Source organism: Micromonospora sp. WMMD964 (genome assembly GCF_029581455.1).
Classification (GTDB): domain Bacteria; phylum Actinomycetota; class Actinomycetes; order Mycobacteriales; family Micromonosporaceae; genus Micromonospora.
Genome location: NZ_CP120860.1, coordinates 797,418 through 854,397, shown reverse-complemented (window position 1 = coordinate 854,397; position 56,980 = coordinate 797,418). Strand labels below are relative to the sequence as shown.

Annotated in this window: 51 protein-coding genes and 1 tRNA gene (1 of these 52 running past the window's edge); 26 read left to right on the top strand and 26 right to left on the bottom strand. The window is 71.4% G+C overall.

Features of this window, described 5'->3' with window-relative positions; translation table 11 throughout:
* Nucleotides 1-140: 140 nt before the first annotated feature.
* The 7 genes from O7616_RS04030 to O7616_RS04000 all read left to right on the top strand — a co-directional run bounded on the left by O7616_RS04030 (nt 141) and on the right by O7616_RS04000 (nt 7,194).
* Complete coding sequence (locus tag O7616_RS04030) at nt 141-449, top strand: YbaB/EbfC family nucleoid-associated protein (protein ID WP_030489880.1); 309 nt, start codon at nt 141-143, stop codon at nt 447-449.
* Between the two features lie 8 nt (nt 450-457).
* A complete protein-coding gene (recR, locus tag O7616_RS04025) occupies nt 458-1,051 on the top strand; it encodes a recombination mediator RecR (RefSeq protein WP_282263927.1) in 594 nt (197 codons plus the stop codon).
* 313 nt (nt 1,052-1,364) lie between these two features.
* Nucleotides 1,365-3,026: an ABC transporter substrate-binding protein gene (locus O7616_RS04020; protein WP_282305665.1), complete on the top strand. Its 1,662-nt coding sequence runs from the start codon at nt 1,365-1,367 to the stop codon at nt 3,024-3,026.
* A gap of 84 nt (nt 3,027-3,110) precedes the next feature.
* Nucleotides 3,111-4,115: an ABC transporter permease gene (locus tag O7616_RS04015; protein ID WP_282263930.1), complete on the top strand. Its 1,005-nt coding sequence runs from the start codon at nt 3,111-3,113 to the stop codon at nt 4,113-4,115.
* Complete coding sequence (locus tag O7616_RS04010; RefSeq protein WP_282263932.1) at nt 4,112-5,074, top strand: ABC transporter permease; 963 nt, start codon at nt 4,112-4,114, stop codon at nt 5,072-5,074. The genes O7616_RS04015 and O7616_RS04010 overlap by 4 nt, the downstream gene beginning before the upstream one ends.
* A 6-nt stretch (nt 5,075-5,080) precedes the next feature.
* Entirely contained in the window at nt 5,081-6,094 is a 1,014-nt protein-coding gene (locus tag O7616_RS04005; RefSeq protein WP_282263934.1) for an ABC transporter ATP-binding protein, read from the top strand.
* Nucleotides 6,091-7,194: an oligopeptide/dipeptide ABC transporter ATP-binding protein gene (locus O7616_RS04000; protein WP_282305664.1), complete on the top strand. Its 1,104-nt coding sequence runs from the start codon at nt 6,091-6,093 to the stop codon at nt 7,192-7,194. The genes O7616_RS04005 and O7616_RS04000 overlap by 4 nt, the downstream gene beginning before the upstream one ends.
* 45 nt (nt 7,195-7,239) lie before the next feature.
* Here O7616_RS04000 and O7616_RS03995 read toward each other — a convergent pair whose 3' ends face one another.
* Both O7616_RS03995 and O7616_RS03990 read right to left on the bottom strand, forming a co-directional pair.
* Nucleotides 7,240-7,629: a hypothetical protein gene (locus tag O7616_RS03995; RefSeq protein ID WP_282305663.1), complete on the bottom strand. Its 390-nt coding sequence runs from the start codon at nt 7,627-7,629 to the stop codon at nt 7,240-7,242.
* On the bottom strand, nt 7,626-8,282 hold the full coding sequence (locus tag O7616_RS03990) for an HNH endonuclease family protein (protein ID WP_282305662.1): 657 nt from the start codon (nt 8,280-8,282) through the stop codon (nt 7,626-7,628). The genes O7616_RS03995 and O7616_RS03990 overlap by 4 nt, the downstream gene beginning before the upstream one ends.
* A gap of 107 nt (nt 8,283-8,389) precedes the next feature.
* Between O7616_RS03990 and O7616_RS03985 the strand changes: the two genes are divergently transcribed.
* A complete protein-coding gene (locus O7616_RS03985; RefSeq protein WP_282305661.1) occupies nt 8,390-9,883 on the top strand; it encodes an MFS transporter in 1,494 nt (497 codons plus the stop codon).
* Nucleotides 9,884-9,912: 29 nt separating this feature from the next.
* Here the strand turns inward: O7616_RS03985 and leuA are convergent, their stop codons facing one another.
* The 4 genes from leuA to O7616_RS03965 all read right to left on the bottom strand — a co-directional run bounded on the left by leuA (nt 9,913) and on the right by O7616_RS03965 (nt 13,626).
* Complete coding sequence (gene leuA, locus O7616_RS03980) at nt 9,913-11,664, bottom strand: 2-isopropylmalate synthase (RefSeq protein WP_282305660.1); 1,752 nt, start codon at nt 11,662-11,664, stop codon at nt 9,913-9,915.
* A gap of 236 nt (nt 11,665-11,900) precedes the next feature.
* Nucleotides 11,901-12,116 carry a hypothetical protein gene (locus tag O7616_RS03975; protein WP_282305659.1) on the bottom strand — a complete coding sequence of 72 codons (216 nt, stop codon included), beginning with the start codon at nt 12,114-12,116 and terminating at the stop codon, nt 11,901-11,903.
* A gap of 98 nt (nt 12,117-12,214) precedes the next feature.
* Nucleotides 12,215-12,754, bottom strand: a complete 540-nt coding sequence (locus tag O7616_RS03970; RefSeq protein ID WP_282305658.1) for a nitroreductase family protein — start codon at nt 12,752-12,754, stop codon at nt 12,215-12,217.
* An 83-nt stretch (nt 12,755-12,837) separates the two neighbouring features.
* A complete protein-coding gene (locus O7616_RS03965) occupies nt 12,838-13,626 on the bottom strand; it encodes a hypothetical protein (RefSeq protein ID WP_282305657.1) in 789 nt (262 codons plus the stop codon).
* A 260-nt stretch (nt 13,627-13,886) separates the two neighbouring features.
* Here O7616_RS03965 and O7616_RS03960 point away from each other — a divergent pair, with 260 nt between their 5' ends.
* Together O7616_RS03960 and O7616_RS03955 are read left to right on the top strand one after the other, a co-directional pair.
* On the top strand, nt 13,887-15,152 hold the full coding sequence (locus tag O7616_RS03960) for an aspartate kinase (RefSeq protein ID WP_282263951.1): 1,266 nt from the start codon (nt 13,887-13,889) through the stop codon (nt 15,150-15,152).
* 5 nt (nt 15,153-15,157) lie between these two features.
* On the top strand, nt 15,158-16,219 hold the full coding sequence (locus O7616_RS03955; protein WP_282305655.1) for an aspartate-semialdehyde dehydrogenase: 1,062 nt from the start codon (nt 15,158-15,160) through the stop codon (nt 16,217-16,219).
* 113 nt (nt 16,220-16,332) lie between these two features.
* Here the strand turns inward: O7616_RS03955 and O7616_RS03950 are convergent, their stop codons facing one another.
* The gene (locus O7616_RS03950) at nt 16,333-17,742 is read right to left on the bottom strand and encodes a diguanylate cyclase (protein WP_282305654.1); all 1,410 of its coding nucleotides are present in this window, start codon (nt 17,740-17,742) and stop codon (nt 16,333-16,335) included.
* 203 nt (nt 17,743-17,945) lie between these two features.
* On the opposite strand from O7616_RS03950, the gene O7616_RS03945 reads away from it, so the two are divergent.
* Nucleotides 17,946-18,725 (top strand): phosphodiesterase, encoded by a 780-nt coding sequence (locus tag O7616_RS03945; protein WP_282305653.1) that lies wholly within the window; start codon nt 17,946-17,948, stop codon nt 18,723-18,725.
* An 8-nt stretch (nt 18,726-18,733) separates the two neighbouring features.
* Nucleotides 18,734-19,387: a histone deacetylase gene (locus O7616_RS03940; protein WP_282305652.1), complete on the top strand. Its 654-nt coding sequence runs from the start codon at nt 18,734-18,736 to the stop codon at nt 19,385-19,387.
* Nucleotides 19,388-19,594: 207 nt separating this feature from the next.
* On the opposite strand, the gene O7616_RS03935 is transcribed toward O7616_RS03940, so the two are convergent.
* Nucleotides 19,595-20,392 (bottom strand): alpha/beta fold hydrolase, encoded by a 798-nt coding sequence (locus tag O7616_RS03935; RefSeq protein ID WP_282305651.1) that lies wholly within the window; start codon nt 20,390-20,392, stop codon nt 19,595-19,597.
* A 327-nt stretch (nt 20,393-20,719) separates the two neighbouring features.
* Between O7616_RS03935 and O7616_RS03930 the strand changes: the two genes are divergently transcribed.
* On the top strand, nt 20,720-22,426 hold the full coding sequence (locus O7616_RS03930) for a bifunctional metallophosphatase/5'-nucleotidase (RefSeq protein ID WP_282305650.1): 1,707 nt from the start codon (nt 20,720-20,722) through the stop codon (nt 22,424-22,426).
* 500 nt (nt 22,427-22,926) lie between these two features.
* Nucleotides 22,927-23,808 carry a transposase family protein gene (locus O7616_RS03925; protein WP_282303345.1) on the top strand — a complete coding sequence of 294 codons (882 nt, stop codon included), beginning with the start codon at nt 22,927-22,929 and terminating at the stop codon, nt 23,806-23,808.
* 274 nt (nt 23,809-24,082) lie between these two features.
* Here O7616_RS03925 and O7616_RS03920 read toward each other — a convergent pair whose 3' ends face one another.
* On the bottom strand, nt 24,083-25,366 hold the full coding sequence (locus O7616_RS03920; RefSeq protein ID WP_282305649.1) for an MFS transporter: 1,284 nt from the start codon (nt 25,364-25,366) through the stop codon (nt 24,083-24,085).
* A 120-nt stretch (nt 25,367-25,486) separates the two neighbouring features.
* On the opposite strand from O7616_RS03920, the gene O7616_RS03915 reads away from it, so the two are divergent.
* Nucleotides 25,487-25,960: a hypothetical protein gene (locus O7616_RS03915; RefSeq protein WP_282305648.1), complete on the top strand. Its 474-nt coding sequence runs from the start codon at nt 25,487-25,489 to the stop codon at nt 25,958-25,960.
* Nucleotides 25,961-26,007: 47 nt separating this feature from the next.
* Here the strand turns inward: O7616_RS03915 and O7616_RS03910 are convergent, their stop codons facing one another.
* The 3 genes from O7616_RS03910 to O7616_RS03900 all read right to left on the bottom strand — a co-directional run bounded on the left by O7616_RS03910 (nt 26,008) and on the right by O7616_RS03900 (nt 28,323).
* Complete coding sequence (locus tag O7616_RS03910) at nt 26,008-26,832, bottom strand: class I SAM-dependent methyltransferase (protein WP_282305647.1); 825 nt, start codon at nt 26,830-26,832, stop codon at nt 26,008-26,010.
* 236 nt (nt 26,833-27,068) lie between these two features.
* Nucleotides 27,069-27,145, bottom strand: a tRNA-Pro gene (locus O7616_RS03905).
* A 284-nt stretch (nt 27,146-27,429) separates the two neighbouring features.
* A complete protein-coding gene (locus O7616_RS03900) occupies nt 27,430-28,323 on the bottom strand; it encodes a metallophosphoesterase (protein WP_282305646.1) in 894 nt (297 codons plus the stop codon).
* A gap of 25 nt (nt 28,324-28,348) precedes the next feature.
* Between O7616_RS03900 and O7616_RS03895 the strand changes: the two genes are divergently transcribed.
* A complete protein-coding gene (locus O7616_RS03895) occupies nt 28,349-28,804 on the top strand; it encodes a GatB/YqeY domain-containing protein (protein ID WP_282263965.1) in 456 nt (151 codons plus the stop codon).
* Between the two features lie 94 nt (nt 28,805-28,898).
* Here O7616_RS03895 and O7616_RS03890 read toward each other — a convergent pair whose 3' ends face one another.
* Entirely contained in the window at nt 28,899-31,328 is a 2,430-nt protein-coding gene (locus O7616_RS03890; RefSeq protein WP_282305645.1) for a transglycosylase domain-containing protein, read from the bottom strand.
* Nucleotides 31,329-31,735: 407 nt separating this feature from the next.
* Between O7616_RS03890 and O7616_RS03885 the strand changes: the two genes are divergently transcribed.
* The gene (locus O7616_RS03885) at nt 31,736-32,056 is read left to right on the top strand and encodes a WhiB family transcriptional regulator (protein ID WP_145778553.1); all 321 of its coding nucleotides are present in this window, start codon (nt 31,736-31,738) and stop codon (nt 32,054-32,056) included.
* A gap of 6 nt (nt 32,057-32,062) precedes the next feature.
* Here the strand turns inward: O7616_RS03885 and O7616_RS03880 are convergent, their stop codons facing one another.
* From O7616_RS03880 to O7616_RS03870, 3 genes are read right to left on the bottom strand one after another with little or no spacing between them, the layout of a single operon-like run.
* Nucleotides 32,063-33,214: an ArsA-related P-loop ATPase gene (locus O7616_RS03880; protein WP_282305644.1), complete on the bottom strand. Its 1,152-nt coding sequence runs from the start codon at nt 33,212-33,214 to the stop codon at nt 32,063-32,065.
* Nucleotides 33,215-33,268: 54 nt separating this feature from the next.
* Nucleotides 33,269-34,246 (bottom strand): ArsA-related P-loop ATPase, encoded by a 978-nt coding sequence (locus tag O7616_RS03875; protein ID WP_282305643.1) that lies wholly within the window; start codon nt 34,244-34,246, stop codon nt 33,269-33,271.
* Nucleotides 34,247-34,272: 26 nt separating this feature from the next.
* Nucleotides 34,273-34,938, bottom strand: a complete 666-nt coding sequence (locus O7616_RS03870; RefSeq protein WP_282307519.1) for a hypothetical protein — start codon at nt 34,936-34,938, stop codon at nt 34,273-34,275.
* A 434-nt stretch (nt 34,939-35,372) separates the two neighbouring features.
* Here O7616_RS03870 and O7616_RS03865 point away from each other — a divergent pair, with 434 nt between their 5' ends.
* The 7 genes from O7616_RS03865 (at nt 35,373) to O7616_RS03835 (ending at nt 43,342) form a co-directional block, all read left to right on the top strand.
* The gene (locus O7616_RS03865) at nt 35,373-35,858 is read left to right on the top strand and encodes a hypothetical protein (protein ID WP_282263972.1); all 486 of its coding nucleotides are present in this window, start codon (nt 35,373-35,375) and stop codon (nt 35,856-35,858) included.
* A gap of 44 nt (nt 35,859-35,902) precedes the next feature.
* Nucleotides 35,903-36,058: a DUF4177 domain-containing protein gene (locus O7616_RS03860; protein ID WP_007466198.1), complete on the top strand. Its 156-nt coding sequence runs from the start codon at nt 35,903-35,905 to the stop codon at nt 36,056-36,058.
* Nucleotides 36,059-36,089: 31 nt separating this feature from the next.
* Nucleotides 36,090-36,551, top strand: a complete 462-nt coding sequence (locus O7616_RS03855) for a RidA family protein (RefSeq protein WP_282263973.1) — start codon at nt 36,090-36,092, stop codon at nt 36,549-36,551.
* 114 nt (nt 36,552-36,665) lie between these two features.
* Nucleotides 36,666-37,502, top strand: a complete 837-nt coding sequence (locus O7616_RS03850; protein WP_282305642.1) for an MBL fold metallo-hydrolase — start codon at nt 36,666-36,668, stop codon at nt 37,500-37,502.
* On the top strand, nt 37,499-41,122 hold the full coding sequence (locus tag O7616_RS03845) for an adenylate/guanylate cyclase domain-containing protein (protein ID WP_282305641.1): 3,624 nt from the start codon (nt 37,499-37,501) through the stop codon (nt 41,120-41,122). The genes O7616_RS03850 and O7616_RS03845 overlap by 4 nt, the downstream gene beginning before the upstream one ends.
* Nucleotides 41,123-41,308: 186 nt before the next feature.
* Nucleotides 41,309-41,812 carry a hypothetical protein gene (locus O7616_RS03840; RefSeq protein ID WP_282305640.1) on the top strand — a complete coding sequence of 168 codons (504 nt, stop codon included), beginning with the start codon at nt 41,309-41,311 and terminating at the stop codon, nt 41,810-41,812.
* 30 nt (nt 41,813-41,842) lie between these two features.
* Entirely contained in the window at nt 41,843-43,342 is a 1,500-nt protein-coding gene (locus tag O7616_RS03835) for a serine/threonine-protein kinase (RefSeq protein WP_282305639.1), read from the top strand.
* On the opposite strand, the gene O7616_RS03830 is transcribed toward O7616_RS03835, so the two are convergent.
* Nucleotides 43,326-43,670 (bottom strand): hypothetical protein, encoded by a 345-nt coding sequence (locus O7616_RS03830; RefSeq protein WP_282305638.1) that lies wholly within the window; start codon nt 43,668-43,670, stop codon nt 43,326-43,328. The two genes, O7616_RS03835 and O7616_RS03830, sit on opposite strands and share 17 nt — an antisense overlap.
* A 168-nt stretch (nt 43,671-43,838) precedes the next feature.
* On the opposite strand from O7616_RS03830, the gene O7616_RS03825 reads away from it, so the two are divergent.
* Nucleotides 43,839-44,780, top strand: coding sequence for a transporter substrate-binding domain-containing protein (locus O7616_RS03825; protein WP_282263981.1), 942 nt, complete (start codon nt 43,839-43,841; stop codon nt 44,778-44,780).
* On the top strand, nt 44,777-45,961 hold the full coding sequence (locus O7616_RS03820) for a hypothetical protein (protein ID WP_282305637.1): 1,185 nt from the start codon (nt 44,777-44,779) through the stop codon (nt 45,959-45,961). The genes O7616_RS03825 and O7616_RS03820 overlap by 4 nt, the downstream gene beginning before the upstream one ends.
* A 19-nt stretch (nt 45,962-45,980) precedes the next feature.
* Here O7616_RS03820 and O7616_RS03815 read toward each other — a convergent pair whose 3' ends face one another.
* The 9 genes from O7616_RS03815 to O7616_RS03775 all read right to left on the bottom strand — a co-directional run.
* Complete coding sequence (locus O7616_RS03815; protein ID WP_282305636.1) at nt 45,981-47,171, bottom strand: acyl-CoA dehydrogenase; 1,191 nt, start codon at nt 47,169-47,171, stop codon at nt 45,981-45,983.
* Nucleotides 47,168-49,156, bottom strand: a complete 1,989-nt coding sequence (locus O7616_RS03810) for a biotin carboxylase N-terminal domain-containing protein (protein ID WP_282305635.1) — start codon at nt 49,154-49,156, stop codon at nt 47,168-47,170. Before O7616_RS03810 ends, O7616_RS03815 begins: the two co-directional genes overlap by 4 nt.
* Nucleotides 49,157-49,167: 11 nt before the next feature.
* Nucleotides 49,168-50,769: a carboxyl transferase domain-containing protein gene (locus tag O7616_RS03805; RefSeq protein ID WP_282305634.1), complete on the bottom strand. Its 1,602-nt coding sequence runs from the start codon at nt 50,767-50,769 to the stop codon at nt 49,168-49,170.
* A gap of 55 nt (nt 50,770-50,824) precedes the next feature.
* Complete coding sequence (locus tag O7616_RS03800) at nt 50,825-52,021, bottom strand: acyl-CoA dehydrogenase family protein (protein ID WP_282305633.1); 1,197 nt, start codon at nt 52,019-52,021, stop codon at nt 50,825-50,827.
* Nucleotides 52,018-53,712, bottom strand: a complete 1,695-nt coding sequence (locus O7616_RS03795; RefSeq protein ID WP_282305631.1) for an acyclic terpene utilization AtuA family protein — start codon at nt 53,710-53,712, stop codon at nt 52,018-52,020. The genes O7616_RS03800 and O7616_RS03795 overlap by 4 nt, the downstream gene beginning before the upstream one ends.
* Nucleotides 53,709-54,506, bottom strand: coding sequence for a TIGR03084 family metal-binding protein (locus O7616_RS03790; RefSeq protein ID WP_282305629.1), 798 nt, complete (start codon nt 54,504-54,506; stop codon nt 53,709-53,711). Before O7616_RS03790 ends, O7616_RS03795 begins: the two co-directional genes overlap by 4 nt.
* 37 nt (nt 54,507-54,543) lie before the next feature.
* Nucleotides 54,544-55,149 (bottom strand): TetR/AcrR family transcriptional regulator, encoded by a 606-nt coding sequence (locus tag O7616_RS03785; RefSeq protein WP_282305628.1) that lies wholly within the window; start codon nt 55,147-55,149, stop codon nt 54,544-54,546.
* Between the two features lie 568 nt (nt 55,150-55,717).
* Nucleotides 55,718-56,461: a metallophosphoesterase family protein gene (locus tag O7616_RS03780; protein WP_282305627.1), complete on the bottom strand. Its 744-nt coding sequence runs from the start codon at nt 56,459-56,461 to the stop codon at nt 55,718-55,720.
* 110 nt (nt 56,462-56,571) lie between these two features.
* Nucleotides 56,572-56,980, bottom strand: the 3' portion of a protein-coding gene (locus O7616_RS03775) for a Crp/Fnr family transcriptional regulator (RefSeq protein WP_007466162.1). It continues 269 nt past the right edge of the window; only the last 409 of its 678 coding nucleotides appear in the window; the start codon falls outside the window, past its right edge; it ends in the stop codon at nt 56,572-56,574.

Here is a 56,980-nt window from a genome sequence, read left to right as displayed (position 1 = left end):
GCCAGCCGTACCCCCGGAAGGGTCCGGCGTGGGCGGACGCACCGGGCGGGGCAGGGTCGGTCCCAGCGGATAGGCTGGGCGGCGGCCGAGCAGACGAGTGCGAGAAGGAGCCATCCGTGCGCCCAGGTGGACAGCCGAACATGCAGCAGATGCTGAAGCAGGCGCAGAAGATGCAGCAGCAGATCGCCGCCGCCCAGGCTGAGCTGGCCGAGGCCGAGCTGACCGGCACCGCCGGTGGTGGGCTGGTCACGGCTACCGTCTCCGGCTCCGGTGAGCTGAAGGCCATCAAGATCGACCCGAAGGCCGTCGACGCGGACGACGTGGAGACCCTTGAGGACCTGGTCGTCGCGGCCGTGCACAACGCCGCCGAGGCGGCCCGCGAGCTGACCGAGCGCAAGATGGGCCCGGTCGCCGGTGGCATGGGCGGCCTCGGCCTGCCCGGTTTCTGAGCCGGCAGATGTACGAAGGTGCCATCCAGGACCTGATCGACGAGCTGGGTCGGTTGCCGGGCGTGGGCCCGAAGAGCGCCCAGCGGATCGCGTTCCACGTCCTGTCGGCGGATCCGGCCGACGTCAACCGGCTGGCCGGCGCGCTGCGCAAGGTCAAGGAGCTGGTGCGGTTCTGCACCACCTGTTACAACGTGGCCGAGTCCGAGCAGTGCCGGATCTGCCGCGACCCGCGCCGCACCGACGAGGTGCTGTGCGTGGTGGAGGAGCCCAAGGACGTGGTGGCCATCGAGCGGACCGGTGAGTTCCGCGGTCGCTACCACGTGCTGGGCGGCGCGATCAATCCGCTGGAGGGGATCGGGCCGGACAACCTGCGCATCCGGGAGCTGCTGATCCGGCTCGGCGGCGGCACGGTGCGGGAGTTGATCCTGGCCACGGATCCGAACACCGAGGGCGAGGCGACCGCCACCTACCTGGCGTTGATGGTGAAGCCGATGGGCATCTCGGTGACCCGGCTGGCCAGTGGGCTGCCGGTCGGCGGCGACCTGGAGTACGCCGACGAGATCACCCTCGGCCGGGCCTTCGAGGGCCGACGCGCGGTCTGATCCCCTTAGGTGCGACCGATGGCCGGCACCCTCAGGGGTGTCGGCCATCGCGTCGTCACTGCCCGGAATTGATCTGACACTTGATCCCTCATCGGGGCTGTTCGACGTAACAGTTTGGCATCGCGGGTGCGGATTGAACGGTTTGAGGGGCTGTTTACCTTCGAATCGAAAGTCAAGCGGCGCTTGAGGCACGATCCGATACCAACCGTCCACCTGGCAGTTTCCGGGTGGACGTAACGAGAGCTATGGTCACCGCCATCGGTGACCCCTGTCACCACGTTGTCCGTACCCCCAAGGACGAGGTGAAGCACACATGCGTGCACCCAGGCCGAAGGTCGCGATCGCGGCCGTCGCGGTCGCGGCCCTCGCGGTAGCAGGCTGCGCCGAAAGCAACCGCGACGACAAATCCGGCGGTAGCAAGAAGGACACCCTCGTCTTCGGCGTCGCCGGAGACCCGAAGGTGCTCGACCCGAGCTTCGCCAGCGACGGTGAGTCGCTGCGCGTGGCGCGTCAGGTCTTCGAGACCCTGGTCCGGCCGGAGGAGGGTGGCACGAAGGTCACCCCCGGTCTGGCCGAGTCCTGGACCCCGGACGCCGCGGGCACCACCTGGACCTTCAAGCTCCGCTCGGGCGTGAAGTTCCACGACGGCACCGACTTCAACGCCGAGGCCGTCTGCGTCAACTTCAACCGCTGGTACAACGCCAAGGGCCTCATGCAGAGCCCGGACGTGACCGCGTACTGGCAGGACGTCATGGGCGGCTTCGCCAAGAACGAGGACGCCGAGCTGCCGCCGAGCCTCTTCAAGTCCTGCGCCGCCAAGGACGCCACCACTGTGGACCTGTCCTTCACGCGGGTCTCCAGCAAGATCCCGGCCGCGCTGATGCTCCCCTCGTTCTCCATCCACAGCCCGAAGGCGCTGCAGGAGTTCGACGCCAGCAACGTGGGCGGCACCGCCGAGGACATCAAGTACCCGGCGTACGCCACGGCGCACCCGACCGGCACCGGCCCGTTCAAGTTCAAGACCTGGGACGTCGCCAACAAGACGCTGACCCTGGAGCGCAACGAGGACTACGCGGGCCCCAAGGCCAAGCTGAAGAACCTCATCTTCAAGACGATCTCGGACGAGAACGCCCGCAAGCAGGCGCTCCGCTCCGGTGACATCCAGGGCTACGACCTGGTCGGCCCGGCCGACGTCGAGCCGCTGAAGTCCGAGGGCTTCAACATGCTCACCCGTCCGGCGTTCAACGTGCTCTACCTGGCGATGAACCAGAAGGGCAACCCGAAGCTCGCCGACATCCGGGTCCGGCAGGCCATCGCGTACGCCCTGAACCGTCAGCAGCTGGTCACCTCCAAGCTGCCGCCGGGCGCCAAGGTCGCCGACAACTTCATGCCGGACACCGTCGAGGGTTGGAACGGCGACGTCACGAAGTACACCTACGACCCGGCCAAGGCGAAGGCGCTGCTGGCCGAGGCGGGTGCGTCGAACCTGACGCTGAAGTTCCACTACCCGACCGAGGTCACCCGGCCGTACATGCCGAACCCGAAGGACATCTTCGAGCTGCTCTCGGCGGACCTGAAGGCCGTCGGCATCACCGTCGAGGCGATCCCGCTGAAGTGGAGCCCGGATTACCTCAACGCCACCACCTCGGGCAACAAGCACGACCTCCACTTCCTGGGCTGGACCGGTGACTACGGCGACGCCTACAACTTCATCGGTACCTTCTTCGACCGGCCGAAGGACGAGTGGGGCTTCAACAACAAGGCCCTGTTCGACCAGTTCAAGGACGCGGACACCACCGCCGACATCGCGGCCCGGACCGAGAAGTACAAGGCCCTGAACAAGTCCGTCATGGACTTCCTGCCCGGTGTGCCGATCTCGCACTCGCCGCCGGCGATCGTGTTCGGCAAGGACGTGACCGGCGTCAAGGCCAGCCCGCTCACCGACGAGCGGTACGCCACCGCCGAGTTCAAGTAAGTCCTGATCTGACGCAGCAAGGAACGCGGGCGGGCGCTGTCCACAGCGCCCGCCCGTAACCCTCCGCACCCCTTCGAGGCCGCCGTGTTCCGGTTCATCGTCAGACGCCTGCTTCAGCTGATACCCACGCTGTTCGGGCTCTCCCTCCTGCTCTTCATCTGGCTCCGCCGGCTCCCCGGCGGCCCCGAGACCGCCATCCTCGGCGAGCGCGGCACGCCCGAGATGCGTGCTGCCATCCGTCGCAACATGGGGCTCGACGAGCCCATCCTGGTGCAGTACGGCCGTTTCGTCCGCCGGATGATCAAACTCGACCTGGGCACCTCGACCTCCACCAAGCGGGCGGTCACCACGGAGTTCATCGAGCGCTTCCCCGGCACCGTCGAGCTGACCATCACCGCGATGGTGATCGCGATCGGCGTCGGCATCCCGCTGGGTTACCTGGCCGCCCGTCGTCGCGGCCGCTTCCTGGACCACGCGTCCGTTGGCGGCTCGCTGATCGGCATCTGCATCCCGGTCTTCTTCCTGGGCTACGTGCTCAAAGCGATCTTCTCGGAGAACCTGCACTGGTTCCCGTCCAGCGGCCGCCAGGACCCGACGCTCGGGGCGACCCGGATCACCAACTTCTTCGTCCTCGACGGGCTGATGACCCGGGAGTGGGACGCCGCGGCCGACGCCCTCTGGCATCTGGTGCTGCCGGCCATCGCGCTGGCCAGCATCCCGCTGGCGATCATCGTCCGGATCACCCGGGCGAGCGTGCTGGAGGTCCTCAACGAGGACTTCGTCCGCACCGCCGAGGCGAAGGGCCTGACCGAGCAGACGGTCCGTCGCCGGCACGTGCTGCGCAACGCGATGCTGCCGGTGGCCACCTCGATCGGTCTGCTCGCGGGCGGCCTGCTCTCCGGCGCCGTGCTGACCGAGACCGTCTTCGCCTTCAGTGGCATCGGAGCGTTCGTCGCCGAGGCCATCGGCCAGCGCGACTATCCGGTGCTGATGGGCTTCATCCTGATCATCGCGGTGGTGTACGTGCTGGTGAACCTCCTGGTCGACCTCTCCTACAGCTTCATCGACCCGAGGGTGAGGGTGCGATGACACTCAGCCCGGGCAAGAAGCGTGAAAAGATCGACCGGCTCTCCGAGCTGGCCGCCCGTGACGACGAGCGCGGCGTCAGCCTCTGGCAGGAGGCCTTCCGCCGGCTCCGGAGCAACCCGGCCGCGATCGTCGGCGCCGTCATCCTGGCGCTCTTCCTGCTGGTCGCGGTGGTCGGGCCGTTCCTCGTGCCGTACGGGCCGACGGACACGATCGGCATCCGGGAGGGCCTGATCAAGCCGGGTGTGATCCCCGGCCCCGACGGTGACCACTGGTTCGGGTACGACCACCAGGGCCGGGACGAGTTCAGCCGGATGATCGTGGGAGCCCGGCAGACCCTGCTGGTCGGTGTGGTCTCCACCCTCATCGGTCTGGCGATCGGCGCGCTGATCGGTGGCATCTCGGGTGCGGCTGCCGGTCTCGGTGGTCGGTGGGGGCGCTGGGTCGACACCACCCTGATGCGCTTCATCGACATGCTGCTGGCGATGCCGAGCCTGCTGCTGGCGGTGAGCATCGCCGCCCTGCTCGGGGCCAGCCTGACCACCGTGATGATCGCGGTCGGCGTGGTGTCGGTGCCGGTGTTCGCCCGGCTGCTGCGCGGCTCGATGATCTCCCAGGCCAACAGCGACTACGTGCTCGCGGCCACCTCGCTCGGTGTGAAGAAGTCGAAGATCGCGCTGACCCACGTGGTGCCGAACTCGCTCGCCCCGGTGATCGTGCAGGCCACGCTGACCCTGGCCACCGCCATCATCGAAGCCGCAGCGCTGTCCTTCCTCGGCCTGGGCAACCCGGACACCGCCGTACCGGAGTGGGGCGTCATGCTCGCCGACGCACAGCAGTACCTCGGCATCCGGCCGTCGCTGGCGATCTACCCGGCCGTCGCGATCATCATCACCGCGCTCGGCTTCACCCTGCTCGGTGAGGCGATGCGTGAGGCCCTCGACCCGAAGCTGCGGAAGTAGGCTGCGATGGCACTGCTCGAAGTTGATGATCTGTCCGTCACGTTCGCCCGGCGCGGCCAGCGGGCCGTGCACGCCGTCGACGGGGTGTCCTTCTCGGTCGACGCCGGTGAGGTGGTCGGCCTGGTCGGCGAGTCCGGCTGTGGCAAGAGCGTCACCTCGCTGGCGATCATGGGTCTGCTGCCGAAGCAGCCCGGGCTGCGGGTCGGCGGCAAGGCCGTCTTCGACGGCACGGACCTGCTCCAGCTCGACGACCGGTCGCGGCGGGACATCCGTGGTCGGGACATCGCGATGATCTTCCAGGACCCGCTGTCCTCGCTGAACCCGGTGATCCCGATCGGGTTGCAGGTGACCGAGGTGCTGACCCGGCACCGGGGGATGAAGGGTGCGGCCGCGGCGAAGGAGGCGGCGGAGCTGCTGGACCGGGTCGGTATCCCCGACCCGAAGCGGCGGCTGAAGGAGTACCCGCACCAGCTGTCCGGTGGGATGCGCCAGCGTGCGCTCATCGCGATGGCGGTGGCCTGCCGGCCTCGGCTGCTGATCGCCGACGAGCCGACCACCGCGTTGGACGTCACCATCCAGGCCCAGATCCTGGAACTGCTCAAGGAACTGGTCCGGGACTCCGGCACCGCACTGCTGATGATCACGCACGACCTGGGTGTGGTGGCCGGCATGTGCGACACCGTCAACGTGCTCTACGGCGGCCGGGTGGTGGAGACGGCCCGCCGCCGTCCACTGTTCCGCCAGCCGCGGCACCCGTACACCGTGGGTCTGCTCGGTTCGGTGCCGCGCCTGGACGCCGGGCGGGGCGAGAAGCTCAGCCCGATCCCCGGCTCGGTCCGCGACCTGCTGCCCTGGCCGGAGGGTTGTGCCTTCGCCCCGCGCTGCGCCCGGCGGACCGACGAGTGCGTGGGTGAGCCGCCGGAGTTGGTGCAGGCACACGACGGACGTAGCTACCGGTGCGTCAACCCGGAGCCGGTGCCCGGCACGGTGCCCGCCCCGCGCGAGGAGGAACAAGCGTGAGTGACAACGACACTCTCGTCGAGGTACGCGATCTGAAGGTGCACTTCCCGATCAAGCGGGGTGTGCTGTTCGACCGGGTGGTCGGCCACGTGAAGGCCGTCGACGGGGTGGACCTCAGCATTCCTCGGGGCAAGACGTACGGCCTGGTCGGCGAGTCCGGCTGTGGCAAGTCCACGCTGGGTCGGGCGCTGCTCCAGCTCACTCCGCCGACCGCCGGTGAGGTGGAGTTCGACGGCGTCGAGCTGACCACGTTGCCGCCCGGGAAGCTGCGCAGCATGCGTCGGCGGATGCAGATGATCTTCCAGGACCCGATGTCCAGCCTCGACCCTCGGCAGAACGTCGAGTCGATCCTGACCGAGGGCATGCAGACCCACGGGATCGGTACCGACCGCACCGACCGTCGCCGGATCATCGGCGAGACCCTGGACGCGGTGGGGCTGCCCCGGTGGGCGCTGTCCCGCTACCCGCACGAGTTCTCCGGCGGCCAGCGGCAGCGCATCGGCATCGCCCGCGCGCTGGTGCTCGGGCCGGAGCTGATCGTCGCCGACGAGCCGGTCTCGGCGCTCGACGTCTCGATCCAGGCCCAGGTGGTCAACCTGCTCGACGAACTCCAGGACAGCCTCGGGCTGACCTACCTGGTGATCGCGCACGACCTCGCCGTGGTCCGGCACATCTCCGACACCGTCGGCGTCATGTACCTGGGCGCGCTTGTCGAGGAGGCGCCGAGCGACCGGCTCTACACCGAGCCGCTGCACCCGTACACCCGGGCGTTGATGTCCGCGGTGCCGGTGCCGGACCCGGACGTGGAGGACCGCCGGGAGCGGATCCTGCTCGCCGGTGACCTGCCGTCGCCGGCCAACCCGCCGTCCGGCTGCCGGTTCCACACGCGCTGCCCGTGGGCGCAGCCCACCCGCTGCGCGGACGAACGACCCGTGTTGCGGGAGATCGGCGTCAGCCGGGTGGCCTGCCACTGGGCCGAGCAGATCGCCAGCGGTGAGCTACGCCCGCACCAGGTCAGTGCGCAGATCGTCCGCCCCGAGGACGAGGGGGAAGCGCCGGCCGTGGTCTCCGCTCCCACCGAGCCCGGCTCGTACGTCTGACGAAGCCCGCTCGCCCCGATCGATGGTCGGGGCGAGCGTGGCGGCTCAGCCCTCGGGTCGGTTCAGCAGGCCCACGGCCACGCCGTGCACCGCGTCCAGCCCGGCCGGGTCGGCGAGCGCCACCGACGTGCCGGTGACCGCGTACCACTCGTCCGCGTCCTTGTACTGCACCCGCAGAGTGATCTTGCCGTCGGTGTACTCGGTGCGCAGGGTCAGGTCGCCGGTGACCACACCGACCTCGTCGGTCATCACCCCGCCGGGGCCGGGCACGATGTCCGAGGTGCGGCTCTGCGGACCGGCCGCGCCACCGGAATCGGCCACCATGCCGGCACCCGGCACCGCGGCGGAGGTCTCGGCGGTGCCGTCCGCGGTCATGCCGGCGGCGGCCGGACCCTTCTCCTCGGTGGTCGGGCCGCTCTCCTCGGCGGCCGTCACGACGCGTTCCCCACTGTGCAGCCCTCCAGCATGTCGGTCAGGGCGGCCTTCTCGGCGCTGGTCACCGTCAACCGCCAGTAGTGCTTGACCGTCACCCAGCTTTCGGCGTACTTGCACCAGTACTCGCGGTTCGCCGGCTTCCACTGGGACGGGTCCTGGTCACCCTTTGCCCGGTTGGAGGACGCGGAAACCGCGAGGAGCTGCGGACGTGTGGTGTCGTTGGCGAAATCGCCGCGCTTCTGGTCGTCCCACTCGTCGGCGCCCGAACGCCACGCGTTGGCCAACGGCACCATGTGGTCGATGTCCACGTCGGAAGGGTCGGCGGCGCTCCGGCCGTCGTACACGCTCTCCCAACGACCGCCGACCACGTTGCAGCCGGAGAGTTTCACGTCCTTACCGTCGCGCTGGAGAATGCTGTCCCGCACATCGCAGTTCTTGCCGGTGTCCCGCCAGTGCGGGAAGTGGTCTCTGCTGTAGCCCTTCATCGAGCCGGCAGTGGCCACGGTGAGCTGACCGAGTTGCTGTACGGCGTTGCCGCCGCCGCCCGACGGCTGAGGCTCCGGCTCGTCCGGCGGGACGCAACCGGCGACGCCGAGCGCCAGCGCCGCGGCGAGCACGGCCACCGCCGCTCGCGGTCCTGATGTGGTACGCACAGACGACACCTCTCCAGCTTGCGGTCTCCCGGCGATTGCGCACAGTACCCGGGCAAGGTTTTGGCATTTCGTGGCGTCTCCCACATCGTGCAGGGCACATTGGTGGGATGACCACACCCGCACCGGCGCCTGCCCTCCGGATGGGCACGGCCGCCGGCCGGGGCACGCTGCTCGCCGCCGTACTCGCCTCTGGCATGGTCTTCCTCGACACGACCGTCGTCAACGTGGCGCTGCCGAAGCTCGGGCAGGACCTCGGTGCCAACGTGTCCGATCTCCAGTGGACCGTCAACGGCTACCTGCTGATGCTGGCCGCGTTCGTGCTGCTCGGCGGTGCCCTCGGCGACCGCTTCGGTCGACGGCGCGTCTTCCTGGTCGGCGTGGTCTGGTTCACCGCCGCCTCCGTGCTCTGCGGGCTGGCCCAGGGCACCGGCTGGCTGATCGCGGCCCGGTTCCTCCAGGGCGCCGGCGGCGCGCTGCTCACCCCCGGGTCGCTGTCCGTGCTCCAGGCGAGCTTCCATCCGGACGACCGGGGGCGGGCGATCGGCGCCTGGGCCGGACTGTCCGGGGTGTCCACCGCGCTCGGCCCGTTCATCGGGGGCTGGCTGATCGACACGCTCTCCTGGCGCTGGATCTTCTTCCTCAACCTGCCGATCGCCGTCCTGGTGGTGCTGGCCGCGACGCGCTGGGTGCCGGAGAGCCGGGACGAGAGTGCATCCCGCACCGAGGGGCCCGAGCGGACGCGCCGCCGGTTCGACGTCGCCGGGGCCCTGCTCGGAGCACTCGCGCTCGCCGGTGTCACGTACGCCCTGATCGACGTGCCGGCGCGCGGCTACGATTCGGCGCCGGTGCTGGTCGCGGCGCTGGTCGGGGTGCTGTCGGCGGTGGTCTTCGTCCTGTTGGAACGGCGGCGCGGCGACGCGGCGATGCTCCCCACCGGGCTGTTCTCCAGCCGGCTCTTCTCGGTGCTGAACATCTTCACCGTCGTCGTCTACGCGGCACTGAGCGGTTTCACCTTCTTCTTCGCCGTCTACCTGCAGAACGTGGTCGAGTGGTCGGCGTTCCGCACCGGCATCGCACTGCTGCCGATGACCCTGCTGCTGTTGGTCGGGTCGGCCCGCTCGGGAGCGTTGTCGGCGAAGATCGGCCCCCGGCCGCAGTTGACCGTCGGGCCGGTGGTGGCCGCGGTCGGCCTGCTGCTGCTGCGCGGCGTCGGACCGGGGGCGTCGTACTGGACGGACGTGCTGCCCGGGGTGCTGCTCTTCGGGGCCGGGTTGACCCTGGTCGTGGCACCGCTGACCGCGTCGGTGCTGGCCGCCGTGGAGGACCGCTTCTCCGGCGTGGCCAGCGGCTTCAACAACGCCGCGTCCCGGGCCGGTGGCCTGCTCGCGGTGGCGGCGCTGCCGCTGCTGGTCGGCCTGTCCGGCGGCGGGTACGAGCAGAAGGGCGAGCTGACCGACGCGTTCCGTGGCGCGATGGAGTGGTGCGCCGGACTGCTCGTGGCCGGCGCGGTGCTGGCCCTCCTGCTGGTCCACCGGCCGCCCCGGGCGGCCCCGCCGTCGCAGCCCTGCCACTCACTGCCCGCCGCCACACCCCCGAAGTAGCCGAGCGCTCCGGGGGTGCGGCGCGTGGGTCAGCGGCGGGCGCGGTTGACGGCGCTGGTGACCGCCTTGATCGAGGCGGTGACGATGTTGGCGTCGGTGCCGACACCCCAGACCGTCCGCCCGTCGACCTCGCACTCCACGTACGCGGCGGCCTGCGCGTCCCCGCCGGAGGAGAGCGCGTGCTCGTGGTAGTCGAGCACCCGCACGCCCACCCCGACCGTGTGCAGCGCGTTGACGTACGCGTCGATCGGACCGTTGCCGACGGCGGCGAGTGAGCGCTGCTCGGCGCTTACCCCGACCTGGGCCTCGATCTCGACCTTGCCGTCGATGGTGCTGATCGTGTAACCGGCCAGCCGGATCGCCGGGTCGGGCTGGTGGTCGAGCAGGTAGTGCGTCGCGAAGATCTCCCACATGGCGGCCGGGTCGACCTCGCCGCCGTCGTGGTCGGTGACCTGCTGCACCACTCCGGAGAACTCGATCTGGAGCCGCCGGGGCAGGTCCAGTTGGTGCTCGCTCTTCATGATGTACGCGACGCCGCCCTTGCCGGACTGCGAGTTGACCCGGATGACCGCCTCGTAGGTGCGGCCCAGGTCCTTCGGGTCGATCGGCAGGTACGGCACCGCCCAGGTGTGCTCGTCCACCGGTACGCCGGCGGCCTTCGCGTCGGCGGCCAGGGCGTCGAAGCCCTTCTTGATCGCGTCCTGGTGGGAGCCGGAGAAGGCGGTGTAGACCAGGTCACCCGCGTACGGGTGGCGCTCGTGCACCGGGAGCTGGTTGCAGTATTCGACCGCCCGCCGGATCTCGTCGATGTTCGAGAAGTCGATCATCGGGTCGATGCCCTGGGAGAAGAGGTTGAGCCCCAGCGTCACCAGGTCCACGTTGCCGGTGCGTTCGCCGTTGCCGAACAGGCAGCCCTCGATGCGGTCCGCGCCGGCCAGCAGGCCCAGCTCGGCGGCGGCGACCCCGGTGCCCCGGTCGTTGTGCGGGTGCAGGCTCAGCACCACGCTGTCGCGGCGCGGCAGGTGCCGGTGCATCCACTCGATCGAGTCGGCGTACACGTTGGGGGTGGCCATCTCGACGGTGGCCGGCAGGTTGATGATCAGCGGACGGTCGGGCGTCGGGTCGATCACGTCGATGACGCGGGAGCACACCTCCAGCGCGTACTCCAGCTCGGTGCCCGTGTACGACTCGGGGGAGTACTCGTAGAAGATGTCGGTGTCCGGGGTGTGGATCTCCGCGTACTTCTGGCAGAGCCGCGCACCGGTCGTGGCGATGTCGGCGATGCCGTCCTTGTCCAGGCCGAAGACCACCCGACGCTGGAGGGTGGAGGTCGAGTTGTAGAAGTGCACGATGGCCCGCTTGGCGCCGCGCAGCGACTCGAACGTCCGGTCGATCAGGTGCTCCCGGCACTGGGTGAGCACCTGGATGGTGACGTCCTCGGGGATCATGTCCTGTTCGATGAGCTGCCGGACGAAGTCGAAGTCGGTCTGACTGGCCGACGGGAAGCCGACCTCGATCTCCTTGTAGCCCATCTGGACCAGCAGCTGGAACATCCGGCGCTTGCGCTCCGGCGACATCGGGTCGATCAGGGCCTGGTTGCCGTCGCGGAGGTCCACCGCGCACCACCGTGGGGCGGCGGCGACGTGCCGGGTGGGCCAGGTGCGGTCCGGCAGCTCCACCCGGAACTGCTCCCGGTAGGGCTGGTAGCGGTGGACCGGCATCCGGCTCGGGCGCTGCCGAGCGAACGGATTGGATTCGGCTTCGGTGACAGGTTGAGCCATTTCAGAGTGCTCCCTGGAACATGTGGCGTCAGCAGATCGGAAGGCGTCGGCGAGTGCCGGGCGACGATGCGCGGCGGTGCCGAGAGAAGGTTCGGATGTGCTGGACGGCGCGATGCGACTCCGCGACGAGGTGCCGGCCGGTCAGGCCTCGTCGCGGCGGCTAAGGAGGAGAAGCGCCCGCCACATGACCACGTCACCCTACGTGATGTATCGAGGGGTGCAAAGGCTGGTCCGGACTATGGGACCGGTGTCATGCTCGGCTTCGGGGCCTGGGTACCCAGCCGCGGCGTCCGTTCGGCCCAGGCCACGGCGGGCATGATCGCCGCTGCGACCAGCACGAAGATCGCTGCCGTCGGTAACCAACCCCACCCGCCGGTGGTCACGCCGAGCGCGGTCAAAACCGCCGGGGCGATCAGGTACTGCACCTGCTCGCCGAGCCGCAGCGCCCCCACGTACGCGCCGCGCTGGTCGTCCGGCGGAAGGGTGGCGGTGAGCCCCCAGGCACTCGCCGACTGGATCAGCTCGGCCAGGATCAGCAGCGGGTGGCCGGTCAGCCCAGCAGCAGGTCGGCCATCGGTCGGCGGCGACGCAGGCCGGTCTCCTCGGCGACGAGGTCCGCCGGCAGGCTGAGCGGGTCACCGAGCTGCCCGACGACGAGCACCGCGTACGGCCGCACGTCGGCGGGGAGGTGCAGGTCGGCGGCGAGTCCGGCGCGGTCCACGGTCAGCACCTGCCGGACGTGCAGCCCCAGCGCGGTGGCCTGCACGGTGAGGTGGGCGACCGCCTGGCCCAGGTCGTAGGCGATCCCGTCGGGCGGCGCGGCGTCCGGGTCGACGTGTCCGGCGAGCAGCAGCGCGGCGGCCCGGTGCGCCCAGCGTTGGTCGCGCTCGGTCAGGTTGACCAGGATCCGCTTCCACGTCTCGTCGTTGCGGTAGCCGAGCGTGAACCGCCAGGGCTGGCGGTTGCCCAGGGAGGGTGCCCAGCGGGCCGCCTCCAGCAGGGAGGACGCGTCGGCCGCGCTCAGCTCCGCGGTGGGGTGGAACGCCAGCGGACTCCAGCGGTAGGCGAGCAGCGGGGTGAGATCGGCCATGGACCAATCGTCCTGTATGGGTGATTCGCCACTTAAGATGGGTCGACTAAATGTGGTCAAGGGCACCCATAACCGGACGAAGATCAGAACGTTCCCGCGCCCGGGCTGTCCGACGGATCAGGGGTCGGCGGCGCCGCCGTGTCCAGCGGCTCCCGGTCGACCACCACCGGACCGGCCAACTGCACCGTGGCCGGCGCCGGGCCGGGCAGGGCGGCCAACCGCAACGTTCCGGCCCCGGTCCGGACGCCGGTCGGCGTGCCGTCCTGGTCGTAGCAGTAGATGCCCACGTCCAGCGGGGCGTTGAGCGACGCCGAGGTGGAGTCCACCGAGTAGCAGGTGCCGGTCAGACCCTCCGGAGCGTTGGCCGGGGCCACCGCCAACGGCGCACGTCGGTCGGTGAGCACGTCCAACCAGTCGGTGAGCGGATGCTGGACGCGGGGATCCGACCGGCGCGGGACGGTGTCGTCCCGCTCGCCGAGGCGTACGCAGGTCGACGGCTCCGGTCGGCCGGCCGACGGCAGAGCGCACTGGAACAGCCCGTCGGTCGTGGCGGCCATCGAGACGTCGGCGGTGCCACCCCACGCGCCCCCCGGCACGTCGACCCGCCAACTGCCGTCGTTCGCGCTGGTGAACGTGATCGTGCGGTCCGCCTGGCCCGCCCGGCTGTACACGTACTGCGCCACCATGTGGCGGTCCTGGGCGGCGGCGGCCAGGGCGGCCAACTCGTCCCGTGCGGCATCGACCTGGACCGGCCCCGGGTCGCTGGGCGTCGGGGTCGGCGGTTGCGCACTGGTGCAGGCGAGCAGGAACGCCGGCAGGGTGATCACGAGCGGCCCGAGCACACGGCCGGCCGAGCGGATGAGGACGGGCACCGGCCCATTCTGGTGGCTGCGAGGGGCCGGTGGGTATCGGCCCGTACCAGGCTCGCTCCGGCGTGTCGGACGCGGCCGTGTCCGCGTACCCCATCGGACCTGGTGGGAGCGGCCCGGCGGCACCCGTGCGGGCCGGATGGTGGGATCACCTGACCCGCCGTCGTCGGCCGCCGGATACCCTCAAGGGGTTTGACACGCGCCGCCGGCCCCGGTTCCGGCGGCGTCGGCACGCTCAGGGTCGCTGGGAGGGAGTGCACGTCGTGGCACTCGTGGTGCAGAAGTACGGCGGGTCGTCCGTCGCCAACGCCGAGCGGATCAAGCGGGTGGCCGAGCGCATCGTCGCCGCCCGCAAGGCCGGCGACGACGTGGTGGTGGTGGTCTCCGCGATGGGTGACACCACGGACGAGCTGCTCGACCTGGCCAACCAGGTCAGCCCGCTGCCGCCGGGCCGCGAGCTGGACATGCTGCTCACCGCCGGCGAGCGGATCTCGATGGCGCTGCTCGCCATGGCGATCCACAACCTGGGGTACGAAGCACGCTCGTTCACCGGCTCGCAGGCAGGCGTGATCACCACGTCGGTGCACGGCCGCGCACGGATCATCGACGTCACCCCCGGGCGGCTCAAGGGCGCGCTCGACGAGGGGTCGGTGGTCATCGTGGCCGGCTTCCAGGGCGTGTCGCAGGACACCAAGGACGTCACCACCCTGGGCCGGGGCGGCTCGGACACCACCGCCGTGGCGCTCGCCGCCGCCCTGCACGCCGACGTCTGCGAGATCTACACCGACGTGGACGGCATCTTCACCGCCGACCCCCGGATCGTGCCCAACGCCCGGCACATCCAGAACATCACCTACGAGGAGACGCTGGAGCTGGCCGCCTGCGGCGCGAAGGTTCTGCACCTGCGTAGCGTGGAATACGCCCGCCGGGCGGGGTTGCCGATCCACGTCCGTTCGTCATACTCGACCAACACCGGCACGATGGTCACCGGATCGATGGAGGACCTTTCCGTGGAGCAGGCACTGATCACCGGGGTCGCGCACGACCGCAGTGAAGCCAAGATCACGATCGTCGGGGTGCCCGACGAGCCGGGTGCCGCCGCGCGGATCTTCGACACCGTCGCCGGCGCCGAGATCAACATCGACATGATCGTGCAGAACGTCTCCACCGAGGGCACCGGTCGGACGGACATCTCGTTCACCCTGCCCAAGGCCGACGGCCCGACCGCGATGGCCGCGCTCAGCAAGATCCAGGAGCCGGTCAAGTTCAAGGGCCTGCTCTACGACGACCACGTCGGCAAGGTGTCGCTGATCGGTGCCGGCATGCGCTCGCACCCCGGCGTGGCCGCCGGCTTCTTCGCCGCGCTCGGCGCGGCCGGCGTCAACATCGAAATGATCTCCACGTCCGAGATCCGGGTCTCCGTGGTCTGCCGGGACACCGACCTCGACGCCGCCGTCCGCGCCATCCACGACGCTTTCGAGCTGGGCGGCGACACCGAAGCCGTGGTCTACGCGGGGACGGGTAGGTAGCGCCGATGACGGCGCTGCCCACCCTCGCCGTGGTCGGAGCGACAGGTGCCGTCGGCACCGTCATGTGTGAGCTGCTCACCGGACGACGCAACGTCTGGGGTGAGATCCGGCTGCTCGCCTCCGAGCGTTCGGTCGGGCGTCGGGTGCGCTGCCGAGGCGAGGAGATGGTCGTCCAGGCGTTGACCCCCGAGGCGTTCGACGGGGTCGACGTGGCGATGTTCGACGTGCCCGACGAGGTGTCGGCCGAGTGGGCGCCGATCGCCGTCGAGCGGGGCGCGATCGCTGTCGACAACTCCGGCGCGTTCCGGATGGACCGCGACGTCCCGCTGGTCGTTCCGGAGATCAACCCCGAGCAGGTCCGCAACCGGCCCCGGGGCATCATCGCCAACGCCAACTGCACCACCCTCGCGATGATCATCGCGGTCGCGCCGCTGCACCGCGAGTACGGCCTACGGGAGCTGGTGCTCGCCTCCTACCAGGCGGTCTCCGGCGCCGGGCAGGCCGGCGTCGAGATCCTGCACGACCAGCTCACCAAGGTCGCCGGCGATCGGGCGCTCGGCTCCCGCACCGGTGACGTCCGGCAGGCGGTCGGCGACGACCTGGGCCCGTTCCCGGCGCCGCTGGCGCTCAACGTGGTGCCCTGGGCCGGTTCCCCGGCAGACGCTGGCTGGTCGTCCGAGGAAATGAAGATCCGCAACGAGTCGCGGAAGATCCTCGGCCTGCCCGACCTCAAGGTGTCCGCCACCTGCGTCCGGGTGCCGGTGGTCACCGCGCACTCGGTGGCCGTGCACGCGGTCTTCGCCAGCGAGGTGGACGCCGAGGGTGCCCGCGAGGCGCTGCGCAACGCGCCCGGCGTCATCCTGGTCGACGATCCCGCCGCCGGAGAGTTCCCGATGCCGATCGACGCGGTCGGCACCGACCCGTCCTGGGTCGGCCGGATCCGCCGCGCCCTGGACGACCCTCGCGCCCTCGACTTCTTCGTCACCGGCGACAACCTCCGCAAGGGTGCGGCCCTCAACACGGCCCAGATCGCCGAACTCCTCGCCAAGGAACTCCGCACGTCCTGAGGGGGGCGGGGGTCCGTTGGGTCGATCATGGACTTGTGGTGGGCGTTTTGGCCCCGGAAGAGGTGAACCTCCCCACCACAACTCCATGATCGACGTTGGTGCGGCGGCGGGGGTTAGGCCGCGGCCAGGCGTACGCCGTCTCGGCCTTCGCGCTTCACCGCGTAGAGGGCCTGGTCCGCCCTCCGCAGGGTGCGGTCGGGGGTTTCGCCGGGGCGGGGCAGCGCGACGCCCACACTGATCGTGCGACCGATGCGGCGGGCCGCCTCGGTCAACCGCTCGGCGATCCGGACCGCCTCCTCGGGGCGGCTCACCTCGATCACCGCGACGAACTCGTCGCCGCCGATCCGGTACAGCTCGTCGCCGTGGCGCAGCGCCCCCTCCAGCGCCCGGGCCAACCCGACCAGCACCTGGTCGCCGGCCTGGTGGCCGTACGTGTCGTTGACGGTCTTGAAGCCGTCCACGTCGATCGCCAGCAGGGCCGTACGCCCCGGGGTGGCCGTCGCGATCCGCTGCCCGAACGGACCGGTGTGCCGCAACCCGGTCAGCGGGTCGGAGCTGGCCTGTTCCCGCAGTCGGGCCAACGTGCGCAGCCGGTCCAGGCTCGTCCACGCCTGCCCGGCGAGCAACTCCATCAGGCTGACCGTGGTCGGGTCCGGGCGCAGCGCCCGTTCGTCGGCGACCAGCAGCACCCCGCCGACCTCGGGTGGCCCCACCGGAACGGCCACCAGCGTGCGTACCCCGGCCCGGGTCAGCGGTCGATAGTCCTCGGTCGGGGGATGCCCCGCCTCGCCGAGCGTGTAGCCGGCTCCGTACCGGTGTGCCCGGTCGACCATCCGGGCCAGCGCGGCCGGGCCAGACTCGGTCAACTCGGCCCGAATCCGGATCTCCAGGTCGCTCGGTGTCGCCGGCGGCGGGCCGAGTTGCCCCGTCATCAACAACACCGCGGTGGAGAGAGCGGAGACCTCACGGGCGGCGCACACGGCCACGCCCAGCACCTCCGCCTCGGTGGGTGCGGAGGAGAGGGCAGCCGCATGCCGGAGAAGCTTCTCGCTGCGGCTCTCCTCCGGCGGACCCCCCAGGGCGGTGATCCGCTCGCCGAGCCGGTCGGCCACCTGCTGAGCGGTAGCCCGCCACGGCTCCAGGTCGACCGGCTCACTCCACTGCAGGTCGAGGACGCCGATCGCCCGACCCGCCGGGTCCAGCACCGGTACGCACAGCTCGGCTGTCACGTCCGGGCGTACCGGAAGGTAGTCCGGATCGACGGTGACGTCCGGGACGGTGGTGGGGGTGCCGGTGTCGTACACCCGGCCGACGATGCCGGTGTGCGCCGGCACGGTGGCGAAGACCTGCCAGGCCCCGGTCGCGGCGACGCAGCGCAGACGGTCGTGGGCCGCGAGCAGCACGGAGATGGTCGCCGGGGTGTGGCGGGACAGCGCGGTGACCGTCCACCGACAGGCCTCCGGCGTGCTCGACGCCATCGGCAGGCGGACGGTGACGTCACGGATGACTCGCTGATGATCCACTCGCACGTCGTTCCAGGTAGGGGAGGAGCCCGGCCGGCGCCGAGCCGCGCGATCAAGCGTACTCACGACTGTGCGAAACCGACCGGTTTCGTACACACGTGCTATCCACAGGCTGTGGACACAGCCTGTGGGCAGTGGGCAGTGGGCACCGCGTACCAGCGCCCGGCGATAGCGTGAGAACCCCGGCGGCGAGGAGACGATTCATGATCATCGCTCAGCTCAGTGACCCGCACCTGACCACCGGCCTGCTCGCCGCCGCACCGGCCGCGGGGCTGCACCGTGCGCTCGGCCGGGTGCTCGCGCTGCGTCCCCGCCCGGACTGCGTGGTGATCACCGGTGACCTGGTCGACAACGGGCGACCCGACGAGTACGCCGCACTGCGCGAGCTGATCCGCCGGTTCCCGCTGCCGGTGCACCTGGTCCCCGGCAACCACGACGACCGGGAGTCGCTGCTCGACGCGTTCGGGGGCACACCCTGGCTCGGAGGCGGCTTCGCCGCCTACTACCACGTCGACCACGAGGCGGCGTCGATCGTGGTGCTCGACTCGCTCGTCCCCGGCAGCAGCAGCGGCCAGCTCGGTGAGGAGCAGCTCGGCTGGCTCGACGGGGTGCTGGCCGGGCGGCCCGAGGTGCCCGCGGTGATCTTCCTGCACCATCCGCCGGTAGCGGTCGGCATCCCCGCCGCCGACATCCTCCGGCTCGCCGACGGTGACGCGCTCGCCGAGGTGGTCGGCCGGCACCGGCACGTCGTCCGGGTCGCCGCCGGCCACCTGCACCGCCCCGTCACCACGGCGTACGCGGGCACGGTGCTCACCGTGGCACCGAGCACCTGGAAGCAGTCCACGCTCACCATGAGCCCCGACGAGCAGATCGGTTGGGTCGACGAACCGACAGCCTTCCTGCTGCACATCGTGCAGGCGGGCGGCTGCGTGACGCACACCGTGCAGGTGAGCCACTCCGCCGGCCAGACCTGCGGCTTCTGAGAGCACCCGTGGTGCGGGTCTGGTACGTCGCGTACGGCTCGAACATGCACGCCGCCCGCTTGGGCTGGTACATCGGTGGTGGCTGCCCGCCCGGCGGAATGCGGACGTACCCGGGGTGCCGGGACCCACGCCCGCCGAGCCGGTCGGTGCCGGTCTCGCTGCCCGGCGGCATCTACTTCGCCGGCGAGTCCCGCGCCTGGACCGGAGGGATGGCCTTCTACGACCCGCACCTGCCGGGCGAGGCCGCCGCCCGCGCCTACCTGGTGACAGTGGAGCAGTTCACCGACATCGCGGCACAGGAGATGTACCGCCCAGCGGGCGAACCCGCCGCCCTGACCCAGTCCACCGGCGCGGCTGTCGAGGCCGCCATCGCCGACGGGCGGGCCACGCTCGGCCCCGGACGGTACGAGACGCTGGTCTGCCCGGGCAGCCACGGCGGCGTCCCGATGCTCACCTTCACCGCACCCGAGGGGGCATCCGGTGTGGAGTGGCGGCCACCCGCGCCGACCTACCTCGGCATGATCGCCCGCGGCCTGCGCGAATCACACGGCTGGCCGGTCGAACGAATCGCCGACTATCTGGCAGGCCGCCCCGGGGTGGCGGACGCCTGGTCACCGGAAGCCGTCGCCACCCTGGTCAGCGAGGTGCTGGCCGACCCCTGACCGCCGCCGTCGCGCCGGTCCGGCGGTGGCCCGCTTCGTCGCGTCGGCCCGGCAGGTGGCCTGCTTCCTCACGTCGGCTGGGCAGGTGGCTGCCTGCTCATGGCGGCCGGGCGGGTGGCTGCCTCCTTCATGGCGGCCGGGCGGGTGGCTGCCTCCTTCATGGCGGCCCGGCGGGTGGCTGCCTCCTTCACGGCGGTCGGGCGGCCGTCAGCCGAGTAGGAACTCGCGCAGCGCGGGGGCGAGCGTCGTCGGCGGCACCTCGTGGTTGCCGCCGTCGAGGCTGACGGAACGCCCGCCAGGGACCGCCTCGGCCGCGGCCCGACTCCCGTCCCGGAGCCACTGTGGACTGCCGGTGCTGTCCACGGCGAGGGTCGGTGCCGTGATCGCCGCCAGCCGGTCGGCCGGCAGTCGCCCGCCCGCCGTGATCGCCGCGTCGTACGGCAGGGTGTGCGCGATCGCGGTCAGCGAACCCCAGATCGGTTGCGTCCGCATCCCGGCGACCGCCTGGGGCGGCAACCCCACCGACGTGGTGAGGAACGCCTCCACCGCGCCGTCGCGGTCGTCGGCGGCGATCAGCTCGATGAGCTGTGCGGTGATGTCCTTCCGGACCCCCATGTGCGAGCCGACCTGGAACGGCGGCTCGAACAGGACCAACCCGGTCACCGGAAGACCCTGTGCGGTGGCGAGCGCGGCCAGGACCGCGCCGGACGAGATCCCGTAGACCGCCGCGGAACCACCGGCCGCCGCGATCACCGCCGCCAGGTCGTCGATCTCCCGGCCGATCTCGTACGGAGCCGTGTCGCCGCTGTGGCCACGGCCCCGGCGGTCGTAGCCGAACACGGTGAAGTCCGGCGCCAGCGCCGCCCCGAGCGCGCGGGTCGTGTTGCGGTCGTTGAACGCGCCACCGACCAGGACGAGCGCGGGGCCCGCCCCGGCCCGTTCGAACGCGATCGGCGTGCCGTCCGCCGATCGCACCTGCTCCACCGTCGGTGTCGTTCCGCTCACGATGCCGTCTCCGTCCGTGTCGATGCCCCTCGTCCTTTCTAGACCCCAGGTCTGACGCTGTCCGCCAGACCGGCACAACGACGCGAGCCGCCGGCACCGACCAATATCCGGCGCACCGCCGCCCGAACGGCGATCGATCTCGATTCCGCCCGACTCGCAGCTCCGACGGTCTGCCTGGCTCGCCCGGTCGGCGTCCGGATGAGAGGCTGTCGGAGCGGGCGGCATCCCCCACCGCCGCCAACCCCGACCCTTCCGACGGCGTCGGGTCCGCGGCTCGGTCGACCCAGAGGCCGGGCATCGCACAGGCCGATTCTCACGAGGAGATCCATGTCCATAACCAGGACGCGTCGGGCCGCTGTCGGTCTGACCGCGCTCGCGGTGGCCGCGTTCGGTGCGGTCGCCACCAGCCCCGAGGAAGCCGACGCGCAGCCGAAGCCGGTCGACGTCACCCTGCTGGCCCTCAACGACTTCCACGGCAACCTCGAACCGCCGAGCGGATCCAGTGGCACCATCGCCGGGCAGACCGCGGGTGGCGTCGAATACCTGGCCACCCACCTGGCCGAGCTGCGCGCCGCCGCCAAGAAGAAGAACACGATCACGGTTGCCGCCGGTGACCTGATCGGCGCGTCCCCGCTGCTCTCCGCCGCGTTCCACGACGAGCCGACCATCGAGGCGCTGAGCATGGCCGGTCTGGACTACGCCAGTGTCGGCAACCACGAGTTCGACGAGGGCGCGGCCGAGCTGTTGCGCATCCAGAACGGCGGCTGCCACCCGGTCGACGGATGCGCCGACGGCACCCCGTACCGGGGCGCCGGCTTCAAGTACCTCTCCGCGAACGCCTTCAAGACCGCGACCGGCAAGCCGCTGATGGCCCCCTACGCGATCCACCGGGTGCAGGGCGTCAAGGTCGGTTTCATCGGGATGACCCTGGAGGGCACCCCGCAGATCGTCAGCCAGCAGGGCGTCGCCGGCCTCAGCTTCGCCGACGAGGCCGACACCGCCAACCGGTACGCCCGTGAGCTGCGCCGCAAGGGCGTGGAGGCGATCGTCGTACTGCTGCACGAGGGTGGCACCCAGGCGGCGACCGGTGGCATCAACGACTGCGTCGGCATGACCGGGCCCATCGTGGACATCGCCAACCGGATGGACCCGTCGATCGACGTGGTGGTCAGCGGGCACACCCACCAGGCGTACAACTGCAACATCAACGACAAGCTGGTCACCAGCGCCAGCTCGTTCGGGCGCCTCGTCACCGACATCGACCTCAAGATCGACCGTCGGAGTGGCGACGTCCTGTCCGCCTCCGCCAACAACGTCGTGGTCACCCGGGACGTCACCAAGGACCCGAAGCAGACCGCGCTGATCAACCGCTACAAGACGGTGCTCGGCCCGGTCGCCGGACGCCAGGTCGGCGTCACCAACGAGGCGATCACCCGGAGTCAGGAGACCCTCTTCGGTACGAGTCTGGGCGAATCGCCGCTGGGCAACCTGATCGCTGACGCGCAACTCGCCGCCACCGACGACGAGGAGGGCGCGGTCGCCGCGTTCATGAACCCGGGCGGGGTCCGGGCCGACCTCGACGCGGGCCCGGTCACCTACGAGGAGGCGTTCACGGTGCAGCCGTTCGCCAACAACCTGGTGACACTCGACCTGACCGGCGCGCAGCTCTACTGCGTGCTGGAGCAGCAGTTCGTCACCGCCCGTACGCTCTACCCGTCGGCCACCGTCGGCTACGTCGTCGACCCGAACGGCACCACCGGCACGACGGCCGACCCGTGCGCCGGCACCCGCGTCGTCCGGGGCAGCCTCACCATCGGCGGCACCACCGTCGACACCGCCGCCACGTACCGCGTCACGGTGAACAACTTCCTGGCCGGCGGCGGTGACGGTTTCAGTGCCCTCACCGGCGGAACGAACCAGGTCACCGGCCAGATCGACCTGGACGCCTTCGTGGACTACCTGACCGCCCAGTCGCCGGTGTCCGCGCCGGCGCTGGACCGGATCCGCACCACCGCCGAGGTCCCCGCCGCCTGACGGCCGACCCCGCGACGTCGGGCCCCGGAGCGAATGCTCCGGGGCCCGACCCGTTCCCGGCCTTGTCCAGTCCGTATCCCGCGTCGCCCCGCCCTGACCCGTGGTCGGCCGGCTGAGGTCGGCCGCCCGTCCCGGACTCGCCCTGACCTGCCTCGTTCCGCCCTCGTCGTTCGCCCGTTCGCGTCGCGCGGCCCGGATGCGTCGTCCGCTCGCCCGGGCTGCGTCGTCCACTTGAGCACGGGGTGGCCTCCGGGGCGCGCGGATGCCACTCGATCCATGATCGACGCGATCTTGCGGCGCCGGGCGGGATCCGCGAGCAAGATCCGCGCAACATCGGGGGGGTAGTTCCATCCTGAGTTGGCTGGTCAGGGGGTCTTGACGGTGCGGGGGTGGCGGGGATGGAGCAGGTCAACCGCTGGTGATCTTCGCGGTGATCGTTTGCCGGTGGTGACGGTGTGGCGTGCAGAAGATAGATGAGCCCTCGGCCAGGGTGTTCGGTCGTGACACACAAAAACCCGGTGGCCGAGGGCTCGCCGCTTGTCTACCAGTCGAGCCTTGCGCTGTCCACGAAGACCCTGACCCTGGTCGTCAACGCGATCCGTCAGCACCGCTCACGGGTGCGTTCCCGATGGCGCAAGTTGTCCGATCACCGCGCGGCGATGATCGTGCTGGCGGTATTGCGCCATAACCAACGCCCTCACGACCTGGCCGCCGGCAACGGCATATCCGCCTCCACCGTCCGTCGATGGGTCGCGCAAGTCATCGCTGTCCTGGCCGCTGAGATGCCCCGCCTGTCACGGGTCCTGCGCCGCGCCCGCCACCACAGCGAGGTAGTCCTGCTCGACGGCACCCTCATCCCGGTCCAACGCCCCCACGACCGACACCGCCGCCGCACCCATTACAGCGGTAAACACAAAACCTTCGGCCTACTCGTCCTCGCCATCACCGACCTCAACGGCAACCTGCTCTGGACCTCCGCAGCCCTACCCGCACGCACCGCGGAAATCACCGCCGCCCGCCGCAACCGCATCCCCGCACACCTACGCGCAGCCGACCTCGCCGCCATCTGCGACCTCGGCTTCACCCGCCTCGACGACCAACCCGGCATCAGCCACACACCTCGCCCCCGCGGCGCTCACCCCGGCCACCCCCACGACCAACCCACCATCATCACCGGCCGCCGCGCCGCCCGCGGCAAACCCCTCACCCGCCACCAAACAATCGTCAACACCCTCATCAGCCGCGAACGAGCAACCAACGAACACGCCTTCAACGACCTCAAGAACTGGCGAATCCTCGACCGACTACGCGGCAACCACCACCACGCCACCACCCTGATCCGCGCACTCACCGTCCTCACCCAAACCCACACCACCCGCTAACCACCCACGGCAAACGATCAACCCAAAGATCACCTCACCACCAACCTGGACCTCCCACCCACCACCACCAACCGTCAAGACCCCCTGACCAGCCAACTCAGGATGGAACTACCCCGGGGATGTTGCTGCCTCCAGCCCGTCTGAGACAGCAACATCGGGGAACTTGTGCGGATCTTGGGCGAGGGGCGCAGGGCGCAGGGCGCGTGGGCCGTGGGCGCGCGGGCGCGTGGGGCGCGGGTGCGTGGGGCGCGCGGGCGTGGAGTGGGAGCGCGGGTCAGGCGGGGGTGGGGGTCGGTTCGGGGGAGGTGACGGTCGGCGTCAGTCGGCCGTCCTGATCCGCGCTGAGCAGTCGGCGCAGCGACAGGGCGACCAGGGAGGCGACCAGGCAGCCGCCGACCACTGTCGCCACCCAGACCTTGCCGTCGGCGGCGCCGATGAGCGGGCCGGCGGTCACCGGGCCGATCACCCCGCTGATGCCGAAGATCATCGAACTCATCGCGTTATACCGGCCGCGCAGCTCGTCGGTGGCCAGCGCGTTGGTCAGGGCGGGCATGACCGGTGACAGCATCGTCTCGCCGAAGCCGAAGATCGCCGAGCAGGCCACCACGCAGAGGGCGGCCAGCAGCGCGTTCTCACCGCTGACCAGCCCGGCCGCGCCGAGGACCAGCCAGGCGGTGGCGAACACCGCACCCACCACCGCAAGCGCCCGGGTGCGGCTGCGTCCCTCGATCCGCCGGATCACCACTAGTTGGGCGAGCACGATCATGACCGTGTTGGCGGCGAGCGCCCAGGCGACCACTCGGGTCTCCACCTCGGCCACCCGCACCGCGTACGCGGCGAAGCCCACCTCGATCTGCGCGTACCCGCAGGTGGTGAGAATCAACCCGAAGATGACCAGCCGGCGGAACGGGCGGTCGCGGAGCACGGTGAGGTAGCCACCGGGCGACGGCTGGTCGACGCCGGTGCGGCTGCCGAGGCGGTGGCCGACCCCGGGCAGGGTGAGCAGGATGATCGCCGGCATCAGGTAGGTCACCGCGTCCAGCAGGTAGATCGTCTGGAAGGTGCCGGGTCGGGCGGTGTCGACGATCGCGCCGGAGGTCATGCCACCGATGCCGATGCCCAGGTTGAGCAGGGCGAAGTTCAACCCGAAGACGCGTTGCCGCTCACCGTCGTCGGTCAACGAGGCGAGGATCGTGTTCTGCCCGGACCAGATCGCCGAACTGCCGACGGCGACCACCGTCATCACCAGCAGGGCAGACCCGGTCGAGTTGACCAACGCGAGCGAACCGGTGCCGACCGCCTCGATCAGCAGGCAGGGCACCACCACCCGACGCGCGCCGAACCGGTCGATCAGCGTCCCACCCAACGGCGAGAGGGCCAGGGTGACCGCGCCGTACCACCCGATCACGAGCCCGGCGCGAGCGTCGGTGAGCCCGCGTACGTCGGTCAGGTAGATGAACAGGAACGGCAGGGTCAGGCCGCGCCCGATCGCCGACAGCAGGGTGCCGACGAGGATCCGACGGGCTTCCGGGCGGCGGGGCAGGGCACGACGCAGCATGACCGGCATTCTGTTCGTCGGGTGTGACAGCATGCGACTCGTTTAGGTCGTTCCACGCTGTCGTCGCGGCCCGCGGGTGATCAATCGCACGGTGTCCGGCGGGTCTGCGATGCTGGCCCGATGACCGGCACCTGGCGACATCTGCCCGCTTCCGCCCGCGCCATCGCGGTGACCGCCACCGCGGCCGTGGCCGCCGCCCAGGAACGGGACGGGCAGGCGTACGACGAGGCTGTCTCTGGGCTCGCCGCGGACGACCGCTCCGGCCTGGTGCTCGGCGCGGTGGTCCGGCTGCTGCTGGAGGAGAGCCATCCGGAGGGGTTGACCGGCGACGACGTACGCCAGGTGTTGACCCGCTGCGTGCAGGGGGCCACGCGGTGGCGCTCGGACGTCGACCCGCACGTGGTGCTCGTCCTGCTGGCCGGCGCCCTGGGCGTGTACGACCCCGAGGGCGACGAGTCGCCACCGGACGCGTCCGCACTGGCCCGGCACGCTCCACTGTTGGTGGCGGACCTGCTGGCGGCGACCGGCGCGCCGTTGGACGGCTACCTGGCGGCGGCGTTCGCCGAGATCGAGCGCACCGAACGCCAGGACTGACCGCGGTGGCGGCCACACCGGTGTGTGGCCGCCACCGTTCCAACAGGTCAGGCCGGGTCGGCGATACGCCGCGCCACGACCTCCAGGTATTCCGCCCCGATGCGGACCGTGCCGTCGGTGGACCGGTTGTGGGTGCGGGCCAGCTCCACCAGGTCCGCGTGCAGCTCCGGTCGGCGTTCCTCGGGCAGCGCCTCGAAGGCCTTCAGGGTCGGACCGTAGTTGGCCCGGAAGAAGAGGGCGAACTCCTCAGGCGTACCGAAGCGGAAGACGAACTCCCGGCGTACCGCCCGAATGTCGCCCACGGCCCCGCCGAGCAACTCGCGGACCCGGCCCTCGTCGCCCCAGTGCACCGGCGGGCGCAGCCCCGCCGGTGGCGGCACATGCCGCCCCACCGTGCGGAACAGCTCGCCGATGAAACCCTGCGGCGTCCACGACGCCAGAGCCACGGTGCCTCCGGGCCGGCAGACCCGGACCAACTCGGCCGCCGCCCGCTCCTGGTGCGGAGCGAACATCACGCCGACGACGGAGAGCACCGCGTCGAACGCGCCGTCGACGTACGCCAGACGCTCCGCGTCCCCGGTCACGAACGTGACCGGGAGCCGTTCCGCCGAGGCCCGCGCGCGGCCGCGTTCCAACAGTTCGGGTACGTAGTCGACGGCGGTCACGGTGCAGCCGCAGCGGGCTGCGGCGATGGCGGCGTTGCCGGTGCCGGTAGCCACGTCCAGCACCCGGTCGCACGCCGACAGGTCGGCCGCGGTCACCAGCAACTCGGCGATCGGGTGGATGAGGGCGGCGACAGCTCCGTAGTCGCCACTGGCCCAGGTCACCTGCTGGCGTGCCTTGACGGCGGTGAAGTCGAGTGTGGTGGTCATCGGTGGTCTCCCTCGGACGGCTCGTCGTGCCACCGACGCTAGGTGTGGCAGCACCTTCGGGGATCGGTAGAAACACCTATATTGGCTGCGTAGAGCCGGTGCGCATCCCGAAAGGCGCGGCTCGAAAGGCGCGGCTCGAAAGGCGCGGCTCGATCAGCCGGGCGCGGGCTGCCTGGTCGGCTCCGCCGAAAATGCTGAGAGGGCACATCCATGGATCGGATGTGCCCTCTTGCCTCTGGTCGGGGTGGCCGGATTCGAACCGACGACCTCTTCGTCCCGAACGAAGCGCGCTACCAAGCTGCGCCACACCCCGAGGCGTGCCGACAAATAGTAGCCCACCCGGTCCGATGGTCAAACTCGGTACCCCCGCCGCCCGGAACACCCCGCCGGAGCGACCAAGATCCGCACAACATCACCGATACTGCTGCCTCAGGACGCGCCGAGGCAGCAACATCCCCGATGTTGCGCGGATCGAGCCCGGCGCGCCCCGGACGAGCCTTGCGCGGATCAAGCGCGGCGCGCCCCGGACGAGCCCGGCGCGCCCCGGACGAGCGCCGCGCGCCCGGACGAGCGCGGCGCGGGCCCACGAGCGCGGCGTCAGCGGGGGATGAGGGTCAGGATGCTGGCCTCCGGGGGGCAGGCGAAGCGGACCGGGGCGGTGGGGTGGGTGCCGAGGCCGGCGGAGACGTGCAGCCAGGAGTCCGAGCCCGGCCACCGGTGCAGACCGCGCGCCATCGAGCGGGGCAGGCCGCAGTTGGTCACCAGGGCCCCGTAGCCCGGTACGCAGACCTGACCGCCGTGGGTGTGCCCGGCCAGCAGCAGACCGAAGCTGTCGGCGGCCATCTGGTCGAGCACCCGTGGCTCGGGGGAGTGCGTCACGGCGATGGACAGGTCGGCGGAGGACGAGACCTTTCCGGCCACGGACGGGTAGTCATCCCGGTCGATGTGGGGGTCGTCGACCCCGACCAGGTCCACCTGCCGACCACCGGCCTTCAGCATGGTCCGGGCGTTGTTGAGGTCGACCCAACCGGCGCCGGTGAAGACCTGGCGCAGTTCCTCGTAGGGCAGCTCGACACCCTCGGTGTACTCCCGGTCGGGCAGGAAGTAGGTGAACGGGTTCTTCAGCACCGGGCCGGTGTAGTCGTTGGAACCGAAGACGAACGCTCCGGGGAAGTCCAGCAGCGGCTGGAGGGCCCGCAGCACCCCGGGCACCGCGCCCGGGTGGGCCATGTTGTCGCCGGTGACCACCACCAGGTCGGGGTCCAGGGCGGCCAGCGACGCCACCCAGCGCTGCTTGCGTGCCTGGTCGGGCGTCATGTGCAGGTCGGACAGGTGCAGCACACGCAGCGGCTCCGCGTCGGCCGGGAGCACCGGCACGTCGTACCGCCGCAGGGTGAACATGTTGCGCTCGATGAGCGACGCGTACGCGAGGGTGGCCGCGCCGACCGTGGCGGTTCCGGCGGCAAGCCGGAATAGTGTGCGCTTTCGCATGGCGTTCAGGGTAGTTTGACCGTCCATGAGCACGCTGAAGGACCGCCTCACCGCCGACATGCGTTCCGCGCTCAAGGCGCGCGACGAGCTGACCACCTCCACGCTGCGGATGGCCCTGGCCGCCGTCGGCAATGCGGAGGTCGCCGGCAAGGCCAAGCGCGACCTCACCGACGACGAGGTGCTCGCGGTGCTGACCAAGGAGGCCAAGAAGCGCCGGGAGGCCGCCACCGCGTTCGCCGACGCCGGTCGCGCCGAGCAGGCCGCGAAGGAGACCGCCGAGGGTGAGGTGCTGGACCGTTACCTGCCCAAGCAGCTCCCGGACGCCGAGTTGGCCGAGCTGGTGTCGGGGGCGCTCGCCGCGGGTGGCTTCACCGGTAAGAGCCAGATGGGCCCGGCGATGAAGGCGGCCCAGGCCGCGGTGGCGGGTCGGGCCGAGGGCGGTCGGGTGGCCGCGGAGGTACGCCGACAGCTCGGTCTCTGACACCAGCGGGACCAGCGTCGGCCTACCGGGGCCGGACAGACGAACGGGCGGGCACCCGAGGAGGGTGCCCGCCCGTTGTGTCCTACTCGTCGGCTCAGCCGCCGGGACGGCCGTTGCCGGGTCGGCCGGGCTGGTTGCCGGGCGGGTTGCCCGGCGTGCCGTCGGTGTTGCCCGGCGCGCCGCTGCCGCTGCTGACCTGGATGCTGACCAGGCCACCCTTGATCGTGCGACCGTCCGGGCTGGTGCCGGCGGCGTCGCCGGCCTTGCACGAGGAGGGGACCTTCGTGCTGGAGACGACCGGTTCGAAGCCGGCGCCCTTGAGCCGGGACTTCGCCTGGTCCACCGAGATGCACTTCACGTCGGGGATGCTGCGCTGGTCGCCCTCGGAGATCTTCTGGCCCGGCGGCTCGAAGTTGATCTTCGGCTTGCCCTTCATGGCGTCCCGCAGCGTCTCCCACACCGGCGGGTTGATGCCGTCCTTCTCCGCGTGCTTCATCTTGACGTTCGTCTGCGGCCAGTCCGGGTCGGCCATGATGCCGGCGACCGAGTACTGCTTGGTCATCGCGACCAGGGCGGCGGTCTTCTCCGAGTCGGTGGTGCCGGACTTGCCGGCCACCGGGTAACCGACGTCGCCGCGGACGTTGGGGGCGGTGGCACCCGTGCACTTCGAGGACGACGACTTGTCACCGACCGGGCAGCGGGCGGCGTCAACGGCGGCGCGGGCCACGTCGGTGCTGAACCGCTTCTCGCACCGCGGGTTGGCGATGTCCAGCTTGTTGCCCTCCGGGTCGCGGATCTCCTGCACCGGGATCGGTTCGCAGTACTTACCGTCCGCGGCGAGGGTGGCGTAGGCGTTGGCCAGGTCGAGCGGGGTGGTCTGCGAGACGCCCAGGGTGAACGCACCCCACTGGTGCGCACCCTTCTCCAGGTCCAGGTCCTCCTGGGACCGGAAGTTGATGCCCAGCCGCTTCGCGGCCTTGACCACGTTCTCCGCACCGACCTGCTGCTGCAGGGGCACGAAGTAGGTGTTGACCGAGCGGCCGAACGCGCTCCACATGTTGTGCGGGCCGGCCATGCTGTCGGTGGAGTTGGTGGGGCAGTAGAAGCTGGTCCCCGGGCAGGCCGCCGGGCCGGGCCGGATGATGTATTCCGACTTGAACTGCTTCGGCGCGTTGATGCTGTAGCTGAGCGGGATGCCCTTCTCCAGCGCCGCCACGATGGTGAACATCTTGAACGTCGACCCGGCCTGGTAGCCGGTGATGCCGTCGCCGCCGGTGAGCAGCGGGTTCACCGTGGCCGGGTAGTTGCCCCGGATCTTCTTCTTGCTCTTCGCCGGGTCGCTGGAGATCTTGTTCTTCGGGTTCTTCGGGTCGTCCAGCTTGAACTGCCTGTTCACCGCGAGCGCCCGGACCCGGCCGGTGCCGGGCTCGACCACCGCGACCATGGCGGCTTCCTTGCTGTTCTCGCTCTTGGCCTTGCGGACCGCCTTGTCCGCGGCCCTCTGCGCCTGGACGTCGATGGAGGTGACGACGGTGTAGCCGCCGCTCTTCAGACGACGCTCGCGGTCGTACGTGGTCGAGCCGAACGTCTCCTGATCCATCCACCAGCGGTAGAAGTAGTCGCAGAAGAAGCCCCAGCTGTTGACGTTGGCGGAGACGCAGCCGTTCGGGGTGCGCTTGTCCTTCACCTCGAGCTTGACGGCCTTGGCGGCGTCGGCCTCCTGCTGCGTGATGGCCTTGATCTCGACCATGTTGTCGATGACGTAGTCGCGCCGTTCCAGGGCGAGCGGGTAGCCGGCCTTGGTGGTCGGGTCGTTCGTCGTCGGTGCCTTGACCATGCCGGCCAGCAGCGCCGCTTCCTCGATCTTGAGCTTGCTCGGCGGCTTACCGAAGTAGACCTGGCTGGCGGCGAAGATGCCGTACGCGCCGTTGCCGAACGAGGCGAGGTTGAGGTAGCGGGTGAGGATCTCGTCCTTGGAGAACTCCTTGTCGACCTGGAGGGCCAGCCGCATCTCGCGGAGCTTGCGGGCGCTGGTGTCCTCGGTCGCCGCCACCACGTCGGCCGGGTGGGTGGCCGAGTAGGCGATGGCCAGCCGGACGTACTGCATCGTCAGCGTCGAGGCGCCCTGCCGGCCGGCGCCCTCGTTCTGGTTGTTGACGAACGCGCGGGCGACACCGTTGATGTCGACGCCGTTGTGCTTGTAGAAGTCGTGGTCCTCGGCCGCGATGATGGCCTTCTGCATGTACGGCGAGATGTCGGCGAGCTTCACGTCGCGCCGGTTCTCGTCGTACATCGTCGCGAGCGGTGTCTTGCCGTCCGAGGCCAGCAGGTAGCTGATCTGTGGCGCGCGGGCCACGGTCAGCTCCGTGGGCAGGGCGCCGAATGTCTCGGCTCCGGCCTTCGCGGCCAAGCCGGACATCGCCACCGCGGGGAAGGCCGCCGCAGCGACCACCACGCCGGCCAACAGGCCACACACGAGTAGCGATGCGGCGTTGGTCAGCACATTGTGGTCACGTTTCCGCATCCAGGTCACCTCGACAGGGTACGCGAGTAGGGAACGAGGGGCGCTGGGGCGTTCTTTCCCCATTTCCTGCGCGCGCTGCCCTCGTTGTGCTAAACGCACGACCCCCGGTGCTTGGTTGCGTGTGACCTGGCGTGAGTCTCCTCCGAATCGAGGAGGCGGCGCAGCGTTATCGCTGACCTGGGCGGGGTAACCGGCGGTCGAAGGCCCGGGAAGCCGGGAGTGTCCGGAATGATGGATTTCGCCGACAACGTTGCGTAATCGGTCGACTACAGAGCATGATGGGGGCGGCGACAGAGCCACATGTCGTCCGCGCCGCCTTGGGGAAGGTAGGCCGGGCGACCGGGGGGAATTGCCGGCTGACGTGCATCGACGAGGTCGGTAGGTACTGCAAGGGGGGACGTGTACACATGGGCATGATCACTGACTGGCCGTCGCTGGCGGCATGTCAGAACGGGGACCCGGACGCGTTGTTCGTACAGGGCGCCGAACAGAACGTGGCGAAGCGGATCTGCCGGAGCTGCCCAGTTCGGTACGAGTGCCTGGCCGACGCGCTGGACAACCGGATCGAGTTCGGTGTGTGGGGTGGCATGACCGAACGCGAACGGCGGGCGCTGCTGCGTCGTCACCCGCAGGTGACGAGCTGGCGCAAGATGTTCGAGGCTGCGATGAAGAAGAACAGCAAGGACAAGACCGGCAAGGACAAGATCCTGGTCAGCGCGACCAACTGAAGCCGGTCACGGCCGGCTGATCGCCGCGCCGATCGTCCGCAGCCCGTCGACGTCGTGTACGTCGGCGGGCTGAGCCGTCACCGACACCGCCGGCACCGCCGGGAACGCCTCGGTGAAGCGCGCGGCGACCTGCTGCTCGCGTACCGCCTGGCGGGCCAGCGCCGCGTGGGCCCGCAACACGTCGGCGGTGGCCTCGTGCCCACCCAGCTCGGTCAGCCGCTCGGCGGCGACCCGGCTCTGCTCGGCGTCCAACTCCGGCACCGCCGGTCGGTGCACCCGGTTGAGCACCAGGCCGGCGAGCGGCATCCGCTCGTCACGTAGACGGCCCGCGAAGTAGGCGGCCTCCCGGACCGCGTCCGGCTCCGGAGCCGCGACCAGCAGGAAGGCCGTCTCCCGCGCCTGAAGGATGCGGTACGTCTGCTCCGCGCGCTGCCGGAAACCGCCGAACATCGAGTCCAGGGCGGCCACGAAGCCGGACAGGTCGGTGAGCAGTTGCGCGCCGAGCACCTTCTGCACCACCTTCGAGAACATCCCGAACGAGGCCGTGACCAGGCTGAACATGCTCCGACCGCCGCTGCGCGCCGGAGCGAGCAGCAGTCGCAGCATCCGGCCGTCGAGGAAGCGGGAGAGTCGGGCCGGCGCGTCCAGGAAATCCAGTGCCGAGCGGGACGGTGGGGTGTCCACGACGATCAGGTCCCACTCGCCCCGGGCGTGCAGCTGACCCAGCTTCTCCATCGCCATGTACTCCTGCGTGCCGGCGAAGGTCGAGCTCATTGCCTGGTAGAACGGGTTCGCGAAGATCTCCGCGGCCTTCGCCGGATCGGTGTGCTGCAGCACCACGTCGTCGAAGGTGCGCTTCATGTCCAGCATCATGGCGTGCAACTCGCCGCCGCTGCTCTCGACGTCGATGCCCTTGACCTGACGAGGGGTGTTGTCCAACTCGGTCAGGCCCAGCGACTGCGCCAGCCGGCGAGCCGGGTCGATGGTGAGCACCACGGTGCGCCGGCCGTGCTGCTCGGCAGCCCGCAGTGCCAGCGCCGCGGCGGTGGTCGTCTTCCCCACCCCGCCGGCACCGCAGCACACGACGATCCGTACGCCGGGGTCGGCGAGGATCTGGTCGACGTCCAGCTGCGGCGCCGCGTCTTCGGAAGGCACCAATCGAGCGTATCGGGCCGCGTGGGTCCACGCGCCGGTGCTGAGCTCAGGTGTGAGTCAATCGGCGCTGACGAGGGCTCGGGCCAGGGTCATCAGGCCCGCCCGGTCCACCCCGTCGGGCAGCAACGGCAGCTCGATCATCGGCAGCCCCAACTCCACCAGGTCGGCGCGGAGCGAATCCTCCAGTTCGCGCCGGATGAGCTGGTCCCGGGCCTCGTCGTGCAAACCGGCCACGATGTCCCGGTCGGCAGGCAACCCGGCGGCGACCAACCCGCGTCGCAGCTCGGCGGCGGTGAGCGCCGGACCGGCGGGCAGTCGGGGCCGAGCGCCGTTGACGATCACCTTCCCGACGCCGAAGCCGAGCGAGGTCAGGTCCGCGATCGCGTCCACCGTCTCCTGTACCGGCATCTCCTCCAGCAGCGTGACGACGTGCACCGCGGTCATCGGGGAGCGCAGCAGCGCTGAGACGCCCTCGCTCTGGGTCTTGATCGGGCCCACCTTGGCCAGCCGGGCGGTCTCCGCCGTCACGTTGAGGAAACGGCCGATCCGTCCGGTCGGCGGGGCGTCCAACACCACCGCGTCGTACGCGCGGCGCTGTCCGGCGGTGCGGGTGGTCGCCTCCTTCACCTTGCCGGTGAGCAGCACGTCCCGGAGGCCCGGCGCGATGGTGGTGGCGAAGTCGATGGCGCCGAGCTTGCGCAGCGCCCGGCCGGCCGCGCCCAGCTTGTAGAACATGTCGAGGTACTCGAGCAACGCCTCCTCGGCGTCCACCGCCAGGGCGCGCACCTCACCGCCGTCCGGTGCGTCGGCGAGGTGCCGCTCCTCGTAGGGCAGCGGGTCGATGCCGAACAGTTGGGCGATGCCCTGCCGCCCCTCGACCTCGACCAGCAGGGTGCGCCGACCACCGGCGGCGAGCGCGAGGGCCAGGGCCGCCGCGACGCTGGTCTTGCCGGTGCCGCCCTTGCCGGTCACCACGTGAAGGCGGGCGGACCATCCCGTACCGGCCGGCTCGGTCGGCCGCTCAGCTGCACACACCCGTCGAGCCTATCCAGGGTCGGCGGTCACGCGACCTCGCAGACCCACCAACCCGTCTTCTGCACCACTGTGAAACGTAGGTCCTGGTCAGCCACCTTCTCGTCGGAGGTGGTCATGGTGACCCGGGTGGAGACCGTGGCCCGGTCGCCGGTCTGGTTGTCCACCTTCGGGGTGGTCCACCGGAAGCGGGGGTTCTGGTGCGCGGAGGCGTACTTCTGCACCTCGGCGACCTTCGCGGCGATCTTCTCGTCGTCGCGGGAGGCCGCGCAGACCCGGCTGGCCGCCTTGGTGGCGTCACGGTCCTTGTAGACCGCGGTGAGGAACTCGTCGACCGCGACCGCCGGCTCCTTGGCGCCTTCGCCGGTCTCGGCGTCGCGCAGGGTCAGGAACGCCACCACACCACCGCCCACGCAGAGCACCATGATCACGACCAGTGCGATCGCCGCGATCAGCAGGCCGTTCTTCTTCTTCGGCGCGCCGGTGCCCTGGTACGGCGGATATCCCGGCGGGGGTGGTGGGATCTCCGCGGTGCCCGACCCGGGCGGAGCCGCAGCCGGGGTCGGTCCGACCGGGCGTTCCGGTTGCCCGACGTCACCTGCCTGGGCGGGGGCGGCGGGGAGCGCCGGCTGGGCGGAGGACGCGGGGAGGGCGAGTCGCCCGGACGGTGCGGCGGGGGCTGTCTGGCCGGGGATGGCCGGAGGGCCCGACTGGCCGGCGGGCTCCGGTTGGGCCGAAGGGTGGGCGGTCGGGCCGGCCTGGTCGCCGCTGGGCGGTTGGGTCATCGTCGTTCCCTCGGGGGTGCGACGCCCGCCGCCACCCAGGGCGTCGAGCGTGATCGAGCGGGCGGCCGGGCGCTGCGCGACCGTCCGACCGGAAGGGTAACCGTCGATTACCGATTCGGCGTCGCCCTGCCATACCGAGCGGGCGTCCGGTCGGATGGGCCGACAGCGACATCGACTGCCCCCATTGGCGATCTGTCGCATATGTGACTGTTGATGACTGGTTGTGCGCGTCCTGTTGGCGGGACCGGGGCCATCGACCTACCTTCGTCCCGGTGCGGGGGCCGGAACGGACGAATGGGCCCGGGCCGGAAGCATGATCCGAGAGGTACGACCGGAGGCACTGCATGCGCGACGCGGACAACAGCCCTCGCACCCAGTTCCCGACCAACGACCGGCCGCGACGGCCCGGATCCGTGGTCGAGACCGGCGGGGGGCCGGTCGGCGGTCAGCCGGTCAACGAGCGGTCGTACCGCCGGATGTCGGAGCAGACGGAGACCGCCCGGACGCCGAGCCGCCCCGCCGAGCGGGCCCGCGACGACGACGAGCCGGGGTACGTCATCCACCTGCCGATCCGCGTGCCGAGTCTGGCGGCGGCGACCGTGCTGGCCGGCCGGGTCGCGGTGTCCCTGGGCTTCCTGCCCGAGCTGGACGCCGGCGAGACCACCGTGTCCAACGCCGACGACCAGAACAACAGGCACCGGGTCTTCTGCGACCTGCTGCTGCCCGACCGGTCCCGCTGCCCCCAGGGGTACGAGCACGAGGGCCTCTGTGGGGAGGTGCCGGCCGCGCCGGAGCAGCGTCCCGCGTCCCGCCCGGCCGGCGGACCGTAGGCTGTCCCTCGAACAATTCCGCACCGAGAGGGAGCGCTTCAGCGATGCAGAAGTGGGAATACTCCACGGTCCCGCTGCTGGTCCACGCGACCAAGCAGATCCTCGACAACTGGGGCGAGGACGGGTGGGAGCTCGTCGCCGTGGTCCCCGGGCCCAACCCGGACCAGCTGGTCGCCTACCTGAAGCGGCCCAAGGCGTGAGCGCGGCGCAACGGATTCCCGAGGTGACGCGGTGAGCAACGGTCCGCACGCGAAGCTCGCCGAGCTGGGCTTCGAACTGCCCGAGGTCGTGCCGCCGGTGGCCAGCTACGTGCCGGCCGTGCAGTCCGGGCAGCACGTCTACGTCTCCGGCCAGTTGCCGATCGCCGAGGGCAAACTGCTCGCGACCGGCAAGGTCGGCGCCGGGATCTCCGCCGAGCAGGCGAAGGATCTGGCGCAGCGCTGCGGGCTCAACGCGTTGGCCGCTGTCGACTCCCTCGTCGGCCTGGAGAACGTCGTCAAGGTGGTCAAGGTGACCGGTTTCGTGGCCTCCGCGCCCGGCTTCACCGGTCAGCCCGCGGTGATCAACGGTGCCTCCGACCTCTTCGGCACCGTCTTCGGCGAGGCCGGTCGCCACGCCCGCAGCGCCGTCGGTGTGGCCGAACTGCCCCTCGACGCCCCGGTGGAGATCGAGTTGATCGTCGAGGTCGCCTGACGCGTCGGCGTCATCCGCGATCCGTCGGAAGGAAGGGCCCTTTTCGCGGCCCTTCCTTCCGGTTCGCCGCGCAAGATCGTGGGGTGTGGCGGGCGGGGTCGTACGATCGCAGCCATGAGCGGGCACGTGACGGCGCCGGCGGCGGCGCTCGCCGACGAGCTGCCGACCTGGGTGACGTTGCTGCGTGCGCCGAACCCCGGGCCGATGACCCTCGACGGCACCAACACCTGGGTGCTGCGCGCCCCGGCCGGCGAGCAGGCCATCGTGGTCGACCCCGGGCCGGCGGACGAGGGGCACCTGACCCGCATCGCCGAGCACGGGCCCATCGGGCTGATCCTGATCACCCACGGCCACCCGGACCACACCGAGGGTGCCGCACGGTTGAGCGAACTACTCGGCGGCGTGCACGTCCTCGCGGCCGACCCGGCGCACACCATCGGCGGCGAGCCGCTGACCGAACCGGATGAAGACCTCGGCGGCTTCGGCCTGGAGATCCGCCTGCTGGGCACCCCCGGGCACACCGCCGACTCGGTCTGCTTCCTGGTCGAGCACGGCGACGAGCGGGTGGTGCTCACCGGTGACACCATCCTCGGTCGGGGCACCACCGTCGTCGCCCACCCCGACGGGCACCTCGGCGACTACCTGAAGAGCCTCGCGCTGCTGTCCGCGTACCGGCGGATCCCGGCCCTGCCGGGCCACGGTCCCGCGCTCGCCGACTGCGCCGCCGCCGCCGACTTCTACCTCGCGCACCGCCGGGCGCGGCTCGACCAGGTCCGGGCCGCGGTCGCCGCCGGAGCAAGCACCCCCGCCGACGTGGTGGCGGCGGTCTACGCGGACGTGGACCGCTCGCTCTGGTGGGCGGCCGAGTGGTCGGTCCGCGCCCAACTCGAATATCTGGGTGCCGACCCCGGGGAATCCGCGCCCGGGGTCAGTGGGTTGGAGCACATGTGACCTGCCCCGTGTGTGGAACCGTCGCTGTTCCCGGCGCGCGGTTCTGCCACAACTGCGGTGCCGCGTTGCCGGCCGCCGCCACGTTGCCGGCGGCCGAGCGCCGGGTGGTCACCGTGCTCTTCGGTGACCTCTCCGAGTTCACCTCCTGGTCCGAGGACCTCGACCCGGAACGGGTCGGCGCGGTCACCGACCGGGTGCTCGCCGCGCTGGCCGGTGCGGTGAAGACGTTCGGCGGGCACGTCGACAAGCTCACCGGCGACGGGATCATGGCGGTCTTCGGCGCTCCGGTGGCGCACGAGGACGACGCCGAACGCGCGGTTCGGGCCGCCCTGTCCATGCAGCGGGCCGTCCGCCGGGTGCTCGACGACGAACGGGGCGGCGGCGCGCCGCTCGGACTGCGCGTCGGCTTGAACACCGGTGACGTCATCGCGGGCATCCAGGCCGCCATCGAGTACACGGTCATCGGCGACACCGTGAACACCGCCGCCCGGCTGGCCGACGCCGCCGCCGTCGGCGCGGTGTACGCCGGAGGGCGCACCGCCGCCGCGACCCGGCACGTGTCGTCCTGGCGGGCGCTGCGCCCGCTGCGGCTCAAGGGCAAGCGGGAACCGGTCGAGGCGTACGAGCTGCTCGGTCTCCTGGACGCGCCGGGCACCCGGTCGGGGCTCGGCGACGAGGCACCGTACGTCGGCCGGGAGACGGAGATCGGTCGGGTCGCCGGTCGGCTCGCCGAGGTGATCGACCAGGGGGACCCGCGGGTGCTGCTGATGACCGCCGAGGCGGGCATCGGCAAGTCCCGGTTCGCCGCGGAGGTCGAGCGTCTCGCCGCCGGGTACGACGTCGGCCCCGGCCGGTACGCGGCGCACACCGGCGCTCGGGTGCTCTCGGTGCGGTGCGCCGCGTTCGGTGAGCGTCGTCGGCTCGCGCCCCTGGCCGACCTGGTGCGTGCCGCCGTCGGCCTGCCCAGTGACGCGGCCACCGCGCTGACCCGACCGGCTGTGGAGGAGCGACTGCGGCGGCTCGGGCAGCGACTCGCCCGCTCCGGCGGCGAGACCGCGCCGATCGCCGTCGAGCAACTGCTCGCCCTGCTCGGCTACGGCGAACTGCCCGCGCACCCGGGCACCGACACCGGGGAGTGGGGTGGGTCGGGCCTCCCGGCCGCGGACGCGGAGGCGGTGCCGAACGCGGTCGCCGACCTGCTCAGCGGCCTCGCCTCGGAGGCGCCGCTGGTGATCGTGGTGGACGACCTGCACGACGCCACCGCCGAGACGATCAGTGCCCTCGGGATGACCCTGTCCCGGCTCACCGGCCCGGTCCTGGTGCTGCTGCTCGGTCGGCCGGAGCTGGTGCGTACCGCCGGGGCGCTGACCCGGGTCGCGGACGCCGAGGTGCACTCCCTGCCGCCGCTGCGCGGTGCCGACGCGGCACGGCTGCTCACCAGCTACCTGTCCGGTGGCAGGCTGCCCCAGGCCGACACGGACCGGCTGCTCGCCACCGCGCAGGGCAACCCCTTCTACCTGGCCGAGTTGGTCACCCTGCTGATCGAGCGGGGGGCGCTCACCACGGAGTCCGGGCGGGGCGTCCGCGCGTCGGGGGAACGCCCCGGCACCGGCGATCAGAGCGCGTCGGCCAGTTGGCGGCTGGTGCCCGGTTCGCTGGGTAGCCGTCTGCTCTCCCGGGACCTCGCCGCCGTCCTCGCCGCCCGGATCGACGCCCTGCCACCGGATGCCCGTTCGGTGCTGCGTGACGCCGCGGTGATCGGGGACACGGTGCCGAACGGCGCGTTGGAGGCGATGCGCGAGCAGCGTGCCGGCCGCGACGGCCGACCGTCGGCCGTGGTCGCCGTGGAACTCGACCGGGCCGTCGAGGAGTTGCTGCAACGCCGGATGCTGCACCGCTCCCGCACCGGCTACTCGTTCGCGACCCCGCTGATGCGGGAGGCCGCGTACGCCGGGGTGAGCAAGGCGGAGCTGGCCGAGCGGCACGCCGCACTGGCCCGCTGGGCGGCGCCGACGGACGAGGCCGCCTCCGCCGGGCCGGGCGGGTTCACCGACGAGGCCCGGGACGACTTCGTGGCGACGCACGTCGAGCGGGCCGCGAGGCTCGCCGACGCGGTGAAGCTGCGCCCGGACGCGCCGGCCCGCGCGGTGGTGCCGCTCGGCGTCGCCGCGCTCGGCCGGGCCGCCCGCCGGTCGCTGTCCGCCGGCGAGCCGGTGCTGGCCGTCGAGTACGCCGAGCGCGCCACCGAGCTGGCCCGCGACGGGGTGCCGGCGGCCGATCGGGTGGTGCACGCCCGAGCGCTGCTCCAGGTCGGCCGGGTCGCCGACGCGTTGGCGTACGCCGAGAAGATCGCCGCGAACGCGGGCGACGAGGCCACCCGGGTGGGTGCCCTGCTGCTCGCCGGGCAGGCCCAGGAGACCCTGGGGGACCAGGGTCGGGCGATGACCGCCTGGCAGGAGGCGTTGCAGGTGGCCACCGCGGGCGGCCTGCCCGTCCAACGTGCCACCGCGATGCGTCGACTCGGGATGGCCGACTTCGTGGCCGGACGGCTGAGCCAGGCGAGCAGCCGGTTGGCTGCCGCGTACCAGGTCAGCCTCGGCGCGCAGGACCGGCGTGGGCAGGCGTGGTCGCTGCAGAACCTGGCGTGGGTCACCACCACCCGGGGTGACTTCGCCGGCACCGACGCCGTGCTCGGTCGGGCCGCCCGGCTCTTCGCCGAGTTGAAGGACCCGTACGGGCAGGCGTGGCTGCGTGGCACCACGGCGTTCGCCCGACTGCTCGCCGGTCGGCTGCGCGAGGCGTGCCGGATGGCGCAGGTGTTCCTGCCCTTCGGGGAGCGGGTCGGCGAGGCGTGGGCGGTGGGCACGCTGCGCGCGGTGGCCGCGTTCGCCACCGCCGAGCTGGGTGACCTGGCCGAGGCGGACCGGGAGGCCCGGCGGGCGTACCGGGAGTTCGCCGCCGCGTCCGACGACTGGGGCCGGGGGTTCGCCCTGGTGGTCCGGGCTGTGGTGGCGCGCGGGCTGGGCGAGCCGGAGCACGCGGCGGACCTGCTCACCGACGCCCTGGCGTACGCCGAGCGCACCTCGCACCCGCTGCTCACCGGGATGGCCGGCACGCTTCGCGGGTTCGTGGCGTTGGACCTGGGCGACTGCGAGACCGCCGAGCAGATGGCCCGTTCGGTGCTGACCACGGTGGAGCCGCACAATCCGCAGGCCCCGGCGCAGGTGGCGCCTCGGGTGCTGCTGGCGACGGCACGCCTGGCCGCCGGTGACTCGGCGACCGCGGTGGGGCTGCTCGCCCCGGTGGCCACGGCCGCCGCGAACGCGCCCTCGCTGCTGTTCTCCCGCCGTCAGACGATGGCCCAGTACGCGGCGGCGCTGCTCGCCCACGGTCAGCGGGAGCAGGCGTTGGACTGGGCCCGACGGGCGGTCACCGCCCCGGCCGAGGACGTGCGCAGTCAGGTGATCGCGGCGAGTGTGCTGGCCGAGGCCCTGGCCGCCTGCGGCCAGCCGACGGAGGCGCTGTCCTGCGCGCAGGAGGCGGTCCGCCTGGCGTACGCGACCGAGCAGCGCAGCGAACGCCCCGCCGCCGACGCCCTGCACGCCCGCCTCTCCCCCTGACTTCGGTGATCAAGAGGTTTGCGTCAGGAAACGGCCGTGCGGTGACGGAAACCTCTTGATCAACCCGAATGGGTCGGCTGGGTTTCTGCCGGTTTTGGGGATGTGGTCATCGGGGTGAGCCGCTAGCGTGTCACCACCGTCTGCTGGTCCACAGTGGTGACGTCGCCGTGCCTGGGGAGGCCCTTCATGAAGCTGCCGCGTTCCATCGCGGGCTGGACCATCGCGGTCTTCGGCGTGTTGGCGCTGGTGATGGGCACGGTCGGGCTGCTCTGGCCGGAGGCGCAGCTACGCATGCTCGGGTTCGAGGTGCCGGAGACGCGTGCCGTCGGCGATCACACCGGCACCTTCCTGCTGGCGTCCTCGATGGCGGCGTTCAACATGGGCGTCTACTACCTGCTGGCCACCGTCACCGAGTGGCGGGTGTTCTACCGGTTCACGGTGGTCTTCCGGCTGGTCACGTTCACCGTCTTCACCATCGCGGTGCTGGCCGACATCGCTCCGGACCGGTTCTTCGGCGTGGCGGCGTGGGAGGGGCTGGGTGCCGTCGCCACAGCCGTCGGCCTGCGCCTGGACGCTCGCCGGGGCGGGTCGGCGGGCGATGTCGGCACGTCCGACGGTGCCGGGTCGGCCGCGGTCGCCGAGGAGGGTACCGGTCCGGCCGGTGCCGCTCCGGCGGACGCGGTGCGCTGAGCCATCGGTCGGGTTGGGTATTTTCGAGCGGTGACGGACACCCCGAGAGGCGGCTTGCCGGTTCCGATCGTGCCCGGCCTGACCGATTTGCGGGTTTTTGCCCGTGGTGGTTACGCGACCGTCTACCAGGCCACCCAGATCTCGGTGGGTCGTGAGGTCGCCGTCAAGGTGGAGAACCGGACGCTGGACAGCGAGCGGGATCAGGCCCGCTTCCTGCGCGAGGCGCGGGCGGCCGGCCGGATGTCGTCGCACCCCCACGTGGTCGACCTCTTCGACGTCGGGGTCACCGTCGACCAGCACCCCTACCTGATCATGGAACTCTGCGACGGCTCGTACGCCGAACGGATGCGTACCTCACCGCTGGGCCCGGTGGAGGCCCGTGACCTCGGCATGAAGATCGCCGACGCGTTGGCGCACTCGCACGCGGCCGGGGTGCTGCACCGCGACGTCAAGCCCGCCAACATCCTCTACTCGCACTTCAACTCGGCGGTGCTCGCGGACTTCGGGCTGGCGGTGCTCGCCGAGCACCGCGACGCCTCGGTCACGCTGGAGGTCCTCACCCCGGCGTACGCGCCACCGGAGATGTTCAGCCACAGCCCGCCGTCACCGGCCGTCGACGTGTACGCGCTCTGTGCCACCCTCTACGCGGTGATGCACGGCCGACCGCCCCGCTGGCAGTCCGAGCGCAACCCGAGCCTGGTGACCGTGCTGGAGATGTTCAACCAGCCGCTCCCCGCCCTCCCCGGGGTGCCGGACGAGCTGATCGAGGTCCTGCGCCTCGGCATGGCCAACGACCCCGCCGAGCGTCCCTCCGCCGTGGAGTTGCACGACCTCCTCGCGAACCTGCCCCTCGGGCCGCCGTCGGCACCCGTCAGCGGCGCCCCGGTCAGTGGCGGCGCGGCCCTCTCCGGCTCGTACGCGGTCACTCGGCCGGTGCCCCGCCCGGCCATCGAGGACACCCAGCAGGCGGTGCCCAGCGGTCGGCGCTGGCGGCGCTGGTTCCTCGGCGGCGCGGGCGTGCTCGCGCTCGCCGCCTCGGCCACCGCCGGGGCCTGGGTCGCCGACCGGGCGGCGGTGCCCACCCCGAGCCCGTCGGTCACCCAGGTCGCCGCACCGGCGACCGGCCCCCTGCCCGGCTGCGCCACCGGCTCCGGTGCGCCGACCGCCCTGCCCGAGGGCGCCCGCTGCCTGCCCGAGCTGGAGTGCTTCGGCCCGGTACGGATCCGCGGCAACCGCGCGGAGGCGGCCCGGCTGCCCTGCGCCGGCCGGCACACCTGGGAGACGTACGCCGAGGGCATCCTGCCGGTGTCGCTGGTCGGTGCCGACTACGACGAGGTGATCGCCGCCGCCCCGGTGCAGCAGGTGTGCAGCGCCGCGACGTTCCGGTTGACCACCGGGATCGCCGAGCCGAGCGGCTGGCACCTGGAGGTGCTACCGCCGGTCGACGGCAGCGTCGACCGGTCGTACCGGTGTCTGGCCGGTCGGGGCGTGGACGCGCTCGCCGCGCCCACACTCACCGGCCGCCGCTGAGCCCGTTCGTTCCGCGTCGCCGGTCACGCACCGCACGCAACGCGTCCCGGCTGTCGAGGGCGTCGAGGGTGTCCGCGTCGATCCCGTAGGGCATCAACTCGGGCGGCCCGACGGCCGCCGAACGGTCCACCGGCTCCGGGGCGTCGCCCTGCCGGGCGGCGGAGACGGCGACCCCGGCCACCATGATCAGCAGGACGCAGAGTAGTGCCAGGGCCACGCCGAGGAGATCCTGGCGACGCCAGATGAGCAGCATGACCAGCGGCGCGAGGGCTCCCAGCGCCGCGAGCACCGCCACCGTCCGCGCATCGGGTCTGGGCAATCGGCTCACCCGTCCAGCATGTCGTGGCGAGCCCGACTGTCAACCGCAGAGCCGACCGCCGCGCCGATCGACATCGATCGGCCGGTCGGTCCGACATGGCCGCTCGGCGTCCACACGCAATGGACAAGAGCCGCTACTCTCGGTGTCCCGCAGGCTCTTCCAGCAGCGAGGTCGCTCATGAACTCAGGCAGGTCGCAGTCCCGGCTCCGCTCGGTCGCGTCGACGCTGGCCGTCGCCCTCACCCTCGTCCTGGCCGCCGCCGCCGGCTGTGACAGCCGGCAGGAGCCCGACCTGCCCTCGGTGCAGGAGAAGATGCGCGAGACGCACATCTACGGCCAATCCAAGCTGCGCATCGGTGTCGCCACGAACGAGCCGTTGATGGGCGACCTGCGAAACGGCCTGCACGTCGGCTTCGACGTCGAGATCGCCAAGTACATCGCCGCCTCCCTGGGCTACGAAGGGGACCAACGGCTGGAGTTCGTGTCGGTGGCCACCGAGGACCGGATCCCCTCGCTCCAAGGGGGCACCGTCGACCTCGTGGTCTCCAGCTTCTCCATGACCGAGGAACGGAAGAAGCTGGTCAGCTTCGCCGGGCCGTACTTCGTCACCACCCAGGAGGTGATGGTGCCGGTACGCCTCAAGGACAGCATCCGCACCATCGAGGATCTGCGCGACCCGGCCTACAAGGTCTGCACCAGCGGTGGCTCCACCACCGAGGCCGAGCTGGAGAAACACCAGGTCAAGACGTTCGTGGTGAAGGACGTCGGCGACTGCGTCGACGGCATCCGCAAGGGCCGCTACGACGCGGTCAGCTCCGACGAGTCGATCCTCGCCGGTTTCCTGGCCAGCTACCCGAAGGAATTCGAGATCGTCGACATGCCGTTCGGCACCAGCGAGTTGCTGGGCATCGGCGTGCCGATCGGGGATCCCGCGCTGCGGGACCTCGTCGCGTTCTTCCTGCAGAAGAGTTACGAACAGGGGCGCGACGGCGAGGCCAGTCCCTGGCAGACCGCGTACAACCGGACCCTGGGCCCGTGGTTGAAGGCCGAGAAACGCCAGCCGCAACCGCTGGAGGTGCCGAAGCTCGTCGACTTCGACGACAAGGCGCCCGCGAAGTGAGCGCGGCGACCACCGCCGCCGGCGACGGCCCGGTCCCACCGCCCCGCACATCCGTGCCGGACGACGCCGCCGCGCCGACCACCGACGGTCCGGTACCCGCGGCTGGTGGGGCGGCCACCGTCGGTTGGCCGGCCGGTGTGCCGGTCGCCGAACCGGCCCAGCCGGTCGTCGCCGAGGTCGAGCCCGGGCGGGTTCGATGGGACCCGGCCGAGCGGCGGGCCCGCGCCAGCCAGTCGTTCTGGACGGCCGTGGTGGGCGTACCAGCGATCTTCTCGGTGCTCCGCCTCGGTGTGGAGGCCGGCGGCGAACTCCAGACCACGCTGTTGCTGGTCGCGAACGTCGGGCCGGTCAACCTACTCGCCGGGTTCCTGACCACGGCGGCCCGGCTGCTCTCGACCGGCCTCGTCGCCGTGTTCGCGCTCGGCGCGGTGCTGGCCGTCAGCGCCGACCGGCTACCACCGGGCACCCGTCGTCGTCCGCTCTTCGCCCGCTGGGCCGACATCACCCCGGCCTGGGTGGTCCTGGCGAGCTTCCTGCTCGCCCTGATCACCTGGCCGCTGCTCTACCTTCCGTTGCTGCTGCCGGCGTTCGTGGCCGCGTTCCAACTCCGCCCCGCGCGCCTGCACGAGCGGGTGCTGCCCCGGCTGCTGATCATCATCGCGCTGCTCGCCGGGTACGGCTGGCTGATGCTGCCCACGCTGCGCGACGCGATGCGTCAAGGCGACGAGTGGCTGGTGCTGGCCCTCATCGTGGTGCCTCCGCTGCTGGCCCTGATCATCGCCGGGCCCCTGCCGGGCGTGGTGATCCGGCCCCTGGCGTCGGTGACCGAGGTGGCGGTGCTGGCCACGCTGGTCTGGGCCGCGGTGCCGGTGATCAGCACGCCGGTGTTGCCGTTGACGGTCACCACGGTGGGCCCGGAGAGCGGCCCGACCGAGGACGTACGCGGGCACGTGGTCACCACCGACGACGTCAACATGGTGATCCTTCAGGAGCGGGGCGGTGTCCGGTACGTTCCGGTCGACCTGGTGCGCGCGCAGGTGCTCTGCCCGAGCGAGGAGGAGCTGCCCCGGCACCAGCTGCGCATCCACGACTTCCACGTCGAGGACTCCCTGCTGGAGGGCATGGGCCGACGGGTCCGCCCGGTCCACCGCATCGACGCCGCCTGCCGCACCGCGCCCTGACCACACCGACGCCGACGGCTCAGTAGGACTTCTCCTGGCCCAGCACGTGCTGGGCCACGAAGTTGAGGATCATCTCCCGACTGACCGGGGCGATCCGACCGGCCCGTACCGCGCCGAGCAGTGTCGCCACCCCGTACTCGGTGGTCATGCCGGCCCCGCCGAGCACCTGGACGGCGGTGTCCACGGCGAGCGCGGCGGCCTCCCCGGCCGCGTACTTGGCCATGTTGCCGGACACCCCGGCCTCCAGGTCGCGGCCCGCGTCGTAGAGGGTGGCCGCCTTCTGGATCATGAGGCGGGCCAGCTCCACCTGCACCGCGGCATGGGCGAGCGGGTGTGACACGCCCTGGTGGGAGCCGATGCTCCGGCCACCCCAGACCTTCCGGGTGGCGGTGTACTCGCTGGCCCGTTCGATGGCGTACCGGCCGGTGCCGGCACCCATCGCCGCCACCGTGATCCGCTCCGGGTTGAGCCCGGCGAAGAGCGCCGGCAGCCCGGCGTCCAGCGACTCACCGAGCAGCGCGTCGGCGGGCACCCGCACGTCGTCCAGGTAGAGCAGGAACTGGTTCTCCGGGGAGACGATCTCCATGTCCAGCTTGGACCTGGTCAACCCGGCCGCGTCGGTGGGCACCAGGAAGAGCGCCGGCTTCAGTCTCTGCGGAGACGTGTCCCCTGAGCCGGCTGGGCCGTCACCGACGGCGACGCGGGCCACCACCAGCACGTGACCGGCCTCGTCGACACCGGAGATGTAGCACTTGCGGCCGTTGAGCAGCCAACCGTCACCGTCGCGGCGGGCGACAGTGCCGAGCCGGTGGAAGTTGGAACCGGCCTCCGGCTCGGTGATCGCGAACACGATTTTCTGAGAGCCGTCCGCGAGACCGGGCAGGTGCCGTTTGCGCTGCTCCTCGGTGCCGTGCCGGGTCAGCACCGTCGCCGCGATGGCGGGGGAGACCACCAGCAGCAGCAGCGGGCAGCCGGCCGCCGCCAGCTCCTCGCAGACGATCGCCAGCTCGGTGATACCGCCGCCCCCACCGCCGTACTCGGTGGGGATGTTGACCCCCAGGTAGCCGAGCCGGCCGGCCTCGGCCCAGAGTTCGGTGGTGTGCTCGCCGGCCTTCGCCTTCTCGACGAAGTAACCGTGGCCGTAGCGGCGGCCCAACGCCCGCACGGCGTCGCGTAGCTGGTCCTGCTCGGGGGTGAGGTCGAAGGTCATCGGGGGTCCTCCTCGGTGGTGACCACAGCCAGCACGGCGCCCGTCCGGACCTGACCGCCGACGGGCACCGGAAGCTCGGCGACCACACCGTCGGTCGGGGCGAGCACGGGATGTTCCAGCTTCATCGCTTCCAGCGTGAGCAGTGGTTCGCCGGCCGCGACCCGCTGGCCGACCTGGACGTGCACCCGGGTCACCGCGCCGGGCAGCGGCGCGAGCAGCGACCCGGCCGCCACCTCCGCGGTGGGCGGTGGGAGGCGCGGCAGCTCGGTCAGGCTCGCCGCCCCGTCCGGGCCGTCCACGAAGACCGTCGACCCCACGAGGTGTACGCGGTACGCGCGCCGAACCCCGTCGACGTCGAGCACCACCCGATCCGCTGTCGCCTCGACGAGTGCCACAGTGGCGCCGGCGGTCGACGGGTCGGTGGACCATTCGGCGAGGCCACCCGTCCGGTCCAGCCGGTAGCGGACCTCGATCTCGCCGTCCGGCCCGCCGAACCGGGTGACCTGCGGGACGGCCGGCACGTTGCGCCACCCCGACGGCAGCCCGCCGAGCACCCCGGACGTGGCGCGACGGCCGGCGGCCGAGGCGAGCGCCGCCGCGAGGGCGGTGACCGGGAGCTGGTCGGCGGGGAGCAGCGGCGCGAAGACCTCCGGGTGCCGGTCGAGGAAGCCGGTGTCGATCTCGCCGGCCGCGAACTCGGGGCTGCGCAGCACCCGGACCAGCAGATCGCGGTTGGTGGCCACCCCGTGCAGCTCGGCCCGGGCCAGCGCGCCCGCCAACGCCCGGGCAGCTTCCGACCGGGTCGGTGCCACGGCGATCACCTTGGCGAGCAGCGAGTCGTAGTGCACGCCCACCACCGAGCCGGCCACCACACCGGAGTCGAGCCGCAGGCCCGCCCGTTGGAACCAGCCGAACTCGCGGAGCACCCCGGGCACGTCGAAGCGGTGCAGGGTGCCGGTGGCCGGTCGCCAACCCTGCGCCGGCTCCTCGGCGCACAGCCGCACCTCGATCGCGTAGCCGCGGTTGGCGGGGTAGTGGTGGTGTGCGGGCAGCGGCTCGCCCTCGGCCACCAGCAACTGCAACCGGACCAGGTCCAGCCCGCCCGGGGTGACCAGTTCGGTGACCGGGTGCTCCACCTGGAGTCGGGTGTTCATCTCGAGGAAGAAGAACTCGCCGCTCGGTGCCAGCAGGAACTCGATGGTGCCGGCCCCCACGTAGCCGACCGCCAGTCCGGCAGCCATGGCCGTCTCGTACAGCCGGTCATGCAGCCCCGGTGGGAGGTCCCCCGGTGCCTCCTCGATGATCTTCTGGTGTCGGCGCTGGATCGAACACTCCCGGGCGCCGAGCACGTTCACCGTTCCGTGCGTGTCGCCGAAGATCTGCACCTCGACGTGTCGGCCGCGTTCGACGTACCGCTCGATGAAGACCGTGCCGTCGCCGAACGCCGCAGCCGCCTCGCGACGCGCGGACGCGACGGCCTCGGCCAGCTCCTCGGCGTCCCGGACGATCCGCATGCCCCGCCCACCGCCACCGGCGGACGCCTTCACCAGCACCGGGAAGTCGGTGACCTCGGCGACGTCGGTCCAGCTCGGCAGCATCGGCACACCCGCGTCGGCGAGCAGCGACTTCGCGGCCAGCTTGTCGCCCATCGCGGCGATCACCTTGGCCGGTGGGCCGACCCAGGTCAGCCCGGCATCGGTCACCGCCGCCGCGAACTCGGCGTTCTCGGCGAGGAACCCGTAACCGGGGTGGACCGCGTCCGCGCCGGTGCGCCGGGCCGCGTCCAGGATCAGGTCGACCCGCAGGTACGTCTCGGCCGGAGTGTTCCCGGGCAGCCGGACCGCCAGATCGGCCTCGGCGACGAACGGTGCCGACGCGTCCGCGTCCGAGTGCACGGCGACCGTCTCCACACCCAGCGCCCGACAGGTGGCGAAGACCCGACGCGCGATCTCCCCCCGGTTGGCGACGAGCAAGCGTTCGATCATCGATTGACCCCTCACATCCGGAAGATGCCGTAGCCGTCGGCACCCTTGACGGGTCCGCTGTGGATCGCCGAGAGGCAGAGCCCGAGGACGGTCCGGGTGTCCCTGGGGTCGATCACCCCGTCGTCGTAGAGCCGGCCGGACAGGAACAACGCGCCGGACTGCGACTCGATCTGCTGCTCGACCATCATCCGCATCGCCGCGTCGGACTCCTCGTCGTAGTCGCGCCCCCGGGCGGCGGCCGCCTGCCGGGCCACGATGGAGAGCACCCCGGCGAGCTGCGCCGGGCCCATCACCGCCGACTTCGCGTTCGGCCAGGTGAACAGGAACCTCGGCTCGTACGCGCGGCCACACATGCCGTAGTTGCCGGCCCCGTACGAGGCGCCCAGGTTGACCGTCAGGTGGGGCACCGTCGAGTTGGACACCGCATTGATCATCAGCGCGCCGTGTTTGATGATGCCGCGCTGCTCGTACTCGGTGCCGACCATGTAGCCGGTGGTGTTCTGCAGGAAGATCAACGGAGTGTCGGAGGCGTTCGCGAGCTGGATGAACTGGGCCGCCTTCTGCGCCTCCTCGCTGAACAGCACCCCACGGGCGTTGGCCAGCACGCCCACCGGGTAGCCGTGCAGCTCGCCCCAGCCGGTGACCAACGCGCCCCCGTACGCCGGTTTGAACTCGTCGAACTCACTGCCGTCGAGGATCCGGGCCAGCACCTCACGCGGGTCGAACGGCACCTTCAGATCGGCGCTGGTGATGCCGAGCAGTTCCTCCGGGTCGTACTTCGGCGGCTGCGGCACCGCCGTACGCGGCGACGGACCCTGCTTGCGCCAGTTCAGTCGGCGTACGCACTGCCGGGCCAGCCGGATGCCGTCCCGCTCGTCCTCAGCGAGATGGTCGGCCAGCCCGGACGTGCCGGCGTGCATCTCCGCGCCACCCAACGACTCGTCGTCGGTCACCTCGCCGGTCGCCATCCTCACCAGCGGCGGCCCGGCCAGGTAGACCTGCGACCGGTCCCGAATCATGATCACGTGATCGGACATCCCCGGCACGTACGCGCCACCGGCCGTGGCGTTGCCGAAGACCACGCTGACCGTGGGGATACCCGCCGCCGAGAGCCGGGTCAGGTCACGGAACACCCGGCCACCGGGGATGAAGATCTCCGCCTGGGTGGGCAGGTCCGCCCCGGCCGACTCGACCAGGTTGACCATCGGCAGCCGGTTGGCCAGCGCGATCTCACCGGCCCGCCGGGTCTTGGCGAGCGACCACGGGTTGACCGCGCCGCCGCGTACCGTCGGGTCGTTCGCGACGATCAGGCACTCCACGCCCTCGACCACCCCGATCCCGGTCACCACGCTGGCCCCGACCGGGAAGTCCGTGCCGAACGCGGCGACCGGCGACAACTCCAGGAACGGGCTGTCCGCGTCCACCAGCAACTCGATGCGTTCCCGGGGCAGCAACTTGCCGCGCGCGTGGTGCCGGGACACGTACTTCTCGCCGCCGCCCGCCCGAGCCTGGTCCAGAGCGGCGTCCAGTTCGGCCAGCCGCTCCAGCAGGGCAGCCCGGTTCGCCGCGTACCCGGGCGCCGTCGGGTCGATCGCGCTGTCCAGGATGCTCACAGTGCCTCCTTCGTTCGCGACTGCGGGGCTCGCAAGATCGGCTCACTCCTCGCGCTCACAGCCCTATGCCCTTCGCGATGATCTCGTTCATGATCTCGGTGGTGCCGCCGCCGATGCCGAGGATCCGCGCGTCGCGGTAGTGCCGCTCCACCTCCGCGTCGCGCAGGTAACCGAAGCCGCCGTGCAGTTGCAACGCCTGGTCGACGACGTGATCACAGGCCGCCACCGCCACGTTCTTCGCCATCGCCACCTCGGTCACCACCGGCTCGCCGACGGCGACCCGGTCGGCCACCTCGTGCACGTACGACCGGGCGGCCTCGGCCCGCGTGTGCATCTCGGCCAATCGGTGTCGGATCAACTGCCGGCTGGCCAGTGGACGCCCGAAGGTCTCCCGGTCCCGACACCAGCGCACCGCCAGCTCGACGCAGCGCTGCGCGGTCGCGTACGCCTGGGTGGCCAGCGACAACCGCTCCGCGGCGAAGTGCTGCATGATCGCCAGGAAGCCGGTGTTCTCCGCCCCGATCCGGTTCGTCACCGGCACCCGGACGTCGACGAACGACAGCTCGGCCGTGTCCGAGCAGTGCCAGCCCAACTTCTCCAACCGGCGTCCCACGGTGAACCCGGGCAGCCCCTTGTCGATGACCAGCAGGGTCAGCTCGCCGCTGCCGGGAAAGTCGGTGCAGACCGCGGTGGTCACGAAGTCGGCCCGGTGCCCGCTGGTGATGTACGTCTTCGACCCGTTCACCACGTAGTGGTCGCCGTCCCGGCGGGCCGTGGTGCGGATGCCGGCCACGTCGGAACCGCCGTCCGGTTCGGTGATGGCCAGCGCGCCGATCATCGTGCCGGCCAGGGTCGGCCGGACGTACCGCTCGATCAGGCCGTCGTCACCCGGGGACGTGGCGCCGCCGAGCCGGCCGCCCAGCGACCCTCCGGTGTGGGCGCCGGCCGCCGCGACCATGTGCGGCAACGCGATGCCGTGCGTGAACAGGGCCGCCACCAGCCCGGACGAGCCACCCGAGCGGATCAGCTCCTCGGTCACGATGATCGAGTCGAGCAAGTCACCGCCACTGCCGCCGACCGACTCGGGGAAGCCGATGCCGAGCAGTCCGAGCTTCGCGGCGGTGGCGTGCAGCGCCCGGGGCACCTCACCGGCCCGCTCCCAGTCGTCCAGGTGCGGCACCACCTCGCGGGTCACGAAGGCCCGGGTCAGCTCCCGCAGTTGCCGCCGCTCCGGCGTGTCCACGATGCTCATCGGGCCGCCCCGGTAGTCGCGGTCGCTGCGGTCGGCACGTCGGCCGGTAGGTCGACGATCCGGGCGCGCAGCAGCTCACCCAGCGCCTTGGCCTGCGGATCGAACCGAGTGGACGCGGCCACCCCCGCACCGAGCAGGCCCTCGATCACGAAGTTGACCGCGCGCAGGTTCGGCAACTCGTAACGCCGCACCGACAGCGGCGCGGTCTCCGGCAGCAACTCGGCCAGGCGCGCCACGGTCAACCAGCCGCGCAGCCACGCGTACGCGGCGTCGTTGCGCGCCCAGACGCCCAGGTTGACATCCCCGCCCTTGTCCCCGGAGCGCGCGCCCACCAGCTCGCCGAGGACCCCCCGCCGGGTCGGGCCGTCGGCCGTCACGTCCCCGCCCGCTGTCGTCTCGTCCTCCGTCGTGGGAGCGGTACGGCTCGGCGGGGCGATCGACATGCGCTCGCCGCCGGGCAGCACCGCGACGTGAGCCACCGCCTCCTGTGGGACCTCGTCGGCGGTGAAGACGCCGTACGGTGTCGCGTCGCCGGGCAGTGTGGTCAGCGTGCAGCCCGGGTACGAGGCCAGGGCCAGCTCCACCGCGGCGGCCGAGAAGGCCCGCCCGGCTCGCGCCTTGTCGCCGTGGCGCAGGTGTACGTGCAGCAGAGCGCTGGCCGACTCGGTGTCGGCGGCGTCCGGATGGTCGGTCCGGGCCAGCGTGAACTCCAAACCGTCCGCGCCGACCGCCTCCTCGACCTGCCCGCGTACCAGCGCCGCCTTCGCCTCGACGTCGAGGCCGCAGAGGACGAACGTCATCGAGTTGCGGAAGCCGCCGAGGTTGTTCACGCCCACCTTCAGGGTGGGCGGCGGCGGGGTGCCCCGGACGCCGGAGACCCGGACCCGATCCGGCCCGTCCGGGCTCAGCGCCACCGTGTCCAGTCGGGTGACCACGTCCGGCCCCAGGTACCCGGGCCCGCCGATCTCGTAGAGCAGTTGCGCGGTGACCGTCTCCACGGTGACCGCGCCACCGGTGCCGGCGTGCTTGGTGAGCACCGTCGAGCCGTCGGCGTGCACCTCGGCGACCGGGAACCCGGGCCGGTGCCCGCCGTCGGGCAGTTCGGTGAAGAAGCTGAAGTTCCCTCCGGTGACCTGCGCGCCGCATTCGAGGAGGTGCCCCGCGACTGTCGCCCCGGCCAACCGGTCGAGATCGTCGCGGCTCCACCCGTACCGGGCGATGGCCGGGCCGACCACCAGCGACGCGTCGGTGACCCGGCCGGTGACCACCACGTCCGCGCCGCCGTCGAGGCACGCGGCGATCCCGAACGCGCCCAGGTAGGCGTTCGCGCTCAACGCGTCCGCCCGTTGGATCGTGTCGCCCTCGACGTACCCCACCTTCGCGGGCAGGCCCAGCCGGGTGGCGAGGGCGTCGACGGCGGCGGCCAGGCCGGCCGGGTTCAACCCGCCGGCGTTGGTCACGATCCGCACCCCACGGTCCAGGGCGGTGCCGAGGCAGGTCTCCAGTTGGCGCAGGAACGTCTTCGCGTAGCCCAGATCGGGGTCGCGCAGCCGGTCCCGGGCGAGGATCAGCATGGTCAACTCGGCCAGGTAGTCACCGGTCAGCACGTCCAGTTCGCCGCCGTCGAGCATCTCCCGCCAGGCGGTGAACCGATCGCCGTAGAAGCCCGAGGCGTTGCCGATGCGGATCACGCTCGTACCCCGTCTCCGCCGGCCGGCTCACGGCCGACGCCCGGCGGCCCGGCGAACGCCTGTGCCACGTCGAGCCACTCGTCGGCGACCGGGCCGGTGGCGACCAGGGCGAGGTCCGCGCGGTGTCGGCGCTGGGTCACCAGCAGGCAGAAGTCCCGAGCCGGGCCGGCCAACCGGTCGGCGGCGTCCGCCGGGCCCCAACTCCACGTGTCGCCGCCGGGCCCGACCAACTCGACCCGGACCGGCGTCGTCGGTGCCGTCCGGCCGTGGGCGGCGAAGCCGTGCCCGAGGGTACGCACACCGAGGTGCGCGACGTGCCGGAGCCGGTCGCTGTCGGGGCGGACGACGCCGAGTGCGTCCGCCACGTCCGCACCGTGTGCCCAGGTCTCCATGATCCGCGCGGTGGCCATCGAGGTGGCCGACATCCGGGTGCCGTACCAGGGCAGCTTCTCACCGGCCGGGACGGCGACCAGTGCGTCGGCCAACGCCGCCCGACCCTTCCGCCAGCGGTCGAGCAGTTCCACCGGCGGGGCGAGGAATTCCTCGGCGCCCGCGTCGACGAGGCGCGTCGCGTCCGGAGCGGTCGTTACCGTCGCGTAGAACGCCTCGGCATCGGTGGCGGCCAGCAGCGCCACGTGGTCGGTCCAGGCGAGGTGGGCGATCTGGTGGGCGACGCTCCAGCCGGGCGCGGGGGTGGGTCGGGCCCAGTCGGCGACCGGCAGCGGAGCCACCAGGGCGTCCAGCTGGGCGGACTCGGCGGCCAGATCCGCGAGCAGGTCGGTGAGGTCGACCATGGTGCCTCCGGTCGGTGGTGGCCGGTGCGGCCGGCGGTCAGGGCGTGAGCAGGGTGGCGAGCTGGCGCTTCCAGGTGGCCAACAGAGCGGTACGACGGGCGGAGTCGTCATTGAGCAGGTTCGCCACTCCGAGCCCCCGCAGCAGGTCGAGGGTGGCCTGCACGGCCTCGCGGACGCCGGGTCGACGTTCGTCGACGCCGAGCAGGGCGACGGTGAGTCGGTGCATCTCCCGGCCGACCGTCGCCTCCAGCGGCACCAGGGCGTCCCGGAGTTCCCGGTCGGTGCGGGCGGCGACCCAGAGTTCGAGAGCGGCCACGAACAGCGGCCCGGTGAACGCCACGCCGAGCAGGTCGATCACCCGGTCGAGGCGCTGTGGACCGGCCGGCATCGCCTCGGCCTCGGTGCGCAACTCGGCGGCCCGCCGCTCGGCGAGATGCGCGACGGCGGCCGTCACCAGCGCGGCCTTCGTCGGGTAGTGGTGTAGCTGGGCACCCCGCGAGACACCGGCCCGGGCGGCGACGACAGTCGTCGTGGTGCCGGACCAACCGTGCTCGATCAGGCAGTCGACTGTCGCCTCCAGCAACCGGGCCTGGGTGGCGCGGCTGCGTTCCTGCTGAGGGACTCGCGTCGATGTGGGAGACACGCGAACAGCCTGCTGGCAAAGAAACAAACAGTCAAGACTGACTTTTTCTAACCCTCGCTGCCGACCCGGTCAAGCTCGCGGGAGGAGCCGACGGTCGACGTGGGCGGTCGGCCGGTGGGCGGTCGGTCGGTGGGCGATGGGCGGTGGGCGGTCAGGGTGGGTGAGTGAGTGAGTGAGTGGGCGACGGTATGTCGGCTCGCTTTGGAGCTGATAACACAAACGAGTCACCTGCCGGTCGATCGGCCGGCAAGCTAATGGCCCCGGGCCGGTCGGTCGCTTCCGGCGGCCACCTGCGCCGATCGCTTCCGGCGGCCATATGAGCCGATCACTTCCGGCGGCCATATGAGCCGATCACTTCTGTTGATGGTTACCTGCGGTCTCCTCCGCTGGTCGCTTGCGCCGATGTCGTAAACGATTCAGCTCCAAAGGCACGCTGCCCCAGGTCGCCAGCACTGCTGAGGTCGGCGTCGCGGGGACCGGGGACAGCCGACGCGCGGAGAGCCGGGGCGCGGAGAGTCGGCGCGCGGAGAGTCGGCGCGCGGGCAGTCGGCGCGCGGGCAGCCGCGGGTCAGCGACCGTCCCGGGGGCCGAAGACGGCCAGCGCGTCGGCGTCGCTGTGCTGGGAGCGCAGGTACTCGTCGGCCCAGACCGCCGCGTCCGGGAAGGTCGACTCCGCCGCCACCCGGGCGCACGCCGCGTCCACGTCGAAGGCGGTGCGACGCAGCTGGACGCCCGGCCCGAGCAGTGCCCACCACGCGCCCGCGCCCCCGTACGGCATACCGATGCTTCCCGGGTTGACCACCAGGCGTCGGTCCACCAGTCGGGTGAAGGGCATGTGCGTGTGGCCGCAGACCACAGTCGTGATCTCGGCCGGGAGGTCGGCGAACACCTCGGCCCAGCGCGTCATCCGGGAGTCGACGAGCACCACCTCCTCGTCGTCCCGAGGGGTGGCGTGACAGAACAACGTCGGCCCGAGCCCGTCGATCGCGAACGTCGCCGTCGCCGGCAGGGTCGCGAGACGCGCCACCTGGTCGTCGCGGAGCTGCCCGGCGGCCCAGTTCGACACCTCGATCGACGCGGGCTTCCCGGCTCGTGCCTCGACCAGTTCGCGGTCGGCGTTGCCGCCCACCCAGCAGGCGCGGTCACCGAGGTCGGCGAGCACGTCCAGCACCTCGACCGGCTGCGGGCCGGCCGCGATGTCGCCGGTCAACACGATCAGGTCGGCGGCGGCGACGTCCGGTTCGGCGAGCACGGCCTCCAGCGCGGGGAGTACGCCGTGGATGTCGGAGAGCACCGCAACCCTGTTCACCATGGCCCCCACCCTGACCGCTCCGGCCACGCCGAACCAGTCTTTCTGCGCCCGGCAGACGAACCGTCCCCGCCTACCGTCGGTGACGGGAGACGGGGACGGGACGTATCAGGTCAGACGCGGGCGCGACGGGCCAGGCGCTCCGGGTCCAGGATGATGATGCTCTTGCCGTCCAGCCGAAGCCACCCGCGTGAGGCGAAGTCGGCCAGCGCCTTGTTGACCGTCTCCCGGGAGGCGCCGACGAGCTGGGCGATCTCCTCCTGGGTGAGGTCGTGGGTCACCCGCAGGACGCCGCCGTCGCGAGTGCCGAACCGGCCGGCCATCTGGAGCAGGTTCTTGGCGACCCGACCCGGCACGTCCGTGAAGATCAGGTCGGCGAGCGAGTCGTTGGTCCGACGCAGCCTCCGGGCGAGCACCCGGAGCAACTGCTCGGCGATCTCCGGACGGTTGTTCAGCCACGGCCGCAGTGCCTGCTTGCGCAGCCGCACCAGGCGGGTGTCGGTCACCGCGGTAGCGGTCGCC

What these genes read in the sequence shown, in the direction of transcription:
- O7616_RS04030 (WP_030489880.1), top strand. Translation starts at nt 141, where the DNA reads ATGCAGCAGATGCTGAAGCAGGCGCAGAAGATGCAGCAGCAGATCGCC.
- recR (WP_282263927.1), top strand. Translation starts at nt 458, where the DNA reads ATGTACGAAGGTGCCATCCAGGACCTGATCGACGAGCTGGGTCGGTTG.
- O7616_RS04020 (WP_282305665.1), top strand. Translation starts at nt 1,365, where the DNA reads ATGCGTGCACCCAGGCCGAAGGTCGCGATCGCGGCCGTCGCGGTCGCG.
- O7616_RS04010 (WP_282263932.1), top strand. Translation starts at nt 4,112, where the DNA reads ATGACACTCAGCCCGGGCAAGAAGCGTGAAAAGATCGACCGGCTCTCC.
- O7616_RS04005 (WP_282263934.1), top strand. Translation starts at nt 5,081, where the DNA reads ATGGCACTGCTCGAAGTTGATGATCTGTCCGTCACGTTCGCCCGGCGC.
- O7616_RS03985 (WP_282305661.1), top strand. Translation starts at nt 8,390, where the DNA reads ATGACCACACCCGCACCGGCGCCTGCCCTCCGGATGGGCACGGCCGCC.
- leuA (WP_282305660.1), bottom strand. Translation starts at nt 11,664, where the DNA reads ATGGCTCAACCTGTCACCGAAGCCGAATCCAATCCGTTCGCTCGGCAG.
- O7616_RS03970 (WP_282305658.1), bottom strand. Translation starts at nt 12,754, where the DNA reads ATGGCCGATCTCACCCCGCTGCTCGCCTACCGCTGGAGTCCGCTGGCG.
- O7616_RS03955 (WP_282305655.1), top strand. Translation starts at nt 15,158, where the DNA reads ATGACGGCGCTGCCCACCCTCGCCGTGGTCGGAGCGACAGGTGCCGTC.
- O7616_RS03945 (WP_282305653.1), top strand. Translation starts at nt 17,946, where the DNA reads ATGATCATCGCTCAGCTCAGTGACCCGCACCTGACCACCGGCCTGCTC.
- O7616_RS03930 (WP_282305650.1), top strand. Translation starts at nt 20,720, where the DNA reads ATGTCCATAACCAGGACGCGTCGGGCCGCTGTCGGTCTGACCGCGCTC.
- O7616_RS03920 (WP_282305649.1), bottom strand. Translation starts at nt 25,366, where the DNA reads ATGCTGCGTCGTGCCCTGCCCCGCCGCCCGGAAGCCCGTCGGATCCTC.
- O7616_RS03915 (WP_282305648.1), top strand. Translation starts at nt 25,487, where the DNA reads ATGACCGGCACCTGGCGACATCTGCCCGCTTCCGCCCGCGCCATCGCG.
- O7616_RS03910 (WP_282305647.1), bottom strand. Translation starts at nt 26,832, where the DNA reads ATGACCACCACACTCGACTTCACCGCCGTCAAGGCACGCCAGCAGGTG.
- O7616_RS03900 (WP_282305646.1), bottom strand. Translation starts at nt 28,323, where the DNA reads ATGCGAAAGCGCACACTATTCCGGCTTGCCGCCGGAACCGCCACGGTC.
- O7616_RS03895 (WP_282263965.1), top strand. Translation starts at nt 28,349, where the DNA reads ATGAGCACGCTGAAGGACCGCCTCACCGCCGACATGCGTTCCGCGCTC.
- O7616_RS03890 (WP_282305645.1), bottom strand. Translation starts at nt 31,328, where the DNA reads ATGCGGAAACGTGACCACAATGTGCTGACCAACGCCGCATCGCTACTC.
- O7616_RS03885 (WP_145778553.1), top strand. Translation starts at nt 31,736, where the DNA reads ATGGGCATGATCACTGACTGGCCGTCGCTGGCGGCATGTCAGAACGGG.
- O7616_RS03865 (WP_282263972.1), top strand. Translation starts at nt 35,373, where the DNA reads ATGCGCGACGCGGACAACAGCCCTCGCACCCAGTTCCCGACCAACGAC.
- O7616_RS03860 (WP_007466198.1), top strand. Translation starts at nt 35,903, where the DNA reads ATGCAGAAGTGGGAATACTCCACGGTCCCGCTGCTGGTCCACGCGACC.
- O7616_RS03850 (WP_282305642.1), top strand. Translation starts at nt 36,666, where the DNA reads ATGAGCGGGCACGTGACGGCGCCGGCGGCGGCGCTCGCCGACGAGCTG.
- O7616_RS03840 (WP_282305640.1), top strand. Translation starts at nt 41,309, where the DNA reads ATGAAGCTGCCGCGTTCCATCGCGGGCTGGACCATCGCGGTCTTCGGC.
- O7616_RS03825 (WP_282263981.1), top strand. Translation starts at nt 43,839, where the DNA reads ATGAACTCAGGCAGGTCGCAGTCCCGGCTCCGCTCGGTCGCGTCGACG.
- O7616_RS03815 (WP_282305636.1), bottom strand. Translation starts at nt 47,171, where the DNA reads ATGACCTTCGACCTCACCCCCGAGCAGGACCAGCTACGCGACGCCGTG.
- O7616_RS03810 (WP_282305635.1), bottom strand. Translation starts at nt 49,156, where the DNA reads ATGATCGAACGCTTGCTCGTCGCCAACCGGGGGGAGATCGCGCGTCGG.
- O7616_RS03800 (WP_282305633.1), bottom strand. Translation starts at nt 52,021, where the DNA reads ATGAGCATCGTGGACACGCCGGAGCGGCGGCAACTGCGGGAGCTGACC.
- O7616_RS03790 (WP_282305629.1), bottom strand. Translation starts at nt 54,506, where the DNA reads ATGGTCGACCTCACCGACCTGCTCGCGGATCTGGCCGCCGAGTCCGCC.
- O7616_RS03780 (WP_282305627.1), bottom strand. Translation starts at nt 56,461, where the DNA reads ATGGTGAACAGGGTTGCGGTGCTCTCCGACATCCACGGCGTACTCCCC.